Raw genomic sequence first — 56124 nt, 5'->3', positions numbered from 1 at the left:
CCGTCGGTCCAATCATCAAGCACCACAATCCATTCCGCGTCGTAGCGCCCCGGCTCGGTCGGATCGTCAATAATGACCGGCAGATAGAGCCCCATGTCCTCCTCGAGGCCGACGTGCGGATGAGCCCAGTAGGTGCCCGGATCAGGGACGGAGAATCGGTAGGTGAAGTCGTGGCCGGCCTCGATGTTCGGGGTGGCGGGCACGACGCCGTCCATGTCGTTGCGCAGCGCGATGCCGTGCCAGTGCACAGACGTCGGGCGGTCGAGCCGATTGTCCACCGCGACCACAATCTCATCGCCGACGGCGGCCCGGATCAGCGGTCCCGGGACCGTATTTCCGTAGGCCAGCGTACGGGCGATCGGCCCGCCGAGGTCGATCTCCACCTGCTGAGGGACCAGGCTGGCCGTTACGGTTCGACCGCTGTGCGGCCGGGCCCGCTCGGCCGCGTCGATTGCGGCAGCCATGGCAGTCTCGTCTGCCGAGTGTGTCTGTGAGTGGCCGCAACCGGCGAGCGCCAACCCACTGGCGATTCCGGCGCCGATAAAGCCGCGCCTGCTGAGCTGAACTCCGCCCAGGGGATGACCGCTCGTTGGCTGTAGCGGCATGGACAGCTCCTCGTCTTCGTTGATTCGGGCCCGCGCTACTACCCTGCTAGGACATCGACCGCCGCGCAAGCCGCAATACCGCACTTTACGTGATACCCACTGGGGGTATATAGTGGCCGACGTGAACCTTCGGCAGGCGGTGTGGACGCGGTTCGCGTGGATCGCGATCGTCCTGGTCGTGGTCGTCGCCGCGGTAGCCGCTCAATGCTGGCTGCCGCAGTTGGATCGCCAACCGGCGCATCCGAGCCACCCGCTGTCGACGGCTGTGGGTAGCGAATTCGCGGTGAACATCGGTCACGCACATCTCACCGACGACTCGGCGCCACCGTGCCCTCCGCTACATGCCGGCGCGGTGATGCCGCAGTCGGACACACCAGCGTTCGCGGCTGCCGTGGTGGTGGTCGCCAACGGCGTCGCGGGTGTGCTCATCGCAGCCGTGGTGACCGCCGGGCGCGGACCGCCGACCTTGCCGGTTGACGTGCGCACCGGTCAAGACTTGTTGACTCGGTTCTGCCTGTCTCGTTGCTGACCGGTCAGTGTCAGGCCCTGGTGACCATTTCGCCATGGCCGATGACTGCTGACCCTTATCACCTTGCCGCACTTGATCGGCGGCTCGAGACCGAAGCGACGACACCATGAACCTCAACATGCCCGTGGAAAATCCCGCCCACCTGAACAACTCACGCGTTGTGCGACCCAACCGCTCGCATCTCACCTCCGTACGGCGACAGAACCGGGATCGTTACCGTGCCATCCCGCGGCGTTACCAGCTCCCGCCAAGCCGTAACCGTCAGCCCGGCACCATGGTCGGCAACACTCCGGTGCTGTGGATAGCGGGAAGCGACGGGCCGGTCGGCAGCGCCGACCGTGGATTCTGGGCCAAGCTCGAAGGATTCAACCCCGGCGGCATGAAAGACCGGCCCGCCATGCACATGGTGGAACGCGCCCGCGCTCGCGGCGACCTCGCGCCAGGTGCCGCGATCATCGAATCAACCAGCGGCACATTGGGATTGGGTCTAGCGCTGGCCGGCAACGCATACCGGCACCCGGTCACCCTGGTCACCGACCCGGGCCTGGAACCGATTATCGCGCGCATGCTCACCGCCTACGGTGCCCGCGTCGACATGGTCGCCGAGCCGCACCCGGTCGGCGGATGGCAGCAGGCCCGCAAAGATCGGGTCGCGCAGCTGCTGGCCGCCGACCCCGCCGCCTGGAATCCGAACCAGTACAGCAACCCCGACAACGTCGCCGCCTACCGGCCCCTGGCGCTGGAGTTGATCGCCCAGCTGGGGCGGGTCGACGTGCTGGTGTGCTCGGTGGGCACCGGAGGCCATTCTGCCGGCGTGGCAAGGGGATTGCGAGAGTTCAATCCGGATATGCGGTTGATCGGCGTCGACACCATCGGGTCGACGATCTTCGGCCAGCCCGCCACCAGCAGGCTGATGCGCGGCCTGGGTTCGAGCATCTATCCGCGCAACGTCGACTACGCCGCATTCAACGAGATCCACTGGGTTGCGCCGGCCGAAGCCGTCTGGGCCTGCCGCAATCTGGCCGCCACCCACTACGCCAGCGGCGGTTGGAGTGTCGGGGCTGTTGGTCTGGTCGCCGGATGGGCCGCGCGCACCTTGCCGTCGGGCACCACGATCGCCGCGGTGTTTCCCGACGGCCCCAACCGTTATTTCGACACGATCTACAACGACGACTATTGCGACGAGCACGGGCTGCTCGGTGACCGGCCCGCCGCCGATCCCGACGAGATCGCCTCGCCGTCGGCTGCGGTCGTGACCCGCTGGACCCGCACCACCTCGGTGGTGGACCCGAACCGGGTGCCGGCGTGATGGGATTTCTCACCCAATTCCGCAGCTTCAACCGGCCCAGCCAGCTGCTGATGATCAACCAGTTCGGCATCAACGTCGGCTTCTACATGCTGATGCCGTACCTGGCTGACTACCTTGCCGGTCCGCTGGGGCTGGCCGCGTGGGCGGTCGGTTTGGTGATGGGGGTGCGCAACTTCTCCCAGCAGGGCATGTTCTTCGTGGGCGGCACCCTGGCGGACCGATTCGGCTATAAGCCGCTGATCGTGGCCGGCTGTCTGATCCGTACCGGCGGGTTCGCCATGCTGGTGTTCGCGCAGTCCCTGCCCACCGTGCTGATCGCCTCGGCCGCAACCGGTTTCGCCGGGGCACTGTTCAACCCGGCGGTGCGCGCCTACCTCGCCGTCGACTCCGGCGACCGGAAGATCGAAGCCTTCGCGATGTTCAACATCTTCTACCAGGCGGGCATCCTGCTCGGCCCGCTGGTGGGATTGGCGTTGCTGGCATTGGACTTCCGGATGACCGTGCTGGGTGCCGCGGTAGTGTTCGCCGCGCTGACGGTGGCCCAGCTGCTGGCGCTGCCGCGGCCGTCGGCCGACCCCGAATACGAGAAGACCTCAATTCGGCAGGGCTGGCGGACGGTTGTCCGCAACCGAGCGTTCTGGTGCTTCGCCGCGGCCATGACCGGCGCCTATCTGCTGTCATTCCAGATCTACCTGGCCCTCCCCATGCAAGCGTCGGTGCTGGCGCCACGCCACCAATCTCTGCTGGTGGCGACAATGTTCGCGGTGTCGGGGGTGGTCGCGGTCGCCGGGCAGCTGCGCATCACCCGATGGTTCGCCGCACGCTGGAGTGCCGGACGCAGCCTGGTTATCGGGGCCATCATCCTGGGTGCGGCGTTCGTACCGCTCGCGGTGGTCCCGGACGTCGAACGGTTCGGTACCGTCGCAGCGGTCACGGCATTCTTGCTGTCGGCGAGTCTGCTCGCGGTCGCCTCGGCGGCGTTGTTTCCGTTCGAAATGCGGACCGTGGTGGCATTGTCGGATGACCGGTTGGTGGCGACTCACTACGGGTTCTACAGCACCATCGTGGGAGTCGGCATCCTGCTGGGAAACCTGGGCGTCGGCTCGCTGTGGAGCGCGCTGCACCGGGTGAACGCCGATGCCGTGTGGGGCGGTTTGATTCTCGTCGGACTCGCGACCGTCGCCGGGCTCTACGCGCTGGACAGATCTTCGCAGCGGCGCCCCACCCCGCCTTCCTTTCGGGCGCTGCCGGGCTCTGACATCACGATTGACAGTAGGTCCGATAACGATCCCGGCCGAACCTCGCGCCAGCTCGTCGACACCGCGCGGCCGGCGGTTATGAAGAGCGCCAAGGTAACTGACGTTGGTTCGGAAATCGGCCATTCCGAAGCCAGGCGGCGACCCGGAGGTGCGGCGAGGTGGATTTTGGAGCACTACCACCCGAGATCACGTCAGCGAGAATGTATGCGGGTCCTCGGTCGGAGCCGCTGCTACGCGCCGCGGCGGCCTGGGACAAACTGGCTGACGACCTATACGGCACTGCCGCGTCCGTCGGTTCGATCACTTCGGCATTGACCGACGACGGGTGGCGGGGCGCGGCGTCGGACTCGATGGCTGCCGCGGTTGCGCCCTACCTGCGTTGGTTGACCGGTACAGCCGCAGCGGCCGAACAGATCGCGGGCCAGGCCCGGGCGGCTGCCTGCGCCTTCGAAAACGCCTTCGCCGCCACGGTGCCGCCGCCGGTGATAGCCGCCAACCGCGCTCGGCTGGCATCGCTGATCGGCGCAAACGCGACCGCTCAGGACACACCCGGCATCGCGGCTCTCGAGGCCGACTACGGCGAAATGTGGGCCCAGGACGCCTGTGCGATGTATCGCTATGCCAACGCTTCGGCATCGGCGGTGACCCTGACGCCGTTGGCGCCGCCCACACTGGGTGAGAGCGCGCCCGGCTTCCTGGCGTGGGACGACGACGCAGGCACGCCCGGTATGTTGGCCCAAACGATGGCCCAAGTGCCTGCTGCGCTACGCAGCCTCGGGCGGCCGGCGCAGTCGGTGTCGGCCGCTTCGACGATCGCGAACATGCTGCGGCTCAAGCCTTTCCCGTCGCCGGTGAGCGCTTTCGTGGCGGCGATCAGTGGCCCGCTGGCCATGACGTCGAGCGGGCCGCCGGCGCCGATGGCTACCAACATGTCCGGCTCATCTCGGCCGGTGGTGTCGGCGGCCTGGAGTCGCGCCGCTTTGATCGGCAGGTTGTCGGTGCCGCGCAGTTGGGGTGCGGCCGCGTTCGGCACAACCGGGCTGAGCTTCACCGCTAAATCAACTGCTTGACTTAAGGCGGCGCGCGCCGATTAACTCGTCGTGTGGTCAACGAACTGGCCGGCAAGGTAGCCGTCGTCACCGGTGGGGCATCCGGTATCGGCCGTGCCACGGTGGAGCGTTTTGTGGACGAGGGCGCGCGGGTGGTCATCGCCGACGTCCAAGCGGACCTGGGCCAGGAGCTGGCGGCCCGCCTGGGGTCGGAAACCATGTTCCGGCGCACCGACGTCTCCGATCCCGGACAGGTCGCGGCGGTGGGGGCAGCCGCCGTCGACCCCTTCGGCGGCGTGCACATCATGGTGAACAACGCCGGTGTCTCCGGAACCATGCACCGCCGATTCCTCGACGACGACCTGGCCGATTTCCACCGGGTCATGGCCGTCAATGTCCTGGGGGTCATGGCGGGCACCCGCGATGCCGCCCGGCACATGGCCGCTCACGGCGGCGGATCCATCGTCAACCTCACCTCGATTGGCGGCATCCAGGCCGGCGGCGGCGTGATGACCTACCGCGCGTCCAAGGCGGCCGTCATCCAGTTCACCAAATCAGCGGCAATCGAGTTGGCGCACTACGAAATTCGAGTCAACGCCATCGCGCCCGGCAACATACCCACGCCGTTATTGGCGTCGTCGGCGGCGGGGATGAGTCGAGACGAAACCGAGCGGTACGAGGCGGCGATTCGCCAGACCATGCGGGACGACCGGCCGCTGAAGCGCGAGGGCACGCCCGAGGACATCGCGGAGGCGGTGTTGTATTTCGCCGGCGAGCGGTCCCGCTATGTCACCGGCACCGTGCTCCCGGTGGACGGCGGGACGGTGGCGGGCAAGGTGATTCGATCCGCGCGCCGAACGTGAAGCCACTGCGAATATTTCGCGGAATTGTCGCAGTCAGTACACGTTGGGCGAAGGTGTGGCGGGTGCATGGCTATGGCGGGCCGCTTCTTGGGCGAGCTGCACCCCGGAGGTCAGCCGCAGCGGGGCCAGCGGGGCGCGCTGCAGCGCCAGCGCACATCCGAGTGCATCGCTGGCACGGTTGAACGCGATCACGAAGCTGTCGCCCTCGCCCTGCTCGACCGGACGTACCGCGTCGTGATCGGCGATGAGTCCGGCGAGGGTGCGATCGAGTTGGACGATCGCCGCCGCCGTCTGCTCCGGCTGGGTTTCCCACAGGTGGGTCGATCCCTCGACATCGGCCAACAGCAACGTCACCGTTCCGGTCGGCAAGGTGCTCATACCCGGCTCACTCCAGTCCGCCAGGGCGAATCCCCGGTGCGGATTTCGCGGGCTCAGATGGCGACCAAACCTGTGGTATCAATCAGGTATCATGCCGTCATGGGGATGACGCTACGCACCAGTGCTGAGCAGGCTGAAGCGCTGCGCCGGCAGGCGGCCGCGGAAGGACGGTCGATGCAGGCCGTGGCACTGTCGGCCATCGACGAATACATTGCGCGGCGCACGCACAAGGCGAAGGTTGCTGCGGCTCTGCAGCGCGTGGTGCGGGAGGAGGCCGAGGTCCTGCGGCGCCTTAAGGACGCATGACCGAGTACCTGGACCTCGACGATCTGCTCGACATTGCCCACGAGGCTGTCGGCGCGGATGTCGTGGTCGGGGATTACGGCTTGCTTGAATCGGCTCTGGCGCGCCCCCGCGCGTCGGTGTTCGGTCAAGATGCCTACCCGAGTCTGCATCTCAAGGCCGCCGCGCTGCTGCACTCCCTGGCGCGGAACCACGCGCTGGTGGATGGAAACAAGCGACTGGCGTGGACGGCCTGCCGGACTTTGCTCGCCATCAACGGCCAGTGGATCAGCGCCCCCGAGGATGACCGCTTCGAATTCGTCATCCAGGTCGCGACGGGCGCATTGCCCGACCTTCCCAAGATGGCCGAACAACTACGCGCATGGAGCTACGAGGAGGGCTGAGTCAACCGCGGCGGGCTGCCTGCCGAGACAGCTGCACGCGAGAAGTCAGGCCGAGTTTGGTGTAGACGTGAGTGAGGTGGGCCTGCACGGTGCGCGACCAGCCGCACGAACGTCGAGTTCCGGGGGTGTCAGCGATTCCCACCCGTTGGCCGGCCGCGGCCGCTCACCACGACCCCGCTGCGCATAGGCGATCGCCTCCTCCTTGGACAATGCCGCACTCTCGGCCGCCAGCATCAAAGGCGTTGTCGCCCAACGCCGTATGCCACCGAATCCTGGTAGCCGGCGTCGTAGACCTTGGATCGCGCCACTCCCATGCGATGGCGCAGCGCCTTTGCTGCTCCGAAAAGGAGGTAGGTCCGGTAACCGATCGCTTTGGTGCGCGGCCAATCGTGACCCGGCGGTCTACGCCGACCCTGAGCGGCTCGACGTCACCCGGCAGGGCCCGGCGCCGACGCTGACCTTCGGCGGTGGCATGCACTGTTGCCTCGGTGCGCAGCTGGCCAGAATCGAACTGGCCGAGGCATTGACAGTCATCACCCGTCGCATACCGCAGGCACACCGTTGCGGACCACGCGATACTCCCGCTAGCGACCGAGGACCTCGATCCGGCAACACGGCCCGTGCGCACGGGCGAGTCGAGCGTCGAGCGTGAGCAGCGTCGCGTCGAACGCCTCCGCCAGTGCCACGTAGAACGCGTCCCATCCGCGTACCGAGTTCCGCAGTTGCCACGCCCGCTCCAGCAACCAGCGGTGCCCGAATCGTTCGCCGGGCCAGTCACGCAGATCAGCGAGGGCCTGCGCGGCGGCCGTTCCGTCCATGCGCCCCCGCAGGTGTTGAGCGCGGATCACTGCCATCACCTCGACGTCGATCACGTGCGGCGCTACCTGGTCGGTGTCGGACGCCAGGCGGGTCGAGATCTCACTCGCCCGCGGTGTGTCCGCGACGACCTCGAACAGGCAGGAAGCGTCAACGACCAGCATCGGGCCACTCGCCGCGCCACTCGTCCAGCGTCGCCAGCACCTCGGCCGTGGATATCTCCGAGGGCCGCCGCCCGGTGCGTGCCAGCCACTGGGTGACCGACGGCCGGGCCGCCAGCCGAGCGGCCTCGCGGCGCAGTAGCTCGGGCACCGTGATGCCCTCTGCCGCGGCACGCCGCACCAAGGCTGCGTACACCTCGTCGTCGATGTCGCGTATTTGAACCGTCTTAGGCACAGCTGCATTATGTCATGCGATATCGCATGATCTGATGCAAATCCACAGCTAAATCAATCGCTTGACTTAACTGCCGGCCGAGCGGTTGACTGGGCGATGTGACCACCGTCGGGAGGGCCGTTCGCGGCGAGCGGGCGAGTTCCACACAGGAGGCGATCCTGGCGGCCGCCGAGCGGCTGTTCGCCGAGCACGGCGTGTTCGCGGTGTCCAACCGGCAGGTCAGCGAGGCCGCCGGGCAGGGCAACAACGCCGCGGTCGGCTATCACTTCGGGACCAAGGCCGACTTGGTGCGTGCCATCGAGCAGAAGCATCGCCTGCCGGTCGAACGGCTTCGCGAGCAGATGGTGGCCGAGTTGGACGAGACTGCCGACATGCGCGATTGGGTCGCCTGCCTGGTATGCCCGCTCACCGAACACCTTGAGGCTCTGGGCAATCCCACGTGGTATGCCCGGTTCGCCGCGCAGGCGATGACCGATCCGGCCTACCACAACATCGTCGTCAAGAACGCGCTGAGCTCGCCGTCGCTGGTTCGGGTGATCGACGGCATCAACGGCTGCTTGCCCGAGCTGCCGGTCGACATCCGCTACCAGCGCAACCTGATGGCCCGAAACCTGTTGATGCACACCTGCGCTGATCTCGAACGTGCGTTGGCGACGGGCACTTCGACGCCCCGGCCCTCCTGGCGGGCCGCGGCTAGCGCACTCATCGACGCGATCGTGGGCCTGTGGCTGGCCCCGGTGACATCGCCCGAGTGGGGGGCCGGCAGATGAAAGTGAGCGTGGACCAAAATTTTTGCGCCTCGTCCGGGAACTGCGTCATGCATGCGCCCGAGGTGTTCGACCAGTGCGACGAGGACGGCGTCGTCGTCCTGCTCACCGCGCACCCGCCCGCCGAGCGCGCCGAAGCCGCCCGCAAAGCCGCCGCCGCCTGCCCGGCAATGGCCATCCGCATTGAGGAGTGACCGTGTCGCACCCACTCGCCAGTAGCCCCCCCGAGGCGGCCGCGGAGATCCCTGACTATCCGATGCCCCGCGCCCCACGGTGCCCATTCGCGCCGCCGCCGGACGTGATGGCGCTGGCCAAAGCCGGGCCGCTGTCGCGGGTCCGGATCTGGGACCGCAGCACGCCGTGGCTCATCACCGGCTACGAGCAAGTGCGCGAACTTTTTTCGGATTCACGGGTCAGCGTCGACGACCGGCTTCCCGGCTTTCCGCACTGGAACGCCGGCATGCTGTCGACGGTCCACAAACGCCCCAGATCGGTGTTCACTTCCGACGGCGAAGAACACACCCGGTTTCGGCGGATGTTGTCAAAACCGTTCACCTTCAAGCGGGTTGAGGGGCTGCGCCCGACCATCCAGCAGATCACCGACGACCACCTCGACGCGATGCTGGCCGGTCCCAAGCCGGCCGATCTCGTGGCGGCCCTCGCGTTGCCGGTGCCGTCGCTGGTGATCAGCCAGCTGCTGGGGGTGCCCTACGAGGACGCGGAGATGTTCCAGCATCACGCGACGGTCGGCCTGGCGCGCTATGCCACCGGCGAGGACACCGCCAAAGGGGCGATGAGCCTGCACACGTACCTGGCCCGGCTGGTCGAAGCCAAAATAGACGACCCAGCCCAAGACGCGGTTACCGATCTGGCCGAGCGGGTCAAGGCCGGCGAGCTCAGCGTCAAAGAAGCCGCTCAGTTGAGTACCGGGTTGCTGATCGCCGGGCACGAGACCACCGCGAACATGATCGGCCTCGGTGTGCTTGCGCTGCTGGAACATCCCGACCAGGCGGCCATCCTGCGCGACGCCGACGACCCGCAGGTCGTCTCCAACGCGGTCGAGGAATTGCTGCGCTATCTCAGCATCATCCAGAACGGCCAGCGTCGGGTTGCGCTCGCAGACATCCACATTGCCGGAGAAACCATCCGCGCCGGTGAGGGCATCATCATCGACCTGGCGCCCGCGAACTGGGATCGGCACACATTCACCGAACCGGACCGGCTGTACCTGCACCGCTCCGGAGCCGACCGCAACGTGGCGTTCGGGTACGGCCGGCACCAGTGCGTGGGTCAGCAGCTGGCCCGCGCCGAACTGCAGATCGTGTACCGAACCTTGTTGCGGCGCATCCCCACACTCGCGCTAGCCATCCCCGTCGAAGACGTCCCGTTCAAACACGACCGGCTCGCCTACGGCGTCTACGAACTGCCGGTCACCTGGTGACCACTACCGCAATCCGAACGGAGGGCCAATGATGTCGGCTCGAACCAGCACACTGTCGCTCTACCCGCCCGAAGGCTTTGGGGCACCCAAAGATCGGCGTGGGCATGTCGTGGACACCGACCCTGGTCTACCTGAAGGCACCGTGGTATTTTCCGCGGACAACCACATCTCGTTGGCCGCGGACATCTTCTACGAGCGCTTCCCGGATGACCTGAAGGACAAGGCGCCGCGCATCTGGTACGAGGACGGCGCATATCAGGTGGGGCGCAATGGCCAGTCGTTCCTGCCGGGCGACTTCAGCGCGGTACTCATGCAGTACGACGACCTGCCCGGGGCGGCCAGCACAAACATCGAGGCCCGGATCGAAGAGCTACACGACGACGGCGTCGACAAGGAGCTGGCGTTCCCCAACGCCGTCCTGGCGCTGTTTCACTACCCGGACAAGAAACTTCGCGAGCTGGCGTTCCGCATCTACAACGAGTACATCGCGGATCTGCAAGAGCGCTCGGGTGGGCATTTCTACGGCGCCGGGCTGATCAACTGGTGGGATCCGGAGGGAACGCGGCGCACCCTGGCCGAGCTGAAGTCGTTGGGGCTCAGGACGTTTCTGATGCCGCTCAACCCGGGCAAGGACGACGACGGCAATCCGATCGACTATGCCAGCACCGCCATGAGCGCGGTGTGGGACGAGATCGAGGAATCCGGAGTTCCGATCAGCCACCATATCGGCGAGACGCCGCCGAAGAGTCCGTGCGAGTTCAACAGCGTGGTCGTCGGGATGATGATCAACATCGACGGCTTCCGGGAAACGTTCGCCAAGTACATCTTCGGCGGCATCCTGGACCGGCATCCGGGGTTGCGGATCGGCTGGTTCGAAGGCGGCATCGCCTGGGTGCCCTGGGCACTGCAGGACGCTGAGCACCTGGTCGCGTCCTACCGGCACATGTTCAACCGGCCGCTGGAGCACGACATCGGCTACTACTGGGACCGGCACATGAGCGCCTCGTTCATGGTCGACCCGCTGGGGCTGGAGTTGATCGACCGGATCGGCATCGACAAGGTCATGTGGTCGTCGGACTACCCGCACAACGAAAGCACCTACGGCTATTCCGAGAAATCACTGGCGGCCGTGGTGCAAGCCGTCGGGCCGGCCAACGCGGCGCGGATCGTCAGCGGCAATATCAGCGAATTCCTGGGCCTGTAACGGTGACGACGCTCGCGCAGTTGCAGATTCCCGACACCCCGGATCTGGCCCGGATGCGCCGGGAAACCGGTGCCCGGCTGCGCACGGCGATGGCCGAACGCGGAATTGACGCGCTGATCCTGCTCGGCAACAGCGCCGTCGGCTACGCCACCGGCACCAGTTGGCCCCTCGGGGACGCCGGGCTGTCCTACGTCGAGCGGCCGGTGGCGGTGGTGCTCGGCGACGACGAGTGGCCGCATCTTTTTCTGCCGTACCGTGCCGGCGCTTCCCAGGAGTCGGAGTTGCCGGCCGATCATTTGCACGGGCCGGTCTATCTCGAATTCGACGAAGGCGTCCAGATTTTCGCCCGCGTGCTGGCCGGCATGATCCACAGCGGCGCGACGATAGCGGTCGACGAACTGACCGGCGCCATGTCACGAGCCCGGGGAACATTGTTCCCCAATGGGTTTCCTGAGGATGCCAGCGCCGTCGTCGGCGCCGCGAAGGTGGTCAAGACTCGCGACGAATTGGCGTGCATCCGCACCGCCGTCCGGATCACCGACGAGGCGATGGTCGAAGTCCACCACGCACTGGCGCCCGGCGTACGCCAAATCGATTTGTCCGCACGGTTTCTGCGCCGGGCTTTCGAGTTGGGTGCCACCGCCAGCATGCTCGAACCGATCTGGCAGGTGATGCCGCCGAGCAGGGCCGAGGGAGTCTGGACCACCCACGGCGACTTGGCGCTGCCGCTGCTCACCACCGAGCGGGAACTGCGCGCCGGTGATGTGCTGTGGACCGACGTCAGCATCACCTACCGGGGTTATTGCTCGGACTTCGGGCGGACCTGGATCGTCGGGCGTGACCCGGCGCCGCGGCAGCAGGCACAGTTCGACCGATGGCGCGACATCATGGCCGCGGTGGTGGGCGTGGCCCGCGCCGGAGCCACCGCCGCCGAGCTGGGCCGAGCCGCAACGGAAGCCAACGGCGGCGCCCGGCCCTGGCTGCCGCACTTTTACCTGGGCCATGGGATTGGCGTCAATGCCGCCGAAATGCCGATGATCGGAACCGATCTCGGCGACGCATTCGACGAAAGCTTCGTCCTGCAACCCGGCATGGTGCTGGTTCTGGAGCCGGTGGTGTGGGAGGACGGCACCGGCGGCTACCGTAGCGAAGAGGTGCTGGTGATCACCGAGGAAGGCTCGACCCGGTTGACCGACTACCCCTACGACCCGTATGCCGGCTGAAGTCCTGCCCGACGACCGGGCGCTGCGTTCGGGACGCCGGCAACGGGCGCTGGAGCAGATGGCCGCGCACGACCTCGATGTGCTGGTTCTCGGGCGCCAGGCCAATGTCCGGTATGTCTCGGGCACACCGCAACTGTGGGTCGCCGGGACCCGCCCGTTCGGCCCGACCTGTGTGCTGGTGCGCGCCACCGGTGCCGTTCATCTGCTCAGCACCTGGGACGAAGGCGTCCCCGACGACATCCCGCACGAGAACCTGTATGGCATCTCCTGGAATCCGGCCAACACCATTGCGGCGTTACAGCGCATCGGGGGTGCCGCGACCGCGCGTCGTGTCGGAACCGATGCGCTGTCACCGGTTTTCGCCCGCCTGTTGCCGGCGGCCTTTCCCCAGGCTGAGCTGGTGGACGGCGAACTGGCCATGCGCGCGGCCCGGCGGATCAAGACCGGCGAGGAAGTGGCCGCGCTGCGTCAAGCCATCGCGGTGGCCGAATCGGGCCTGGCCGCAGCGGTCGCCGAGCTGCGACCCGGGGTGAGCGAACAGCTCCTGGCCGGGGTGCTGCTGGAAGCCCTGGCCGCCGGCGGTGTGAGCACTCCGTCGAATCAGGATGTGGTGTGGGTGACTTCGCGCGATCACCCGTGGCGCCTGGTGAGTCGCGACGGCCACGTGCACGACGGCGACCTGGTCGCCTTCGCGGCCGGGGTGCTGGCCGGCGGCTACATCGGCGAGGTGGGCCGAACCTGGCCGGCCGGCGGTGCTGCCCCCTCCGCCGCTCTGTACCGACGCTGGGAATCCCTGTGGCAGAAGCTGATTGCGGCATGCCAGCCGGATGCCGGAGCCGGCGAACTGCTGGCGGCCTACGCCGCATCCGGGGAGCCGGACCCGCCGATGCCCGTCGCCCGGGGCCTGGGCATGGGCTTCGACCCGCCGGTCATCTCCGCACAGCTACCGCAGACAGCAGCCGACGAGCGATTGGAGCCGGGAATGGTTCTTGCCGTGACGGGGTACGTGTGGGAACCGGGGATCGGCGCGGTGTTCGGCCGCGAGGCCGTGCTGATCACCGCCGACGGATCCGAAGTGCTGACCTCCAGCCCGATGTGGCGGGCATAGCCATGGCCGAATCGGATCCACCGGTGGAAAAGGTCATCCGCTACGACAAGGACCCCAAGACCCGCATCGCCACCATCACGTTCGACCGGCCTGGCCACCTCAACGCACCGACGATCGCCGCCCGGTTGCGCTACGCCGACCTGCTGCACCGCGCCAGCATCGACGACGACGTCAAGGTGCTGGTGATCCGCGGTGCCGGGGAAGATCTCGGTTCGGGCGCCGATCTCGAGGAATTCATGGACGTCATGAATTCGGCCGATCAGGGGCCGCGGCTTGCCGAATTCCGCATCGGGGCAGACGAAGTCCGGTATCCGCCACCGGGATCATTTCGCCACGGCGCGTCGGTCAGCCAGTGGTATGCCAACCCGAACTCGGGGATCCGTGGTCTGCAGGATTTCAAGAAGATCAGCATCCTGGAGGTCAAGGGTTATTGCTACGGCTGGCACTTCTATCAGGCGGCCGACGCTGATTTGGTGATCTCCAGCGACGACGCGCTCTTCGGGCATCCGTCGTTTCGCTACTACGGGTGGGGTCCGCGGATGTGGTGGTGGGCGCAGACCATGGGCATCCGGAAGTTTCAGGAGATGGTTTTCACCGGACGGGCTTTCACCGCCGCGGAGATGTATGACTGCAACTTCCTCAACAGCGTGGTGCCCCGCGACCAACTCGAAGCCGAGGTGGCGAAGTACGCGCTGGCGTGCGCGCGCAACCGGCCCAACGACACCGTTTTCATGCAGAAGGTGTTCTTCGAGATCATGAAGCAGTTTCAGGGGGAGTATATGGGCAGCCTGCTCAGCGGTTTCTTCGAATCGATGGGCAGCGGTGTGCGGGCCGACACCGACGACCTGATGCTCGACGATGCCATCGAGCAGGGGATCGGTACTGCGGTCAAGGACAACGACAGCAGGTTCCCCCCGGAATGGCGGCTGAGCAAGAAGGATCGCCCCAACCGCAAGAAGAAGAAGGATTAGTGGCGGGCTACACCGTGGTGGAGCTGTCCACCGGTATCGCGGGCGCCTACTGCACCAAACTGTTGGCCGACGGCGGCGCGGATGTCATCAAAGTCGAACCACCAGAAGGTGATTCGCTGCGTTGCTGGTCGGCTTCGGGAGCCGTCGTCGAGCCGGGCGCCGACGGGGCGTTGTTCAGTTTCCTGAACGGCGCCAAGCACAGCGTGGTAGCCGATCCCGCCAGCGAGGCCGACGTCGACTTGGTCGAGACGCTGTTGGCCTCGGCTGACGCGGTGGTGTGGTCAGCCGGTTCGGGGGTCGCCGCGCGTTTCAGACCCGAGGAGATGCATCGCCGCCATCCCCACCTCGTCGTCACCTCGATCACCCCCTTCGGATTGCAGGGCCCCTGGCGCGACCGTCCCGCAACCGAATTCACACTGCAGGCGTGGTCGGGCGGCATAGTCGGTTTGGGACGCGGGGTCCCGGACCGGGCGCCGGTGTTCGTCGCTGGTCAGGTCGGCGAATACCTCGCCGGGGCTTACGCGGGCGCTGCCACCCTCGCGTTCCGTGTTCGGCAGATCGGCAGTGGGGCAGGCGAACTGATCGACTTGTCGATGCTGGAAGCCCAGATCCTCGGTCTGACCTACTATCCCGTGACCTACTTCGAGATGCTGGGGCGGCCCTGGCGCGACTCCCGCATGCTCACCGTGCCGGGGGTGGCGCCGGCGCGAGACGGGTTGGTGGACCTTGGATGTGGGACCGCCCAGCAGTGGTTCGACCTGTGCGCTATGGTCGGTCACCCCGAATGGATCGACGAAGAGTCGCCGCTGTCGATCACCGAACAGGCCAACGTCCACGCCGACGAGATCTACGCGTGGGTACGCAGTCACCCGGTCGACGAAATCCGGGAACTCGCCACGGCGTTCCGGATTCCCAACGCACCTGTGGCCAATGGCGCAAACATCGCGTCACTCGACCACTTCCGGGAACGCGGTTCCTTCGTGAGCAATCCCCGCGACGGATTCCTGCAGCCGGGTCATCCGTATCGGATGTGGCCCGCGCAACTTCGCCGGCCCGAACCGGCACCGCGGTTGGACCAACACGGCGACCATTACCGGTCCGGCTGCCTGACGCCCAAGCCGGTGCCTACCGATACACCAACGGCGTTGCCGCTCAGCGGTCTTCGCGTCCTCGACATGACGACCTTCTGGGCCGGCCCGTGCTGTACCCATTTCCTTGCCATGCTCGGCGCCGAGGTCATCCACATCGAGTCCACCCGTCACCCGGACGGCACCCGGCTCATCGCCGGCATCCCGGTGACCGAGGATCAGTGGTGGGAGAAGTCGCCGATCTTCGCGGCACTGAACACCAACAAGAAGGACCTCACCCTGGACCTGGGCAGCCCGCGCGGCCGAGAGGTGCTGCATCGGCTTATCGCGACCTGTGACGTGATTGCGGAGAATTTCACGCCCCGGGTAATAGACCAGATGGGCCTGGATTTCGCGACCGTCCAATCGATTCGTCCCGATGCGGTGCTGCTGCGCATGCCCGGGTTCGGCCTCGACGGACCGTGGCGGAACAATCCGGCATTCGCCTATGTCATCGAATCCGCGGCCGGAATCAGCTGGCTGACCGGATATCCCGATCTTCCGCCGTTCGAGCCGTATTCCGTCGGTGACCCCAATTCGGGTGTGCACGCGGTCATTGGGTTGCTGCTAGCGCTCGAGCACCGCCGTCGCACCGGCCAGGGTGTGCTGGTGGAGGCGGCGATGGTGGATGCGGCACTGAGCATCGCCGCCGAGCAGATCATCGAATACACCGCCTACGGCGCGGTGCTGCAGCGAGCAGGCAACCACGGCCCGACTGCGGCGCCGCAGAACCTGTACCGCACCGCAGACATCGACGAGTTCGGCCGCCCCGACAGCTGGGTGGCCATCGCGGTGGCTACCGACGACCAGTGGAAACACCTGTGCAATGCACTTGAATCACCTTCCTGGGCAACGGACCCCGCGCTGGCGACCACCGGGGGCCGGCGTGCCCGCGAGGATGTGATCGACGCTCATCTGGTGGCATGGTGCGGGCAGCGCAGCAGCGCGGCGATCGTCGCGGCGTTGTGGGATGCCGGTGTGCCGGTGGCCAAGGTGATGCAGCCACACCGCCAGCCGGAGCTGGCGCAGCTGGTCGCGCGCGGTTTTTTCGAGGTTATCGATCACCCGGTGAATGGCGCGATTAGGCTCAGCAGCATGCCGATGCGGTTCTCCGGCGGGCCTTGCCGGTTCCATACCGTGCCGGCGCCGTTGCTGGGACAGCACAATCGCGAATTGCTGACCGAACTGGGCCTGTCGGCCGCCGAGATCGCCGAATTGGAAGCCGACGGCGTGATCGGCCAGGCGCCGGCCATGTACTCGGCAACCTGACGTGTGCCATGGCGATTGACCCGTCGGACATCCTGCTCAACGGCCGCGTCGCGGTGGTCACCGGCGGCGGGTCGGGGATCGGGCGCGGTATCGCCGCCGGTCTGTCGGCCTTCGGCGCTTCGGTGGCCATCTGGGAACGCGGCCCGGAAACATGCGCGCAGACCGCAGGATCTCTCGGAGTGCTGGGCATCATCACCGATGTCCGGGACAGCGGCCAGGTCGACGCCGCACTGCGGCGCACCGAAGCCGAATTGGGGCCGGCGAGCATCGTGGTCAACAACGCCGGCGGCGTGTTCTCGTCGCCGCTGCTGGAGACCAGCGAAAACGGCTGGGATGCGCTCTACCGCGCCAACTTACGCCACGCATCGTCAACGTGACCTCGATCGAAGGCGTGCGTGCCGCACCCGGTTATGCGGTATACGCCGCGGCCAAAGCAGGTGTGATCAGCTACACCAAGACCGCGGCTGTGGAACTGGCGCCGCACGGCATCCGAGTCAACGCGATCGCACCGGATATCACGCTGACCGAAGTCCTGGAGCGCCTCGGCGGTGGCGCGGCGATGGCCGGCATCGGCACCGTGGTGCCGTTGGGGCGTCCCGGAGGTGTCGACGAAATCGCCGGTGTAGCAGTGTTTCTCGCCTCTGACATGTCGAGCTACCTGACCGGCGAAACGCTGCACGTGGACGGCGGTACGCACGCCGCGGGCGGCTGGTATCGAGACCCGCAGACCGGTGAGTACTGGCTGGGATCGTGACGCCAGTTGGGTCACTGGGGGTTTGGGGTATCCGATGTGATTTGTGGTGTCATTGCCGGGCATGAGTCGGGTAGCTCGGTGGTGGGGCAGCACCGAGAGGGCTCGTGCTCACCGGGTGGTGTGTCATGCCTCCAATCAAGTGTGCGCCGACGGCGTTGGGTGTGCGCGTAAGGCGGGAATATCACGCTTGGCCCGCCCTGACGGCACAGTCGACGCCGTCAGCGCACGGCGCAAACGGACAGCAGTGACTGTGGTGGCCGATGTGATCCACGCGGTGCTAAAGCTAAAAACGCCAACCCTCGGCGGCCTGCTCGTCGAAGGTTCGATCGATACGCTCGAACCTGCGGCGGACGGAGGCCCGGGCGGCCTGGTGCGGCAGCACATACAGCCGGTTGGCCGCAATCGCGTCGGCCGTCAACCGCGCGACGTCGTCGACGGTGAGGCTGTCATCCTGCGCCGGCAACGAACCGGTTGTCCCCGTCACTTCCGGCGCCGCCGCCAGCCCGTAATCGGCACCGCGGATTCGTTCGGAGTTGGAGACCAGTTTGGTGTCAACCACCATGGGGCACAGCACCGAAACGCCGACTCCGCGGTCCTTGACCTCGCGCGCCAGGGTTTCGGCCAGGCTGACGACGCCATACTTGGCAACGCCATACGCCCCGAGGCCGGCATTGGGCACCAGCCCGGCAAAGGATGCGGTGAACACGATGTGACCGCCATGTTCGAGCAGCCCCGGCAGGAATGCCTCGACGGCATGAATCGAGCCCCACAGGTCGATATCGATCACCCAGCGCCAGTCGTCGTGCGTCATGTCGGCGATCGGACCCGCGACCACAATGCCGGCGTTGCTGAAGACGATGTCGACGCGGTCCAGTAGGCGGGACGCTTCGTCGGCGAGATGGGTGACTTCGCGCAGATGGCGGACGTCGCACATCACACCGTGCGCCTCGAAGCCACCGGCACGCAGGTGCGCGACGGCCTGTTCGAGCCCGGGTTTGTCGATGTCGGACAGCACGACAGCCGCGCCGCGACGGGCGAACTCGGTGGCCGTGGCCAAACCGATGCCGCTAGCCCCGCCGGTGATGACCGCCCCGCGCCCGGCAAATCCGGTAGATCCGTCCATACGACGCAACCCTATTTGAGGCAACCACCCGCGTCGACGGGCAGGGTGACACCGGTGATGTACCGGGATTCGTCGGAGGCCAGGAACAGCACGGCATTGCTGATGTCCTCGGCCTCAACCCACGGAATCGGCAGCGTGTGGAACATCTGACAGATCGGCGCCATGTCGTCGGGACCCGGATTCTCCAGGTCCGGACGGAACAGCTTGAAGGTGCCCTCGTTATGTAGCATCGGGGTGCGCACATGCGTCGGATGCACCGAGTTGACCCGGATCATGTGCTTTCCCAACTCGACTGCGAAGGACCGCATCAGGCCTACCACGCCATGTTTGGCCGCCACATAGTTCCCGCAATGGGGGTAGGCCTTCAGCCCGCCCACCGAACTGGTCAGGATGATCGAACCGCCGTTGCCGCCGGCAATCAGATGGGGCACACCGGCTTTGACCGTCTTCCAGACACCCGACAGGTTGACGTCGATCATCTCCTGCCAGTCGTGTTCGGTGGTCTGGTCCAGGGTGTCGCCGCCGTTACCGATCCCGGCGTTGGCCACGATGACGTCCAGCCGGCCCAACTGTTCCACGCCGGTATCCACCGCGGCCTTGAGTGCGTCGTAGTCGCGCACGTCGACCTCGGCGGTGAAGATTCTGCGGTTGTGACCCTTGACGAGATCGGCTGTCTCGGCGAGGTCCTCAGGAGTCGAGGCCGGGATGGTGGTGTTGGCGACGATCGGTTTGCACACGTCGACGGCGATGATGTCGGCGCCTTCCTGTGCCAATCGCACCGCGTGGCTGCGGCCCTGGCCCCGCGCCGCCCCGGTGATGAAGGCGACCTTCCCGTCGACACGTCCAGCCATGATTACCCCATTTCTCAAGCAGCTCAGGCGATGATCGCCGGCATGGTCTCCCAGCCCCGCACTGTCGACGTGGGGGACAGTTTCGCGCTGGCGAGGTCCACATCCCATTCGGGGAAGCGCTTCAGGATCTCCTCGAGGGCGATCCGTCCCTCCAGCCGCGCCAGCGCCGAGCCCAGACAGTAGTGGGTCCCGACACTGAACGTCAGGTGCTGACGCGGCTCGCGCCGGATATCGAAAACATCGCCGTCGGGCGGGAATTGACGGTGGTCGCGGTTGGCCGACCCGATGAGCATCATCATTACGCTGCCCTTGGGCACCTGCCGACCGTAGTATTCGACGTCTCGGGTCACATATCTGGCCACGTGCGGAGCGGGCGGCTCGTATCGCAGCAACTCCTCGACGGCCTGCGGAATCAACGACGGATCGTCGACGAGCGCGCGGCGCTGATCCGGATGCTCGGCCAGCACTTTGCCCGCCCAGCCGATCAGCCGGGTGGTGGTTTCGTTGCCCGCACCGGACACGACGCTGACATAGGTGAGAAGTTCGTCGCGTCTGAGCCGGCGCACCGTTGCGGTCTCGTCCTCGAATTCGACGTTGAGTAGTTCGGTCATGATGTCGTTGGCGGGATGCTCGGCGCGCCAATCGAGGTAGCGGGCGAAGAAGTCGCCGCTGGCCATGCCGTCGGTGGAAGCCTTCATCGGTTGGCCGGCTTCGGTCCGCAGTTGGGCGTTGGCGAAATCGCGTGCGGCTTCTTGGTCTTCCTCGGGCACGCCCAGCAGCATGCCGATGACCCGCATCGGCATCTGCGCCCCGAGGTCGGCGACGAAGTCGAATTTGCCGGTTCCGACCAGCGGATCCAGACTGCGCGAACAGAATTCGCGGATCTGCGGTTCCAGATCGCTGATCTTGCGCGGGGTGAACATGCGCGACAACAACTTACGGTGAACGTCGTGAATGGGCGGGTCCTCGAATACCAGCACGCCCGGCGGGATCTCGATATTGGCCTTGATGATTTCCAGGATCGCGCCCTTGGCCGAGCTGAACGTCTGATAGTCGACGATCGCCGGTTCGACGTCGGCGAACCTGCTCAGGGCATAGAAGTCGTGTTGCGCGTTGTAGTACAGCGGTGCCTCGTCCCGTAGCCGGCGGAACATCGGATAGGGGTCGGCGTTGAGCGCTACGTCATACGGATCGAAATGCACGTCGCTAGCTGCGGTGACTGTCACGGGTTATCGCCTCTCGCCAGAACTCGTGCCGCATCTGAACTCTGTCATCATTCACCGACCGGTGTCAACGCCGAATTCGTTTCTGCTATTTCTAATTCTTAATTAGAGAGAATCAGGTTCTCAACAGCTTGGCGCGATACGACCGGTGCGATATTCGGAACCGCTACGCGCCGGCGAAGCCGCGTGAGCAGAAGTCCCATACCTCCTCGGCGGTGATGGGATGGGCCGTTGCCTCGTCTTTGCCGCCGCTGGACTGCGCAATGAACATCACGGTCTGCATGGTCATCGCGGCCATCCGCCGCGGATTGACATCTACCCGCAGCTGACCGGCTTTACCGGCGTCTTCCATGAGCTCGGTCAGCAACGCCAGCAGGGGCGCATGAGCGATCTTGACCTCGGCCGGATGCGTAACGAGTAGGCGTGGCGCGAAGTCGGTGAACAGGGGTCGCTGGGCCGTTGGGTCGGGTCGGGAGGCCTCGTACAACAGCTCGATGGCGACTTTCAGCCGCTCCAGTGGGTCGGTGTGTCCGTCCGTAGCGGCCCGGATCTGGTCGGCCGAACGGCTCAGCGCATCCTCGAACAACGCAAGCAGCAGCTCGTGCTTGCCGTCGAACTGTAGATAGAAGCTCCGCAACGACTGACGCGAGCGGTCCACGACTTCCTGGACGGTGAAATCCGTGCTGCCCTTTTCGATGATGATCGCCTGCGCGGCGTCCAGGAAACGCTGAACCCGCTGTGCCGCCCGCAATTTCGCCGTCTTGATGGACCGCTCGACGGCGCGCTGCTTCCAAGCTGGCTCTTCGCTGGGATTGGTCACGGGCGGCTCAGGCGGCTGCCGCGGGGACAAAACATGGTTGGACTGTACCGGAGAACGCCGTGGCATCGCTGCGCTCGACCTCCTCACGGGCTCGTCGACGATGTCTTGGAGATTGTAACTTCCTCGTGACGAGAATACTATTCTCTTACCCGCGTGTTTGGGAACCGCGATCAAGAGAGCGGGCGTTCAGGAGTGCCGTGCAGCTGACCTTTGATGCCGATGTCGAAGCATTCCGCCGCGAATTCGTCGCGTTCCTCGACCATCATCTGCCCGACGAGGCCGCGGGCACGCAGCGGCCGCGTTCGTGCGCGCACCTTCCGGAGTGGGCGCGCCGGTGGCAGCGGCTGCTGTTCGACAACGGATGGCTGCTGCCGGGCAATCCGCCGGAGTTCGGCGGCCGCAACGCCTCGCTCTTGCAGCAGTACGTGTACTTGGAGGAATTGGCCCGGCGGCGCATCTATCGCAGCTTCAACCCGCAGGGCGTGGGCATCATCGCGGAATCGTTGCTGTCGTTCGGGACCCCGGAGCAGAAGCGGCGCTGGGCCGTGCCGATCCTGCGCGCCGAGATGACCGCGTCGCTGGGCATGAGCGAACCCGGCGCCGGTTCGGATCTGGCGTCATTGACAACGCGGGCGGTGTCCGATGGTGACCACTTCGTCGTCAACGGACAAAAGGTGTGGACTTCGGGCGCCCATGACGCCGACGTGTTGCTGACGTTCGTGCGCACCAATACCCACGCCCCGAAGCACCAGGGCATCAGTGTCTTGCTGATTCCCACGGATACCCCAGGTGTGGTGCGGCGACCGTTTCCGTCGGTGTGCGGCCACGACGACGTCGAATTCAACGAGGTGTTCTTCACCGATGTGCGGGTACCGGCCGAGAATCTGGTGGGACAGCTCAACGAAGGCTGGCGAGTGGCAACCGGATCACTGGGGCACGAACGCGTCATGCTGTGGCTGGGATACGCAAACCTGTTGGGCGAGTTGGCAATCGACTTCGCTCCAACGGACGTCCAGCAGCGCGATCGCTACGCCACCCTGGTGATGGACACCCACGCGATGCGGCTGCTGGGGTCCGCGGCGCTGGCCCGGGCCGCGCGCGGGGACGACGATGTGCCCGCCCAATCCGTGCTCAAGCTGCTCGGTTCGGAGGCCTTGCAGCGTGCTTCGGAAGATGCGCTGAACGCCGCCGGAGCCGACGGGCTGGTGCACCCCTCGGTGACGGCCCCGTTCGCGCCGCTGAACCTCGACGCCCACTACGGCAGCTGGTTCGACCGGTACGCGCGCAGCTTCGCCGGCACCATCGCGGGCGGCACTTCGGAAATCCAACGAAACATCATCGCCGAGCGCATCCTCGGACTCCCGCGCGGATAGATACCCTAGAGGGGTTGTGTATATCCAGATCAGGCTTGTGTTGCTGGCAATCTAAACGAATGCGTGCCACTAGGGCCTAAAGACCATACCCGTGTAGGGTACGTATGTGGCATCATTACCGCCATGACGCAAACACCAGAACCTGCCGAACCGACCACCGATGCGGAGCGGCGCCGATATGACGATCGCGCTGGCCGGCCCGGTTGGCCGGATCGACTGCTGACCTGGGTGGGGATCGTCGCCGGTGTCGTATTCATCGTTGCTCTGATCTTCTTCTCCGGGTTCTTCTTGGGTCGAGCTACCCACGGCCCCTACGGCGGGCGTGACGGCGGCTGCTCGATGATGGATTCCGGCGGACGGATGGGACCCGGAATGGGTCCGGGCGGAATGATGGGCCCGCAGCAAATGCCCAGCGCCACAACACCGGCGCCGCACCCGTAGTCGAAGACCTAGGGCCGCGCCAGAACCAGCCGCGCCATCTGTCGACACAGTTGCTGTCGTAGTCATCTGGACCTACTCACACCGCTGGATTGCAGACCGCAGAAAGGGGTCGGGAAAATGATGACAACACGACGTCGGATCGCGCTTGCAGCAGCCACCGTGGGGGCCACCGTTTTGCTGATGGTCCTAGCGCTCCCGCTGATTCCACAGTTGGATGCCCATATCGATAGCGCTGTGCTGTCGGAGATGGGCATGGTGCCCGAAGTGCCTGTCCCGCCGCGGATCCACTATGGCTCCATCGCCTATGCCCCGACCGGCGAGTGGGGCAAATCGCGGAATTACTTGACACTGGCAAAAGCGGAGCAAGTCGCCTTGGACCAGTGCGGCCTCGACACCTGCAAGGTCCTGATCAGCTTCAAACGGTGCGGCGCGGTCGCCTATGACGGCTCGACCTACCACGGCGGAAGCGGCCTCACGCTCAGCGAGGCTATGTCGGATGCGATCAACAGGCTCGGCGCCGGGCGGATCGTCAATTGGCTGTGTAACGGGTTGTGATTGCGCGCGGTCAGCCCCGTCGCGACTGACGACCGAAAATCGGTTGTCCAGCGGCCCTTCCGGGTGCGATTCTGCTCGCGGTTGACCCCGCGCTGGCGCTGGCCGAATGGATCGAAGAGCACGAGCCCGTGTGCGAGATCGGCCCGGGTGAGTGCACCCATCCCCCCAAGTGGACCCACACCGAGATCGGTGGGCGGCGCTACCGCCACCCACTCTGTGTGAGTGTGCACTTCCCCGCCGGGACGCTGCTGGATGAAACCGGATGCGTGATTCGGATCGAAACTCGCGAAACCGTCATGCACGCGGCCGAAGTGAGCGCATACGTGACGCCCGACAACCAGGCCCACGCGCGGGCGGTGCTGGACCGCCTCGCCGATTGCGCGAACGAGCTCAACCCCTACCGGGGACGGGCGGTGCTGGCCGCGACCGCGACACTCCAGGGAAGTCGTCGGGGAATTCAGGGTCAGCTACGTCGAGGCCAAGGCCGGTGCGCAGCTGCTGACCGTCCGTGGAGGAAGCTCAGCGTTTCGGCGGTCCGGTGCTGCTGGTGCTCCACCCTGGACAAGGCGGCCATCCGCACCGGGCGGTACCGGGCTCAGCCGCCGGCCGGGATGTATCTCTGAGGTCAAGCACCTCAAAGATGAGTGAGCCGGGGAGCAAATCCGTTGGCTCGCAAGGTAACTCCTGCTTCCCGCGTGAGCTCATGAGCGCTGCCCAGCAGCGCGTCGAGCACCAGCGACCGCTTGACGTGGCGGTGCAACTGGTGTTCGGCGGTGAAGCCGATGCCGCCGAGCACCTGCTGGCAATGTCTGGAGACGGTCAGTGCGGCCTGCCCGGCAGCGGCCTTGGCCAGCGAGCACGCGAGCTCGTCGGGTTCGTCAGTGGCGGCCTGCACCGCGGCTTCGGCGCCGTCGAGGGCGACGAGCGCCTCAGCCAGGCGGTGTCGGACCGCCTGGAAAGACGCGATCGGCCTGCCGAACTGGACCCGGTCCAGCGCATGCCGGCGTGCCAGCGCCAGCATCGCCCGGCCGGTGCCCACCAGCCACCAGGCCACCGCGCGCCGGCCCGCGGCCAGGGCCGCCGCGGGCACCGAATCAGCCTGGGCCACCCGGTATATCGGTAACTCGTCGTCCACCATCGACGTGGACCGCTCGGTTCGTTCCCAGAGCACCCAGGGACCGCCGGCGAACGGCAGCGGCACGGTGCCGCCGCCGGTGCGTCCGGCGGTGTGCAGCACGACGTCGTTGAGGACCGGTGCGTGCGTGCCGGTCTCCCCGAGCAGCCGAAACACCAACGGTATTGCAATATCGGGGATTTCGGCGAGCATGTCGAGCCAGCCGAGACCCGCCAACCCAGCGTCGAGCTTGCCGCCGGACGCGCCGGCCATCATCGTTCGCATCGAGTCGCCCAGTAGCCGTAGCGACTCCGAGTCGGTCGGCTCCACCGTCATTCCCCCCCGAGGTCGAGCAACCGGCGGGCGATGATGTTGCGCTGAATCTCGGCGGTACCGCCGTAGATGGTCGCCGCCCGCGAGTACAGGTACTCCGAGCGCCACGGTGAGTCGTCGAGCTCCAGCGTCCCGGGCAGCAGGTCACGGACCGTGTCATAGAGGCGCTGCTCGGCGGTTGCCAACAGCACCTTGTCAATCGAGGTCTCCGGCCCGAGGCGGGCGCCGCCGGCAAGTCGGTGCTGGGTGGCGCGGGATCGGCAGCGCAGCGTGTGCAACGCGAGATAGGCTGCGCCAAGCTCGGATTCGTCAGGGTCGTCAGCCTCGGCGATCAGTGCGTCGAATCGGGAATACAGATAGGCGATCCGCTGCCAAAAGCACGTCGAGCGCTCATAGGGCAACAGGTCCATCGCGAGCCGCCAGCCGTCGCCGGGACGGCCGAGCATCCGGCTGGCCGGGATCACCACGTCGTCGTAGTAGACCTCGCAGAATTCGTCGACGCCGTGCATGGTGCGCAGCGGGCGAATGGTGATGCCCGGCGTGTCCAAGTCGACCAGGAACGCGGTGAGTCCGTCATGCCCCGGCGCGGTCCGGGTGAGCAGGATGCACCGGGTGGCGAACTGCGCGAAGCTGGTCCAGACCTTCTGCCCGTGGACAATCCAGTCGTCCCCGTGGCGGGCGGCGCGGGTGGACAACGACGCCAGGTCGCTGCCCGACCCGGGTTCCGAAAAGCCCTGACACCAGTGCTCGCGACCGCTGAGCAGCCGCGGCACCAGCTGCGAAGCGAGTTCTGCTGGTGCGTAGTCGATCATCGTGGGCGCGAGCACCTCGACCATCGAGTAGGGGCCCGGTTCGGCGAGACGGCGGCCGACCACCTCCTCGCCGACGATCGCGCGCAGCAGCGCGGGCCCGCCCAATCCGCCGACGTCGACCGGCCAGCCGTAGCGCATCCAGCCGGCGTCGTACAACGCCCGGTGGACGCGGGCGAGTTGCCGCATCTGCGCTTGCAGCGAGTGGTCGGGCCCGGGTGTCAGATCATGGTTGTCGAGCCATGCGCGCAGGTCGGCCCGGAACTGCGTGACATTCACGGGGCGGGACGCCCGACGGCGTGCGGACGTCCGGAGTCGTGCACGCCGCTACGCCGAATGAACGTCATCGCCCGGGTTTTCAGCCGCCAGCCGTCGGACGTGCGCACGTAGCTGTCGCGGTAGTAGCCGATTCGCATGTCGTGGGTGGCGTGTTCGATGAAGCACAGCGGCTGGGTACCGGTCGCCGAATCACCATCGAGTTCCACCAGCGCGGTTCCGGTGAGGAACAGGCCCTTTGGCGCTGCAGCCACCAATTCCGGAAACCTGTTGAGGTGGTAGGTGTCGCCGAAGGCGCTGTAGGTCCCGTCGGGCGTGAAGACGCTCAGCAGTCCGTCGATGTCTTCCTGGGTGATGGTGACGGCGTAGCGTGCCAGCAACTGCTGGATCTCGACCAGATCGTCAGTTCTGCTGGGCATAAACCTTGCCGCCTTTCATGACAAAGCTGACGTTGCGGGTAACGGTGATGTCCTCCAACGGGTTTCCCGGCACCGCAATGATGTCGGCCAGCTGCCCAGCGGTGAGCCTGCCCCGATCGGAGACGTTGATCAGCTCGGCGGCGGTCACCGTGGCCGCCCGCAGCACGTCCGGCGGCGGGATACCCCACTCGACGAGGGTGACCAGCTCGTCGGCGTTGCGGCCGTGCGGTATCGCGGGTGCGTCGGTGCCGACGGCGATCTTCACGCCGGCCCGGTAAGCGGCCAGCATCGAGGTGCGCGCCCGTGGGAACATCTCGGCGGCCTTGGCCTGCAACTCGGGCGCGGCATGGGAGACGTCCATCGCGTTGCCGTCGGCCAGGCGCCGCGTCGATACCAGAAAAGTGCCGTGCGCCACCATCGTCGCGATCGCCTCGTCGTCGACGAGGAAGCCGTGCTCGATGCAGTCGATGCCGGCTGCGACGGCGTGCCTGACCGCGTCGGCGCCGTGTGTGTGCGCGGCGACCCGCAGCCCGCGGCGGTGCGCCTCGTCGACGATGGCGCGCAGCTCTTCGTCGGAATAGTGTTGCGCGCCTGGCGGTCCTGTCAATGACATCACTCCGCCGGAGCAACAGACCTTGATCAGCTGAGCGCCGTGCTTGATCTGGTAGCGCACCGCCTTGCGGATCTCGTCGATGCCGTTGGCAATGCCTTCCTCGACGGTCAGGTCCAGCACGTGCGGCGCGAAGGCCGCGAACATAGTGGGGTCGAGATGGCCCCCGGTCGGTGTAATGGCATGTCCGGCAGGCACAATCCGTGGTCCGTCGATCCAGCCCGCGTCGATGGCCCTGCCCAGCGCGACATCGAGCAGGTACCCGCCGGTCTTGACGAACAAGCCCAGGTTGCGCACCGTGGTGAAGCCGGCGCGCAGTGTCCGGCGGGCGTTGCCGACCGCGCGCAACACCCGCGTCGGCGGGTCATCCTGCACCTGCGACAAACCGGGCTTCTCACCGCGCCCGCCCATCAGCAGATTGACTTCCATGTCCATCAGCCCGGGCAGCAGGATCTGGTCTCCCAGGTCGATCACTTCACCTTCGGCGGCGCCGCCGATGCCGACGATCCGGTCGCCGTCGACCCGCACCACGCCAGGCCGGACGATCTCGCCCGCATCAATGTCGAGCAGCCCGGCGGCCTTGACCGTAATCACCTGTCAGATCACCGGCTCCTTGATCAGCTCCACCCAGGCCGCGCCGCTGTCGGGTACCCGCGGCTGCTTCCATGCCTCCACCGGAAACGACACCATGATCAGCGACTGCATCACGTGCATCAGCGTCCGTGCGTCCTCGGGCAGATCGTCGAGCGGATAGGTGTCACAGTAGGCGATCGCGTCGCTCAGGCGGGGGAATGTCGCGTCGTAAAAGTCTTGCATCTTCGACATGGAAGAGGCCAACCGCTTGGCGTAGCGCTCGGGCTCGGTGGCCAGGTCCCACTCCAGATATGGCTCGAGGTCGGCGAATTCAGCGGGCAGCTTGCTTGGCGTGGCCATTGTTGCGGTACTCCTTAACGTAATCCCCGGTCATCTTGTGCAGGTGGCGCAGCAGGATTTCCTGGTCGCACAACGGGAATTCGGTGACCATCTTGGTGCCGATCATGGTCTGGGTGGCTTCCAGGGTGTTGGCGTCCTGCAGCGCGTATTCCTTGAAGGTGACGGCGGCCAGCTCCTGGGCCAGCCGCTCCCGCGCGTTTCGCGGTGGCACGAAGTACAGGCTGGTCTCGAAGATGTGTTTGTCCACCGCGGTCGGCCAGTAGTGGTAGCTGAGATACCAGCCGGGCGCCCAGATCAGCAGCATGAAGTTCGGGAAGAACAGAAACGAGTCGATGCCCCACTGCTTTGCCTTGCACGGGTTGATGCCCGGCGGTAGCTCATCGAGCTGATTGATCACGTCGGGACGGTCCCAGGGGCCGAACAGTCCACTGCGCAGCACCCGGTCCATCGGCTTGACCATGCTCAGGTCGGCGGGGGGCGACTGACCGCCCCAGACCGAGATCATCGCGTGCGGCCCGGTCAGCTCATAGTGCAACGCCTCGAAGCCGTACTTCATCATCTTGGCGGCTTCTTCCTTGGTGTACTGGCCCTGGTGCAGTACCGGCGCGTGATAGAACTCCGCGAACGCGTCGATGAACAGCTTCCAGTTGCTGCCCACTTCGGCCTTGTAGGAATACACCTCGGTCATCTCGTGGAAGGGGTAGCCCTCGAGGCCCTTGGCCATCGAGCCCAGATATTCGGCGAGCGGCGCCGCGTTTGGGTCGAGGTTGACGAAGACGAAGCCCTCCCACACCTCGCAGCGCACCGGCTTGAGGCCGTACTGGCTCTTGTCGACGTCGAAGAACTCGTTCTCCTGTTGGATGAAGGTCAGCTCGCCGTCGAGGCTGTAACGCCAGGCATGGTATTTGCAGGTGAACTGCCGACAGGTGCCCGCGGTCTCTTCGTGCGGAAAGTCGTTCCATACGAGCTTGTTTCCGCGGTGGCGGCAGATGTTGTGGAAGGCCCGGATTACGCCGTCCCTGCCTTTGACGACGATCACCGAGATACCGGCGCCGGCCGACGGCAGCTCCTTGGTGAAGTAACTGCCGGTGCGGGGCAGACGTTCGACGCGGCCGACGTTGAGCCAGGTGCGCCGGAAGATTGCCCGCTGTTCGTCGGCGAAGTACTGCGGGTCGATCGAATCGGTGTAATCGACCGGTGCGGTGCCCAATTCGGGATAGTTTTCCGTCCAGCTACCCACGGCTGGTTTGGGGAAGTGGGGCAAGGTACTACCTCTCTTGTTTCGAGTCTTGTTTCGAGTCTCGTTCCAGCTCGACACCAAAAGTGTTGAAAGCCATGGCCAGTAGCGCGTAGCAGCCGACGGTGAAGACGTAGTCCATTCGTTGCCGGTCGTCGAGCCGTTCGCCGAGAGCGGCCCAGGTGTCGTCGGATAACTCCGACTGCTCGTCGAGTTCGTCGACCCCGGCGAGCACCGCGCGTTCGAAGGAGTCCGCGGCTTCACCCCGGCGGACCGCCGCTACCTCGACTTCGGTGATTCCGGCCTTTCGGGCGAGCGCCACGTGGTGGGCCCACTCGTAGGCGCAACCGCGACGATGCGCAATCCGCAAGATGGCCAGTTCGCGGACGCGCGGCGGCAATGTGGAGGCGAACAACAGGTGGATGTTGAACCGCAGGAAGGCCTTGGCCAGGTCAGGGTGACGGGCGAACGTCGACAGCGCGTTGCCGGCGTCACCCGGGTTGCGGCGTTCGGGAGGCAGCATGCCCGAGAACGACTCCCGGACAGCCTCGTCCCATTGGTCGGCCGGCAGCGGCGGCAGACGCATCCGACGGCCTCCTCTCGGAACGTTGCGCCAGTCCTCTCTTGTCCGGAGAATCATATTCTCATTTCTAACTAACAGACTTGCATGATTCGTGTCCCCGGTCAATGCCGGGGCGCTGAGTTCCGCGCGCCGGCCCTGAATGTTGATTCTCACTGCGCGAGAAGATAGTTTCCAACTAGAGAGCCTGGAGGCAGTGGCGGCTCGCCGATGCCGGCTCGGTGGCCGCGCGGGGAAATACTCGATGCACCCAAGGGAGAGGGGTACGGCCATGAACAAAGAGGACATGATCCTGATCAGCGTCGACGACCACACCGTTGAGCCGCCGAACATGTTCAAGAACCACCTCGCGTCGAAGTACCTCGACGACGCGCCGCGGCTGGTGCACAACCCCGACGGCTCGGACATGTGGAAGTTTCGCGACACCGTCATCCCCAACGTGGCGCTCAACGCGGTGGCCGGCCGTCCCAAGGAGGAGTACGGGATCGAGCCCACCGGTCTGGATGAGATCCGGCCGGGTTGCTACAACGTCGACGAACGCATCAAGGACATGAACGCCGGAGGCGTCCTGGCTTCGATCTGCTTCCCGTCGTTTCCGGGTTTTGCCGCGCGCCTATTCGCCACCGACGATCCCGATTTCTCGATCGCGCTGGTGCAGGCCTACAACGACTGGCACATCGACGAGTGGTGCGGCGCGTATCCGGCGCGTTTCATCCCGATGGCGATCCCGGTGATCTGGGACGCCGAGGCGTGTGCGGCGGAGGTGCGGCGGGTGTCCAAGAAGGGGGTGCATGCGCTGACCTTCACCGAGAATCCGGCGGCGATGGGTTACCCCAGCTTCCACAACGAGTATTGGAATCCGCTGTGGAAAGCGTTGTGTGACACCAACACGGTGATGAACATCCATATCGGATCCTCGGGCAGGCTGGCCATCACCGCGCCCGACGCGCCGATGGACGTGATGATCACGCTGCAGCCGATGAACATCGTGCAGGCAGCCGCGGACCTGCTGTGGTCGCGACCGATCAAGGAGTTCCCGGATCTGAAGATCGCGCTCTCGGAGGGCGGCACCGGGTGGATCCCGTATTTCCTGGAGCGCGCCGACCGTACCTTCGAGATGCATTCCACCTGGACGCACCAGAACTTCGGCGGCAAGCTGCCCAGCGAGGTGTTCCGCGAGCACTTCTTGACCTGCTTCATCAGCGACAAGGTTGGTGTGGCGCTGCGCAACATGATCGGCATCGACAACATTGCCTGGGAGGCCGACTACCCGCACAGCGACTCGATGTGGCCGGGCGCGCCCGAGGAGCTGTGGGATGTTCTGTCGCTTAACAATGTTCCCGATGACGAGATCAACAAGATCACCCACCAGAACGCGATGCGGTGGTACTCGTTCGACCCGTTCACGCATGTCCCACGGGAGCAGGCGACGGTCGGGGCGCTGCGCAAGGCGGCCGAGGGACACGACGTGTCCATTCGCGCGCTCAGCCACCACAAGGACACCCGGGCGGGTTCGTCGTTCGCGGACTTTGCCGCCAGCGCGAAAGAACTCACCGGAAACAAGGACTGAGCCACCGCCGGTGGCCGGCGAGCAGACACAGAATCGCATGATTGCCGCACGAATCATGCGATTCTGTGTCTGCTCGCGCTGAACGAAGGTGGGTGGGATGGACTTCGAGCTGACCGGTGACCAGGAGTTGATCCGCCGGTCGGTCGCGGAGTTGGCGCGCAAGTTCGACGACCACTACTGGATGGAAAAGGACCAGGCGCACGAGTTTCCGACCGAGTTTTATCAGGCCATAGCTCAGGGCGGTTGGCTGGGCATGACGATTCCGGCCGAGTACGGTGGGCATGGCCTCGGAATCACCGAAGCCACGCTATTGCTTGAGGAAGTCGCCAGATCCGGCGGGGGCATGAACGCCGCCAGCTCGATCCATTTGTCGATCTTCGGTATGCAACCCGTGGTGGTGCACGGCTCGGAGGAACTCAAGGCGACCACGTTGCCGAGGGTCGCGACCGGTGAGGTGCACGTCTGCTTCGGGGTGACCGAACCGGGTGCCGGGCTGGACACCGCACGCATCACCACGTTCGCCAAACGGGACGGCGACCGCTACGTCGTCAACGGCCGCAAGGTGTGGATCTCCAAAGCGATGGAATCGGACAAGATCCTGTTGCTGACCCGCACGGAGTCGCTCGACGACGTCCAAAGACGAGGCGCCAAGAAGACTGACGGGATGACGCTGTTTCTCACCGATCTCGACCGCAGTCGGGTCGACATCCGGCCCATCCACAAGATGGGCCGCAACGCCGTCAGCTCCAACGAATTGTTCATCGACAATCTCGAAGTACCGGTCGAACACCGAGTTGGCGAGGAAGGCAAGGGGTTTCAGTACATCTTGGACGGCCTGAACCCGGAGCGGATGCTGATTGCCGCCGAAGCGCTGGGTATCGGAAGGGTGGCCCTGGACAAGGCGGTCAAGTACGCCACCGACCGCGAGGTGTTCGGCCGGCCGATCGGCATGAACCAGGGCATCCAGTTTCCGCTGGCGGATTCGCTGGCCCGCCTGGACGCCGCCGAGCTGATGTTACGCAAGGCAACGTGGCTCTACGACAACGGCAAACCGTGTGGGCGCGAAGCGAATACCGCCAAGTACCTGTGCGCCGACGCCGGTTTCGCCGCCGCCGACCGAGCATTGCAAACCCATGGCGGCATGGGATATGCGGAGGAGTATCACGTCGCGCGCTACTTCCGTGAGGCCCGCCTGATGAAGATCGCACCGATCAGCCAGGAGATGATTCTGAATTTCCTTGGCGAGCATGCCTTGAAGCTGCCCAGGAGCTATTGAGCCGAAGTCGGCCGGCCGTTAGAAGGGTGGGGGTTCGTCGTGGTCGGGTGGGGCGGGTCCGGTGTCTGCGGTGGTTTGGGCGTGCTGGCTTTGGCGGGTGGTGCGGTTGTGGTGGCGCTCGGTGGTGATGCGCTGGGCGCGGTGTTGGGCGCGGGTGCGGGTGCGTTTGGGCATCCTGGCGGTTTTGTCGGTGCCGTAGTCATGCGGTGAGTCGGTTTCGGGGGTGGGCATGCCGCCGACGGCGTGGCACAGGCTGGGAAACAGCAGGGCGCTGCCGGGGGTGGTGACGTGGGTGGTGCCTGCCGGGGAGGTCAGGATCAGGGTGCCGTCGGCGAGTTGTTGTTCGCCCCAGCCCCAAAACGTTTTCACCAAATGGTGTGTGCGGCAATAACATTTGAGGTTCGAGGCGTGGGTGGGACCGCCTGCGGCGTAGGGGATCGTGTGGTCGATATCGCAGCGGGCCGCGGGGACATCGCAGCCGGGCCAGCGACACGTCAAATCCCGGCACCGCACGAAATCGGCCAACGCGGTCGAGGGCGTATAGCCCGGCTCGGGTGGGGCATCACCGGGGTGGGCCAGCGGGACCAGGGTGGCGGTGGCGGCCAATTCGGTGATCAGTTCGGCGGTGAGCAGCCCGTCGGCACTCACGGTCGAGCCCGCGGTGGTGGCGCGGCCCTCCAGGCTGGCCGCCTCGGCGATTACGTGAATCACCACCGGGGACGCAGGCGGGCGCTGGCTGGCCGCGCAGTCGCGGCGCCCGCAGCCACAGCGCAGCCTTTCGGCTCCGGCGGCCAGTGCGCCCAATGCGTCGGCGCGCCGCTGGGCGCGGCTGCGTGGGTCGTGGGCACACACCGTGGCCGCCAGCGCGTCGAGGCGCTGATCCAATGCCAGGGCATCCGGTGTTAGCAGGCTGCCGCGGATCAGCGCGATACCGCCGAGCACCTCGTCGATAGCGATCTCGCGATCGGTTTGATGTTCTTTGCGCCGGCGCAGCGCATCCACGTCGGCGCGCGCCACCACCCGATCCACCTGGGCGCCCAGCCGGCCCCGGCTCATCGACGGCCAGCGCACCACCTTGACGGCCAACTCGGCGTCCACCGCGGCCAACACCTGCAGATCCTCGATCAAATCGGTGCGATACACGATCGTCTGAAACGCCCGATAATCGATCTCGCCGGCCGCAAACAACGCACCTACCTTCGGCAGCCGCTCGCGCATCGCGCGGGCATAGCGCAGCCGGCTGGCCGCCAAACCCTGGCTGATCCGCAACGCCGCGGCCACCTCGGCGGCCACCGCCTCCATCGTGTCGACCGCCCGGAACATCTGTCCAGTGTGTCCGATCAGAAACGCCGGTCAAGGCGCTACCGACCCCATCGCCTGCAACAGACCCGAGATAACACCAGAGGACCGGACTTGAAGCCGACCTTCACTCCGGTTCACTACATCGAGGACACGGTCCCGAAGACCCCGGGGAACATACATTCGATCATGCCACACCCCACCGACAGACGGCGGCCAACCTAGGTGTTGCTCTGGTCGATTCCCAGCACCCAGCGGCTGAACCGCCATACCCCATGTTGCTTGACCGCGGTGAAGTCGTAGCAGGCAGTCAGGTCCGCAATGGGCGGGCCGCCGTCACGGATCGCGAATACCTGGACATAACAGTGGCCGCTCGCCTCGGTGGCGCTGTGGCTGGTGAACCACACCGAGTCGATCGCGTGGCGCCGACGGTTGTTCTCGGCGTTGAACGCCGCTTTCCGCGCCGCCGCAAGGTATGCCACCGTGTCCATGTCTGCCGACACGGTATGGCCGTTTTGCGTCAGGAACAGCTCCGGTGACTCGGTGAACAAGCCTCGATGCGCATCGAGGTGGTCTTGGTCGTAGAGGTAGGCGTAAGCGCCCAGCAAGTTGATGATCGCCAAGCGGTCGGCGGCGTCGAACCTGGCCTCCCCGACATCGATAGCTTCGACCGGCGTCGCATACATAATGTGTGTCTCCTTAATTACATTGGTTATCAACATGTTTCACCGTACAGAGGATCCGATGGAGATGCCGCCATCGACGTCGAGCACGACGCCGGTGACGTAGCCGGCCGCCGGCGAGGCAAGAAACGCCGCCGCCTCGGCGATATCATCCGGTCGGCCGGTACGTTGCACGGGAATCTTGCCGACCAGTTTGCCGCGGGCTGCGTCATTCATTGAGGCCAGCATCGGTGTTTCGATCAGGCCGGGCGCGATCGCGTTGGCGGTGATGCCATGCCGGGCGCCTTCGAGGGCGATGGCGCGGGTCAGTCCGACGATTCCGGCTTTTGCTGCCACGTAATTGGTCTGACCGAAGTTTCCGCGCCACGACATTGAAGCGAGGCTGACGACCCGGCCATAACCCTGATCCTTCATCGGAGCGAATGCGGCACGCGCACAGTAGAACGCGCCGCTGAGGTTGACCGCCAGGACGGAATGCCAGTCGTGGTCCGCGATGTTTTCCAGGCGGTTGTCCCGGATGATGCCGGCGTTGTTGATCAGCACATCGAGACGGCCAAATTCCTTGGTGGTCTTAGCAATCCAGTCGTCGACCGTGCCGGAGCAGCTGACGTCGACGACATCGCAACGCACCGGCCCGTTGAACCGCACGGCGATCGAGTTGCCGGCACCGGCGAGGGCATCTGCGCGGACGTCGGCCAGTGCGACGGCGGCGCCCTCGGCTGCGAACCGCTGGGCCATGGCCAGTCCCAGCCCTTGGGCCGCACCGGTGATCGCGACAACACGGCCGACATATCGATTCATCGAACTTCTCGCTGGCCGACCCGGCTCCGCAGAAACGCCCGAACTGCTGCCGGCGGATGGCCGGTATCCCAGTTCTCCGCAAAGGCGTCCAGCTCTTGCCGCAGCGCGCGGACCATGTCGGCTGAGTCGAGCCGATGCAGCAGTGCCTTGAGGTTGCGCTGGGCGGGACCGGCGCGTTCGGCCAATCGGGCGCAAACCGTTTCGGCGGCCTCGTCGAGTCGATCGGGAGGAACCACGCGCAGAATCCAGCCGGTGTCGGCAAGTTCGCTGGCCGGCAATAGTTCACCGGTGAGCAACAGCCACCGGCACCGGCCGTGCCCGACCGCGCGCGCCAGCCGGACGCTGGAGCCTGCGGCCGGGAGCAGTTGATTGTTGAGGTGACCGTCGCCGATCATGGTGCCCGCCGCGGCGATGACGACGTCACATGCCAGGGCCAATTCCAGGCCTCCGGCGACGACATGTCCGTGCAGGACGGCTACCCACGGCACCGGGCTGGCCTCGATCCGGCTGAAGCAGTCCGACACCGTCTTCAAGAAGTGCACCGGATTGTGGCCACGCTGGTGCAACTGGAGAAAATGACGGAGGTCGCCGCCCGCGCAGAAGCTCGGCCCGTTGCCGGCGACGGCCACCACCGCGGTCTGTGGGTCGGTCTCGGCCAGGGTGATCTGCTCGGTCAGCGCCTCGATGAGCTCACCGTTGAGCGCGTTGCGTCGCGCCGGTCTGTTGAGCCGCAGCCATCGGACCGCGCCGCGCTGCTCGACCTGCAGGCAGCCGTCAGTCCCGTTGCCGCTCATCTGGTTTGCGGTCCTGATGCCGCTTGGCGCTGCAGCCGTAACGCCGACCGCTGGACTTTTCCGCTGCTGGTCTTGGGCAGTTCGGCGACGAAGTGCACCTGCCGCGGGTAGGCGTGGGCGGCGTAGTTGTCCTTGACGAAACGCTGCAACTCGGCCGGCAGTTCCGCGGACCGCGAGTGGTTGCCGCGCAGCACGACATAGGCCTCGATCACCTCCCCGCGAACCTCGTCGGGTGCGGCCACCACGCAACATTCGGCGACGGCCGGATGCCGCGACAGCACCGATTCGACGTCTGCGGGTCCGATGCGATAGCCCGCCATGATGATCACGTCGTCGTCGCGCGCGAAGAAGAAGAAGTCCCCGTCGTCGTCGATGCGGGCGATATCTCCGGTGAGGTAGTAGCGGTGATCCGGGGTGAACCGGCCGGCATGATCCGGATCCTGGTCCTGGTAGGCGCTGAACGTCAGCAACGGGCTCGCCGCGATGTCGATGGCGACCCGTCCCAGAACGCCCGGCGGCGCCGGCCGGTCGTCGTCGCCCAGCACGGTCACCGACCACCCGGGCAGCGGACGGCCCATCGACCCCGGTTTGACCGGTCTGGCCAATTCGGGGTGATGGTGGTTGCCCAGCACCATGCCCAGCTCGGTTTGGCCGAAGTGGTCGTGCACCAGCAAGCCCAGTGCCCGGCTCGCCCAGTCGTTGACTTCGGCGGTGAGCGGTTCTCCGGCGCTGCTGGCGCGGACCAGTTCGAGGTCGCTGGGCGGCGCCGTCGACGCCCGCAGACTGCGGAAAACCGTTGGGGCGGCGGCGAAGTTGGTGACACGGTGGTCGGCGAGGGTGCGCCAGGTCGACTCGGCGCTGAAGCCGCCGCTGAGCAGGATGCTCGACACCCCGGCGGCCATGGGCGCGGCGATGGCGGTGTAGAGCCCGTAGGCCCAACCCGGGTCGGCCGCACACCAGAAGCGGTCGTCGGCCGTCACGCCGACGCTGTATTCCAGGTAGGCCTGGAAACCGGCCAGGTACGCCACGGGGTGCACGACGCCCTTGGGCTTTCCGGTGGTGCCGGACGTGAACATGTGGACCAGCGCTGCGTCGCCACCGACCGCGACGCGCTCGACCGGCTCGGGCGCTGCCGCGGCGACGGCGTCGGCCAGCAACCGGTCGCCGTCATGGGTGGCCGGCGCGGTGCCGGTGACGAGGATTGCCCGGTCACCGCGGTGAGCCAGCTTGTGCCGGTGTTCGGGGTCGGCCACCACCAACACCGTTGCCGATCGCTCCAGACGCTCGGACACTGCGCCGGCGCCGAACGCCGTGAACAGCGGTACATGTACCGCGCCGAGCCGCCAGGTGGCCAGGATGGTGACGACGAGATCGACGCCCTTGCCCATCAATGTCGCCACCCGATCGCCGCGACGAACCCCCGCGGCGCGGAAAGCTTGCGCGTAACGCTGGGACGCGGCGGCGAGGTCGCCGAATGTCACGGACACCGAACCGCCGCTACCGACCACGGTGAACGCGGTGCGTTGCGCCGGATGGCGATCGCAGAGCAGCCAGGCGACGTCGGCGTGCGCATCGAAAAACTGATCTCGTAGTTCCTCGACTCGGCGCAGGCAGTTCATCCATTCACCGATTGGGTACATATTGACGTACAATAGTACCCATTAAATTACCAAGACTGGAAAATTGGTTACAGCTGACTGTGGTGTGCCTATGACCGCTCACTCTCGAAATGACGCCCGCCCCGAGGTGTCGTGTTGAACGGCCCCGGTGGATCGGTCCGGCGGCGTCGGGTCGACCAGGGGCGACGCGCTCGGTTGCTCGCCGACTTGGAGAACCTATTGCTCGCCGAAGGCTTCAAGCGCCTTACCGTCGACGACATTGCCCAGCGATTGCGGTGTTCCAAAGCCACGTTGTACAGCCTGGCGGGCAGCAAGGAGCAGCTTGCCGTCGTCATCACCAAGCAGTTCTTCCGAACCGCGACCGCCGAGATCGAGGAGGCCATCGCCGCGGTCACCGATCCCCGGGTGCGCATCTCGGTCTATCTCGCGGCGATCGGATCGGCGATGAACCGCTGCTCGGCTGCCTTCTACGCGGACATGAAAAGCTACCGCCCCACCGCCGACATCTATCGCGTTAACTCCGCCGTCGCAGCGCGCCGGGTCCAGCAGTTCATTGCCGACGGTATCGATGCCGGTGCGCTGCGCGACGTCAACGGCCTGTTCGTCGGACAGTTGATCGCGTTGGCAATCGATGGCGTGCACTCGGGCGCACTGCTCGACCCCACCGGCCTTACCGCCGGCCAGGCCTATCACGAAATCGCCGACCTGCTGCTGCACGGTCTCAACGCGTCACCCGCACCGACTCAGGCCGGGCGCTCGTAAGTCCATGCCCGCCGTGGCGCGGCGTCGGGAGGCGTCGTTTACTGGTCGGTGGCAGCATGCGGCGCGATCAATCGGAGCAGATCATGCGGGAAACAGTCATCGTCGAAGCCGTCCGTACCGCTATAGGCAAGCGCAATGGCGGATTGTCCGGCATCCATCCCGCAGACCTCTCCGCGGTGGTGCTCAACGAACTGCTGGAGCGCACCGGGGTCGGACCAGACATCATCGACGACGTGATCTGGGGCTGCGTGTCCCAGGTCGGCGACCAGTCCAGCAATATCGGCCGCTTCGCGGTCCTGGCCGCGGGCTGGCCGGAGAGCGTTCCGGGCACCACCGTCAACCGGGCTTGCGGATCCAGCCAGCAGGCTTTGGACTTCGCGGTGCACGCGGTGATGTCGGGCCAGCAGGACATCGTGGTGGCCGGCGGTGTCGAGGTGATGAGCCGGGTACCGCTTGGGTCCGCCAGGGCAACGGGACTGCCGTACGGCCCGAAAGTGCTTGCCCGCTATGACAACTTCTCGTTCAACCAGGGCCTGTCGGCCGAGATGATCGCCAAGAAGTGGGGCTTGTCCCGCACCCAACTCGACGAGTACTCCGCGTTGTCTCATCAGCGGGCCGCCGCGGCCCAGGACAGCGGCGCCTTCATCGAGCAGATCGTCCCGGTATTCGCCGCCGACGGCACCGTCGTCAATGCCGACGAGGGCGTGCGACGCGGGACGACCGTCGAGAAGCTGGCCGCGCTCAAGCCGGCCTTCGTCGAGGACGGGGTGATCCACGCCGGCAACTCGTCGCAGATCTCCGACGGCGCCGCGGCACTACTGGTGACGACCTCGCAGCTGGCGCTGGAGCTGGGCTTGACGCCGATCGTGCGGTACCGCGCCGGCGCGGTCACCGGCGCGGACCCCGTTTTAATGCTCACCGGACCGGTTCCGGCGACCGAGAAGGTGCTGCGCAAGTCCGGCATCGCCGTGGAGGAAATCGGCGTCTTCGAAGTCAACGAGGCCTTCGCGCCGGTGCCGCTGGCCTGGCTGGCCGAGACCGGGGCCGACCCGGATCGGCTGAACCCGCTCGGTGGCGCGATCGCGCTCGGTCACCCGCTGGGCGCCTCCGGCGCGGTGCTGCTGACGCGCATGGTTCATCACATGCGCGACAACGGAATTCGCTACGGCCTGCAGACCATGTGCGAAGGTGGCGGCACCGCCAATGCCACGGTGGTCGAGCTGATGAATTGAGCCCGCCCGACGGTGAATCTGACAACCGACTCGGCGTGTCCCGTCGCCGATTTCACGGTCGGCGCGCGTTTGACGGCGGCCACCTCCTATGGAAATCTCATACTCATGAGTGAGAGGGAGGTTCTCGTGAGCGATTTCGGCGAGCTGGACTTCTTCCGCGACCGCCGGCTCGTCGAGAATCCTTACCCCTATTACGAGGCGCTGCGGGAGCGCTGCCCGGTGACCCGCGAAAACCACTACGGGGTGACCATGGTGACCGGCTGGGATGAAGCGGTGGCGGTGTTGAACGACGCCGAGACGTTCTCCTCGTGCATCTCGGTGACCGGGCCGTTTCCCGGTTTCCCGGTACCGCTCGAGGGTGACAACGTCACCGAGCTGATCGAGCAGCACCGCGACGAGCTGCCGTTCAGTGACCAGCTGCCGACGCTGGACCCGCCCACACATACCAACCATCGCGCCCTGTTGATGCGGCTGATCACCCCCAAGCGCCTCAAGGAGAACGAGGACGCCATGTGGCTACTCGCCGACCGGGTGCTCGACGGGTATTTGGCTGGGGGTCAGGGCGATTTCATCAAGAGCTTCGCGAGCCCGTTCACGTTGCTGGTCATCGCCGACTTGCTCGGGGTGCCCGACGAAGATCGCGACGCGTTCGTCAACAACATTCACCGTCACGCCGGTGGCGGGGTGGGCGGCACCGGCGAGAAACCGCTGGCGCACAACCCGCTGGAATTTCTCTACGGAACCTTTGCCGACTATGTCCGGGACCGTCGCCGGCACCCTCGTGACGACGTGCTGACCGGTCTGGCCACCGCCACCTTCCCCGACGGCTCCATTCCGAGCGTCGAAGACGTGGCCCGGGTCGCCTGCAATGTCTTTTCGGCGGGCCAGGAAACCACCGTGCGGTTGTTGGGGGCCGCCTTGCAGGTCATCGGGGAGCGACGCGACATCCAGACGCAGTTGCGCAAGGACCGCAGCCTGATCCCCAACTTCATCGAGGAAGCGCTGCGCATCGAGAGCCCGGTCAAGGGCGACTTCCGCTTGTCCCGGGTGCCGGTCAACGTCGGCGGCGTCGACCTGCCCGCGGGCACGACCGTGATGATTCTGCAAGCGGCCGCCAACCGCGATCCGCGCCGGTTCACCGAACCCGCCACGTTCGACCCGGCCCGCAAGAACGCCCGCCAGCATCTCTCGTTCGGGCGGGGGATCCACAGTTGTCCCGGTGCGCCGCTGGCGCGCGCCGAGACCCGGGTGGCGCTGGAGCGGCTGCTGGACCGGACGTCGGACATCAGGATCAGCGAGTGGATGCACGGCGCGGCGAATGACCGGCGCTACCAATACGTTCCGACCTACATCCTGCGCGGGCTGACCGAGCTGCACCTGGAGTTCACGCCGACATGAGGGTGTGGGTTGACGACCAGTGCTGCCGCGGCCACGGCATGTGCCTGACGCTGTGCCCGGAGGTGTTCAGTCTCACCGACGACGGCTATGCCGTGGCGATATCATCTGATGTCCCAACCGAATTCGAGGTGGCCGCCCGCGAGGCCATCGAATGCTGCCCGGAGCAGGCGATTAGCGAGCGCTGAGGGGATCAGCCGGGTAGGCCGTCTACTCCCGCGGCTCCCGTGGCGCCGGTCCGACCTGCGGTACCCGCAATTCCGGGAGCGCTTCCCAATCCACCGTGACCGCCGGCCCCCGGAGTACCGCCCGCACCACCACTGCCGCCGTTGCCGCCGCGCGGGCGCCGATCGTGTCGGCCTTTTTGCCGTCCACTTCGTCGCCCGCACTGGCCCCTTGCCGCCACCGGGGCGCACGGGCGCTCTCCGCATTCGCAATCGCCGCGTCGATATGCTCCGAATGCGTTGCAGCAGTGGATAACAGCGCAGGCTGTCGTGGTTCCGTGCTTGCAGCAGCGACGGCAGACACGCCCTAGTCGGTGAGCGAAATCGCTTGGCGGGGGCACTGCCGCACCGCCTCGCGCACCAGCGCCTCGTTCTCGGGAGTGACCTCCGGCTGCAAGACGGTCAGCATGTCGTCGTCGCCGACCCGGAACACCTCCGGCGCGATGCCCATGCATACCGCGTTGCTCTCGCACAGATCCCAATCGACTTCGATTCTCATTGCGGCCTCCTCACCGCAGCACCCGCACCGGCACGTTCTGCCAGCCCAGGACATTTTGCATGTGGACCCGGTTGCAATTCGCCCAGTCAACCTCGTAGCGAGGCATGAAGTCCAGTAGCTTCTCCAGCGCGATTGCGCTTTCCATCCGGGCCAGCGCCGCGCCCAGACAGCTGTGAATCCCATACCCGAAGCCGAGATTGGTGGCTTCGTGCGGGTCGCGGTCGATGTCGAACACGTCGGGGTCGGTCCAGGCTTGCGGATCGCGGTTGGCGGCGCCGTTGATGAGGAACACCGGCTTACCTGCCGGGATGGTGACACCGTGCAGCTCGACGTCTCTCATCGAACGGCGGACCTGATACTGCGACGGCGCCTCGTAGCGCAGCAATTCTTCGACGGCGGCGGGGATCTTGCTGCGATCGTCGAGCAACTTCTGCCATTGGTCGGGAAACCGGGCGAACACCACCGGCGCATTGCCGACCAGCTTGGTCACCGTCTCGGCACCGGCCCCGCCCAATAATGTTGCGAAGCCAGCTATTTCGAGGTCGTCGAGCTTGGTGAGCTGTCCGTCTTCGCGTTCAATCTCGGCGGTGATCAACTTGGTGAACAGGTCGTCGCGCGGTTCGGCACGACGTTGCTGGACCTGGTCGTAGTAGAGCATCGCCGTGTTGATGTTGGCTTGCATGCCCTTTTCGCCGACCTCCACCTGTCCGGGCTCGCGGTGCAACGACTCGTCAATCCAATGCCGCACTTGCTGGGCATATTCCTCGGGCACTCCCAGCATGGTCGTGATCACTTCGACCGGGAACGGGCCGGAAAACTCCTGCACCGCGTCGAAACCCATGGGATCAACCGCGCCCAGGTACTTGTCGATCTTGTCGATGACCGTCCGCCGCTGCGACTGAATGGCGCGCGGCGTGAAGACCTTGTTGAGCAGGCTGCGCATGTGGCGGTGCTCGGGAGGATCCATGAAGATGATCGCCTTGTGCGGCGACGGCTGCCCGGTTCGCACCATCGCAAGGTCGATTCCGTAGGCCGACGAGTACGTCTGGAAGTCCTTGAGTCCCGCGGCCACATCAGCGTGGCGGGTGAGCGCGTAGAAGTCGTATTCCTCGCTGTAGTAGACCGGCGCTTCTTCCTGCATCCGCCGGTAGGTGTCCCAGGGACCGTTGAAGAATTCCTCGGAGAACGGATCGAAGACAACCTTCGAGGTGGTCATGGCACACTCCTCGGGCACCGGGTTGCGGACGAAATCGTTACGACTGAGCGTTCGACTGTAACGGTAACGGTAGCGGCTTCGGGAGCGCAGCGCCACGCACTCCTGCACGAACGCAAAGACCTTGCGGTGATAGTCGGCGGCGCTGTGACCAAGGCTGAGATTGTGCCCGGCGTCGGCCTGCAGCTCGCTGACGAAATGCGGCGCGGCCGAGAACATGTCGGCGATTTCCGCCAAGGCTTGAGGGTCGGACCGAAAGACATTGTCGTGGCGGCCCAGCGTGAACCGCACCGGGATCCGGACCGCAGGCGCCAGCGCGGGGAAGTCCCGGTGCGTCCAGTTCAGCGCCACGGCCCGCTCATACCGCGGAGCCGCCGAGTTCGTGATTGCCCGGACGATGTCGGCCGGATACAACCGCATCGGCTCCCACAGCAGCTCGCGGACCCCTGGGGGACGGTCCTGCTCGGCGGCCGCTCGCATGACCTCCTTGGCGGCGGGGTGGTAGCGCCTTCCGGTACCGCCCAGTTCGACGCCGAGCAGCTCGGCGCCGAGCGGGCTGGCAGCCATCCGCAGCGCCAACTCGCAGCCACCGGAATGGCCCATCAGGAACAGGCCCGCGCCGCGTGGGCGCTGTCCGAGGATGCGCTGCACGGCTCCGAAGGCAAGGGCGACGCGCTGCTGCGGACTTTGCACCGCCTCGGGATACGGCGCCGAGCTGCCGTGGCCGGGGCGGTCGAGCGCGATGACGGTGAAACCCAAAGTCGCGCCGAGCCGTAACAACGACAGCTGCGGGTGGCCTGGGCAGTCGAAATACGTCGATGTGGTGCCGCCGCCGTGCAGGGCCACCACGACCGCCCGGGGATCTGGAACCTCGGCGGCCAGCCCCGACATCGGTACGCCGTCGACCACCACCACCCGGGGACGGACAAGAGCCGGGTTCATGGCTCGGCTCGCAGCAGCAGCACACCGCTGGGCGTCAGGCCGCCGCTGCTGACCACACCGACACGGGCGCCGGCAACCTGGCGCGCGCCGGCTTCGCCGCGCAGCTGGCTGACGGCCTCGTGCAGCAGACCCATTCCGTGGGTGCGGCCGTGCGAGAGCTGGCCGCCGTGGGTGTTCAACGGCAGCACACCGTCGCGGGCGATGTTCTTGCCGCCGTCCAGGAATTCTTTGGCTTCACCGATTCCGCAGAATCCCAGTGCCTCGATCCACGACAGGCAATTCATGGTGAACCCGTCGTAGAGCTCGGCGACGTCGACATCGTCGGGCCGCAGCGATGTCCGCGTCCACAGATGCGCCGCCTGGCCCAGCACCTGCGGCTCGTGGGTCAACGTGCTCTGGTCCCAGTCGATGCGCTCGATGATCTGGGTTCCGACGGCCTCCACCAGCACCGGCGGTTTGGCCAGGTCGCGAGCGGCGTCGACGGCGGAGACGACGACGGCGACCGCGCCGTCGCACGGCACGTCGCAGTCGTAGAGACCGAACGGCGTGGTGATGGGCCGAGCATCGAGGTAGTCCGCCATCGTCATCGGCGACCGATAGACCGCGGTGGGGTTGAGTTCGGCATTGGCGCGCTGGTTCAGCGCGATCCAGCCCAGCGTCTCTTTCGTGGTGCCGTAACGGTGAAAGTGCCGCTGCGCGTTGATCGCCAGGGTGTGCGCCGCCGAAGTGGCGCCGAACGGGAGCTGCCAGCTGGTGGTGCGACCCCCGGATCCAAATGAGGGCGCGATCTTGCCCTGCTTCATCAGCTCGGTGTAAGTGGCTTCCCACAGCGTCCGGAAACACAGCACGTGGCGAGCCAGCCCACCGGCCACGGCGAGCATCGCCGCGATCACCGACCCGCCGGGGCCGAAGGTTTCGATGCCGCCGTTGTGCCAGGTGGGCCGGATGCCCAGGGCCGACTCCAGCGCGGTCACCCCGCCTTCGCCGAACCCGCCGAGATTGCCGCCACCGGGGTAGGTCGACAGGCCGTCGATGTCGGTGAAACTCAGCCCGGCGTCGGCGATGGCGGCCTCGCAGGCATCGATCGTCAGTGACAGCGGTGTCACCATCAGCCGGCGCCCGATGGCCGACATGCCGATGCCGGTGAGGGCGACGTTGTCCTCGAACTTCGTCGTGGTCACCATCGGACGGACGTATTCGCCGAACCGCTGTGGCTCGATCTCGTCGACTGGTGGGTCAGCCGGCTCTGCGACACTGGCCGGCCGGAACAGCGGTAGCCAGACGTCTTCGATCTGCTCGAAGACCACCTCGACGGGCTGACCGAGCTCAAGCCGATCGGGGTCGCACTCGACGACGTTGGTGGTCAGCCGGACGCGCGGATCCTCCGCGATCGCCACCTGGGCAACCACGTACGGCGCCGGCAGGCCGGGCAGGCTGAATCGATGGTTGACGGTGAACCCGGCGAGCGTCGCCCGACCCGAAACGACCCGCACCCCGATCTCGCGGGATCGGCAATAGCGACACACCGGCGCGGGCGGATGGATCAGCGCGTCGCAGGCCCGGCACTGCTGGAACCGCAGTTCGCCGTGCGCGCCTGACGCCCAAAAGAATTCGTTCTCGTCGGTGATCTGGGGCAGCGGACGTCCTGGTGCTGCTGACACTTCACCTCCGCAGGCTGAATCCGGTAGGCCCGTTATGCGAATACGAGAATTACGTTATCATCTTGGCACGCCACTCCCCGGGCCGTGATGTATCGGCCGACTGCGGTTGCCCGTCGATCGCGCGTCGAAACTGCGCTCAGCGTGCAATCTCGTGGCCGCCACCGCAGACCCGGTCACCGAGGTGATCAGCCAGGCGCAGCGTCCGGTCAACGCGTGAATCCCCACTGCGCTTCGTTGGACTCGGTCTTGAGATTAGCCGCGGGATCCTCCGGGCTGGCGACGTACGGGTGAGCGACTTCCGGTGGGCGGTCACCGATTTCGGTGATGGCGTGCACCGGGCAGTCCAGCAGTGCCCGGATGACCGCATCGCGGTCCTGCTCCCGCACGGTGCCGTCGCCGGCCAGGCACGCATATCCCCAGTCGTCGAGCGAGAAGTAGGCCGGGGCGTGCCTGGCGCACGCGCCGAAGCCGTCGCAGACGGTGCGGTCCAGACGGATTCTCATGGCTGTCCCACCATCGCCGCCGCCTGGTAAGGGCGGTCGGCGCGAAATGCGCCGGCACTGCACTCCTGGCAGCGGCCGCTCAGATGGCGGGCCACCTCGTCGGGAAACTGGTCCAGCAGTGTCCCGGCGACGTTGGTGGCGGCGTCCAGCGTCGCGCAGGCGCCACGTCCGCGTAACACCACCGACCAGCGACGTAGCCGGTCGAGATCCTCCTGTGTCGCGGCGAAGTCGCGCAGCGCCGCGCCGACGGCGGCCATGGCGGCCGTGCCGTTGAAACACGAACCGCACTGCCCGGCGTTCTCGCGGTCGAAGTAGGCCAGCACCGACGCCGCCACCGCGACCGGGCAGTCGTCGGTGATCACCGATATCGCGCCGCAGCCCAAACCGCTGCCGGCTCGCCGTATCGTCTCGTGGTCCAGGGTGGTGTCCAGCACACCGCGGTTGAGCAGGCCGGCGAAGTAACCGCCCATCAGGGTTCCGCGCACCTGCTCGGACGAGACGCCGTGCAGCGCAAGCAATTCGGTGAAACGCAAGCCGTGCGGGAGTTCGTAGAGTACCGGCGGGCGGCTGGCGCCGGTGAGGGTGGCCAGAAAGGTCCCCGGTGATGACAGCGTGCCCTGCGTCCGAAACGCCGCCGACCCGTGTCGCTGCAGGTAGGGGAGATTGGCCAGGGTCTCGACGTTGCTCACCAGCGTGGGCCGGCCGCCGACACCGACTTCGAATGGACGCGGTGGTTTGTCGGTCGGTTTGGCCGGGCCACCGTTGATCGCGCGGACGGCCGCGGTCTCCTCGCCGGCCACGTATCCGGGTGGCACGGTCCACACGCTGATCGCGACACCCCCGGATAGCTCGGGGTGCAGTTCGGCGAGCGCGGTTTCGGCGCTGCGGGCGGCGTCCGGATCGGACACATAGACATAGGCGCGCCTGGCTCCGACTATCGCCGCGGCCAACCGTAGCCCGTCCAGCACCAGGTGCGGACGGTTGCGCAGCAGCCACCGGTCCTTGATCGAAGTAGGTTCTCCCTCTTCGCCGTTCGCGACGACGACGGCGCCGCCGGCGGCACGCCCGTTGCGCCGCACCGCGCGCAACTTCACCCCGAGCGGAAACGCTGCCCCGCCGCGGCCGAGCAGTCCGGCGGATTCGATTTCGTGCAGCACGGTGTCGGCTTCGGCGAGTGGTTGGTAGCCACCCTGCTCCCGATAAGCCGCGATGTCTTCGGGTTCGCGGCCGTCCCGCAGCAACCGGGGCGGGCTGCCCGGCCAGGTTGCCGTCCTGAACATGGTGTCGGTGGCTTCCATCGATTACCCTGCTATCGCTCCGGTTACGCTTGCCCGTATGCGGACTGCGGTGGTGCGGGTCAACGTCGACCCGGCCGGTGTGCTCACGTCTGAGCGGCTACGCGAGGGCATGGCCGCGCTCCGCGGGTTCATTGCCGACATCGGCGCCGAGATGGTCGACAACGACCTCGAAGCCAGGCCGGCCGGCCGCCGCGAGCTGGAACTGCTCATCGCCTGCGACGAGGTCGAAGCGGCCAAGCGAAAGGCAATCAGCTTGTGCGCCAAGGCTTTCAACAGCGCTCCGATGGCCGGGGTGGTCACCTTCATCAGCAGGGGAACCGACGACGACGCCCATGGTGTGCTGTCCGCTTTCGGACTCACCGGCGAGATCACCCGCCGGCACGGTGATGATGGCTTCGACATCGTCTACGTGACCCTGCGCGAAGCCGACCTGGAGCGCGTTCCGGAAAGCCGGATCCACACGGCGCTTGAGGCGTCGCTGAACTGTGAGGTCCACATCCGCACCAGGTGAACGCATCACGGCCCCAGGAATTCGAGGATCGCGGGCGCGGCCTGCACCCAGGTGTCGAACATGTTGAAATGCTTCACTTTTCCCGCGGCCCGTGCTTCGGCGGCACGCTCCCACGCGTCCTCCGGCCAGGGCGGATCGATCAGCACGGATCTTTTGATCAGGCAGCTGACCTCCAGCGAAGTGCGCTTGGGATGATCCCAGTCGTTCTCGCCGCCGCGGATGATCAGTGCGGGAACCTTGATGCGGCCGAACATTTCGTCGTCGACGCCGGGGATCGTCTGTCCCGGTTTGGGGACGAACGCGTTGAGCCAGCGCAACATCACCGCGAGGAACTCTTCGGGGTCCAGATCGAGGAACCGCTGCTTGTTGGCCGGGTTCTGGTCGATGCGGTCGCGCCACTCGGGTACCTTGAGCAGCCCCTCGATACCCGACCAGCGCACCGCCTGGATACTGGGCAGCACGTAGTAGGCGCCCAGCTGATACATGCCGTACACGCCGCCGACGATGTTCCATACCACCAGCTTTTCCACCAGCTCGGGATAGAGCATCGTCGTCAACATGGAATCCCGCGCCCCGCCGGAACCTCCGGCGATGATGCACCGATCGACCCCGAGCGCGCTCAGCACGCCGCGCAGGGTCTCGGCACGCATGTGCGATTCGCTATGACCGTAGAACTGCACATCGGAGGCGCCGCAATTCGGCCGGTCCCACAACAAAACCCGGTAGCCGCCGCCGACCAGTGCCTCGGCCAGCGGACGTAGGCCGGGAATGTCCTTGCCAAATCGGCCGCCTGGTGTCAGGACAATCAGATCCCCTGACGCACCGAGGATTTCGTACACCACGACGCCGCCGTTCACTTCGATGGCAGACTGGGCCGGCGGCGTCATGCCATCACCAGCACGTCGTTGCCCACCACGCGGACCGGGTAGGTGCGAATGCTCCATTCCGGTTTGACCGCCGTCGTCCCGGTCGCCAGCTCGAAACCCCATTGATGCCAAGGGCAGTAGATGTATTCCAGATCGCGGACCATGACCGCGTCGCCGGGGGCGCTTTCGTCGACGACGGTGCGTCCCCGGGCGCGTCCCGAGCACAGCGGACCGCCTTGGTGCGGGCAGTAATTCGCGATGGCATAGAAGGTGCCGTTGACGTTGTAGACACCGACGCCGTGCCGCCCGATGGGCACCAGTTTGTGGGTGCCCGGCGGAATCTCATTCACCGTCGCGACGACATGCTCGCGGCCCTGGGCGAGACGAGGCCAGGGCTGTGTGGGTCGCCCCGCAATTTCCGAGGTCAATTCAGAGCACCCGCGTCTGGCCCTCGAGCACCGGCACCGTCTCGGGCAGGTGATAGGTCTCGATGCCGTTCTGGTACATCACCGCATCCCGGGCAGCTTTGGGCAAGTGCTTGACCAACCAGCGCGGGTCGTCGAACGTCCAGTGCGGGTAGTCGGAGGAGAAGAGCAGGATCTTCTCGCATTCCATCCATTCCAGTGCTCGGGTCAGTTCGGTCTTGTCCTCCGGGTAGTCCAGCGGCTGGGTGGTGAACTTGATGTGTTCCTTGACGTACTCCGACGGCTTGCGCTTGATGTCCACCCGGGATTTGCGCGCCGCGTAGATCGCATCCATGCGCCACATCAGCGGCAGGATCCAGGTGAACGCATGCTCGACAAAGACGATCCGCAGTGTGGGGAACCGGTCGAAGACGCCGTCGAAGATCAGGCTCATCACCTGGTTTGCCGCCAGCAGCGAGTAGGTCACCATGAAGTCGTGGTTGTAGCTGGGGAACCCGACCGGCGGCGTTGGCAGCATCTCGTAGTTGCTGCGCGATAGGTGACAACTCACGGTGATGTCGTGCTTGGTTGCGGCCGCCCAGATCGGGTTGTACATCGGGTGGCCCCATGACGGCCGCGGCTCGGCCTTGATCAGCACCTGCGCCATGTAGGGGTGTCCGGCCCATTCCTCGATTTCGCGGGCCGCCCCTTCGGGGTCCTCGACCGCCGCGCAGATCGAACCGCGCCAGCGCTGATGCCAATTGTTGTGGCCGTCGAGCCAGTGATTGGCCTGCCAGTGATTGAGTGCGGTCGAATATGCCTGGTGCGCTTCGGGTAGGCGTGGCGTGCGGCCGCCGGGCTCCAGGATCGCGATGTCGGAGCCGGCCTCCATGATCAGCTGGCGAAAGGCCATATCCGGGTCGCTGCCGGGAAATTCGCCGTCGGGAGGGAAGGTGTCGACGCGCATCGCGAAGCTGTGGGCGTAGTCGGGGGCGTCGTAGTAGATCAGCTCGCCAACCTTGTGTTCGAGGAAGAATTTGCTGCGCCACGGCTCCGGGATGTACTCCGATATTTCACCGCGTCTGGGCATCGGGTGCACGTCGGAGTCGACGCACCGGACGGCGATGCGCTCGGCGGCGGGAACGCGTTCGTGCAGATGGGTCAGCGTCATCGTGATCTCCTCAGTCCCGTGTCGTCCCCTTGTCATAATTGTGCGACTACCCCCGGCTAACCTCTAGCGAGTCGACGGAAATCTCGATCCCGTAGAGGTCGGCGGCGTTGCGCCAGCACAACTTCTCGCGTTGTTCGGCGGATGGCGCCGTGGCCAGCTTCCGGATGTCCCAGCACTGCCAGTGCGGATAGCTGGAGCCGAACATCACCATGTTCTCCTTGCCGGTGAAAGCCAGCCACTCACCGGCGAAGTCGGCATCGCCGGGACCGTCGAGACCGCCCTGCACGAAATACACGTGACCGGGCAGGTAGTCGCTCGGTATCCGCGGCGACCACGGGGTCTGTTCCAGGTGCGGCCGACCGAACACGTCCATCCGCCAGATGAACGGTGTCAGGAAGTCCGCGGCGCCGTCGGCCCAGACGAACTTCAGGTTGCCGAAGCGCTCGAACACCCCCTCGGCGATCATGTTCATCAGGTGGTAGAGGTAGTTCAGCGCCATGAAGCCGACGTACTGCTCGTAGGTGCGGGTATGTCCGGAGGGCGTGGGCGGAAATCCGATCCCTTCGCCGGATTCGATGTGGACCGCCACCGGCAGGTTCGCGTCGGCCGCGGCTTCCCACAACGGCCAGAACTGTGGCTTGCCGTAGACCTCGCGGGACTGCAGCGGAACGCCGATCTGAACGACACGCGGGTGGGCGCGCCACTTTTCGATTTCGCGGAGCGCGCCGGCGATGTCGTCGGGGTTGACCCGGATGGTGCCGCGGAACTTCTCGCCGAACCGATCGTGCTCGAGCCAGCGCGACACCATCATCTCGTTGTGGGCGGCGTGCAGCGCGCTGCCGAGGTGCCGGTCGGGCATGATGCCGCGGCCCATCGGATGCAGGATCGCCACGTCGACACCGCGTTTGGAAAAGAGTTCGGCGGCAACGAGTTCCACGTTGGAACCGGGGTATTCGCGGTTCGCCCCCTCGGCGTTCGGGGCGTACTCGCCGCCGGGCGCTCCGTACCAGTCCATCTCATAGTCGGGAAAGCCGCGGCTCTTGAACGGCTCACGCAGGAAGCCGCGCAGGTCTTTGTTGGACGGAAAGAAGATGTGCACGCTGGCATCGATGACCGGCGTGCGCGTTCCCTCGGCATCCTCGATCACGAAACCCACCCTCCGGCTTCGGCGACGACGAGCCCGGCCAGGGCATCTGATAGGCAACCTAACATTTCCGTCGGTCGCCGATCAACGCCTTTCCGGTAAGCATCTCGGTTAATCATCTGCCCTGCTACGCGGTGTCGTGCCGGCCATATTGCCAGTGTTGTTCTTCAATACGGATAATATCATTCTCTCCTCGGTTGAGGAGCGCGCTCTAAGCGGGATTCCGAATGCAGGGATGGACTTCGGCCCGCGGATCCCGCGTCGGCCGCCGCGATCGGCAACGGCTAGTTGCACGCCCAGTCGACGATCCGCCCGCCACCCAGGTTGGTCATGGCGTGTGCTTCTGCCGCGCTGCGGTTGTACCCGTAACCGCCGTGGTACTTCGCGCCGTCGTGGGCGACCGCGCCGCATCGGGTGAAGACGCTGACCACTGTGCACGTTTCGATCCCACACAGCTCCAAGGCACGCTGCTTGGCCTGTGCCTTGGAGAGGTGCCGCCACGCCTTGCCATTCGACCCGTCGTGTCCGTAGGCGATGGCGCCGTAGTAAACAGGGAACGGCGGCATATTGGACACATCGGTCATCTCACCCCGGTGGGTATGGGCGTCTGCCGGATGGATCTGCGTGACGGTAATTGCGGCCGCAACCGCCAAACCCGACACTGCCAGTACAATTCGGCGGCGAAGCTTTCCGGTACCTTCCTCGGCTCTACTCACCTGGGCTCACCTCCACCACAACCTCACTGTTCTCGATGCCCCGATGGATGAGGGCGCTGCCGCTACATGACACGCGATATTTACTTGGGCGAAATATTTACCATCTACACTACCGGGGCCTTGACCGGTGCCTGGCTGCGTGAATCGGGCTTCATAGGCAATTCATGACGTGGGGGGTTGGCCGTCGCCGCACGCCGGCAATCTCGAACATCGGCACGTCATGCCCTCGGGTGCTGGGAATGCCCCCGACCGGAGTGGTTTCCTGGCTGGGCATCGCCTGCGGGTAGGGCACCCGGTAGTGCGGGTTCAAGTCAACGGTTCCCACGCGTAGCCGACGCCGAAGCAGTCCGGCCACTCCACCGAACCGAGAGAACGCGGTGCAAACGGGCCCGGAATTTTCGGCCGGTCGTTTCTTGGCCCGCACTTTTCGCTGGCCGCGATCGGTGATTTGCGGTTCGCCCTGGCTGGGTCAATACCGATTCACATACCGGCCAGAAAACTTCCCTGTATCTATAAATGCTGGTTATTGGTTGATCGTTTTTTTCGTTTGATATCGTGGATCAGCCGCGGGACGATCCTTCCGGCAGGAGGCTAGTCGCCGCTAAGTGCAAACAATGCAAAATGTGCCGAAATCAAACCAGAGCCTGTTCGCGGCATTGCTGGCCAATTATCTGGACCCGTGGGGGATATGTGATTCGAGTTGCCGGCGGCAGCACCTCAATCGTGGCGTATTTCGGCTTTTTCTTCCGGCCGGTAGTGGGCCGCTACGCGTGGGTGAATGTGTGACGCATCGCCGAAGTAGACCTCATGGATCCGAATGTAACCCGCCCAATCGAATTTGGGCCAATCAAGGTGGTCAACGTCGAACTCTTTGATGGTTTCAGTATGACTAGTTTGATTTTCATGAAGGCCATGTATCGCCGGTGGAGGGAGTGGGAATGTTGGTTCAGTTTTCGTGCTTGCCGCCGGAGGTTAATTCGGCGCGGATGTATTCGGGTGCGGGGTCGGGCTTGGTGGCCACGAATTTTTGGGCCGCAACGCGGCGGCGATCGCGACGACCGAAAGTGTGTACACCGAGATGTGGGCCCAAGATGTCGCCGCGATGATCGGCTACCACGCCAGGGCGCGAACCGGCGTCAGATAGCAGCACCCCACCCGAATACACACCCGGCACCGGCATTGGTAGATCTTAGGAGGACCAGCTATGTCATTTGTGACCATCGAGCCGCAGGCATTGCACTGTGCGGCAACCGATCTGGCAAATGTCGGTACGGTATTTAGCCAAGCCAGCGCCGCCGCGGCCACCCCGACCACCGCGCTGCTACCGGCCGGCGCCGACGAGGTATCGGCAGCGATGGCCACCGTGCTGACCCGCCAAGGCCTCACCTGGCAGGCGCTCAGCCGCGACTACGAATGGCTTCACCGGCAGTTTGTCGACCTGCTCAACGGCAGCACCGAGAAATACTGGATCACCGAGATCGACAACGCCGCTCACAATGCGATCAACACCGCCAACGCCGACAGCGAATGGCTTGTGGGGCGCCCGATGATCGGTAACGGCGCCAACGGGCTCAACGGCACCGGACAAAACGGTGGCGCCGGCGGCTGGCTGTGGGGCAACGGCGGCAACGGCGGATCAGGCGCCGCCGGCCACAACGGGGGCAACGGCGGAGCGGCCGGACTCTTCGGTCACGGGGGCAACGGCGGAGCCGGCGGAACCGGCGCCAACGGCGGCAACGGCGGCCACGGCGGACTACTGGTTGGCAACGGCGGCAATGGCGGAGTTGGTGGCGCCGCGACCACAAATGGCGGTGCGGGCGGCAACGGCGGCAACGGCGGAGCCGCCGGACTCATCGGCAACGGCGGCAACGGCGGGGCCGGCGGAGCGGGCGCAAACGGCGCAAACAGCGAGTTAGCTGGTGGCACCGGTGGCACCGGTGGCAACGGGGGCAATGGTGGAACCGGCGGCAACGGCGGAGAAGCCGGACTGTTCGGCAATGGGGGCAATGGTGGGGCTGGCGGAGCCGGTGGGACTGGTGGGTCCGGCAGTGGTGCTGGAAACAATGCAACTGGCGGTAACGGCGGAGCAGGTGGAGCCGGTGGTGCTGGTGGAGCCGCGCGATGGTTCGGCGATGGTGGTGCCGGCGGGGCCGGCGGACAAGGCGGGGCGGGAGGTAGTTCAGCGCAAGTTATGTACGCCACCGGTGGTTCTGGTGGGGCTGGCGGTACTGGCGGGGCCGGTGGTGCCGGCGGCCTCTGGTTAGGATCTGGCGGCTCCGGCGGGGCCGGTGGTACCGGGGGCGAAGGTGGGAGCTCTTACGGCGGCGCCGCCGGAGGATCTGGAGGTGACGGCGGTGCCGGGGGAGACGGCGGTATTGGCGGACTGATCGGAAACGGTGGGGAAGGCGGCAATGCCGGACAGGGCGGGGCTGGCGGCGAAGGTGAATTTGTGGGGAGTAATGGGGCCGGTAACACCGGTGGCTCTGGCGGGGACGCGCTGTTTATCGGTAACGGTGGCGCCGGCGGCGCCGGGACGGGTCGTGCCGCGGGCGGCGTCGGCGGCCACGGCGGACTGTTGTATGGAAACGGAGGCAGTGGCGGATTAGGCGGAAGCGGCGTTAACTACGTCGGCGGAAACGGCGGCAACGGCGGCGCAGCCGGACTGTTCGGCAATGGCGGCAACGGTGGAGCAGGCGGAGCAGGCGGAGCCGCGAACGGCGTTATCGGCGTGGGAGGCATTGGCGGTAACGGCGGCGCAGCCGGGTTGTTCGGCAATGGGGGCGATGGTGGGTCTGCTGGCGTGGGCCAAACCGGCGGTAACGGGGGTGACCGCGGTAACGGCGGACCGTTGTATGGCGATGGCGGAGCCGGCGCTAACGGCGGCACTGGTGGCCACGGTGAAGTCGGCGCCGCTGGCGGATCCGGAGGCAACGGCGGCGCCGGAGGAGACGGCGGTACTAGTGGACTGATCGGAAGCGGTGGGGACGGCGGCAATGCCGGGCACGGCGGGGTCGGCGGCTCGGGGCAATGGACAGGGAGCAATGGCGCCGGTAACGCCGGTGGAACCGGCGGGGACGCGCGGTATTTCGG

General features: G+C 65.9%; 58 protein-coding genes and 6 pseudogenes (1 of these 64 only partly in view). 31 read left to right on the top strand and 33 right to left on the bottom strand.

What is annotated here, in order from left to right:
• Window positions 1–605, bottom strand: the beginning of a protein-coding gene (locus B4U45_RS09910) for a multicopper oxidase family protein (protein WP_075546457.1). The gene continues 1009 nt to the left of window position 1, outside the view; 605 of the gene's 1614 nt are visible here — the first part of the coding sequence; the start codon lies at window positions 603–605; the stop codon falls past the left edge of the window.
• A 112-nt stretch (window positions 606–717) separates the two neighbouring features.
• On the opposite strand from B4U45_RS09910, the gene lpqS reads away from it, so the two are divergent.
• From lpqS to B4U45_RS09885, 5 genes and pseudogenes are all read left to right on the top strand, one after another.
• Window positions 718–1134 carry a putative copper homeostasis (lipo)protein LpqS gene (gene lpqS, locus B4U45_RS09905; protein ID WP_075546458.1) on the top strand — a complete coding sequence of 139 codons (417 nt, stop codon included), beginning with the start codon at window positions 718–720 and terminating at the stop codon, window positions 1132–1134.
• 106 nt (window positions 1135–1240) lie between these two features.
• Window positions 1241–2443, top strand: a complete 1203-nt coding sequence (locus tag B4U45_RS09900) for a PLP-dependent cysteine synthase family protein (protein ID WP_244899359.1) — start codon at window positions 1241–1243, stop codon at window positions 2441–2443.
• Window positions 2443–3645 (top strand): annotated as a pseudogene (locus tag B4U45_RS09895) (MDR family MFS transporter); the annotation flags it as partial. The gene B4U45_RS09900 and the pseudogene B4U45_RS09895, both read left to right, overlap by 1 nt.
• A gap of 257 nt (window positions 3646–3902) precedes the next feature.
• On the top strand, window positions 3903–4772 hold the full coding sequence (locus B4U45_RS09890) for a PPE family protein (RefSeq protein WP_082275343.1): 870 nt from the start codon (window positions 3903–3905) through the stop codon (window positions 4770–4772).
• Window positions 4773–4804: 32 nt separating this feature from the next.
• Complete coding sequence (locus B4U45_RS09885; RefSeq protein WP_219859384.1) at window positions 4805–5614, top strand: SDR family NAD(P)-dependent oxidoreductase; 810 nt, start codon at window positions 4805–4807, stop codon at window positions 5612–5614.
• Window positions 5615–5656: 42 nt separating this feature from the next.
• Here the strand turns inward: B4U45_RS09885 and B4U45_RS09880 are convergent.
• A pseudogene (locus B4U45_RS09880) lies at window positions 5657–5992 on the bottom strand (nucleotidyl cyclase domain-containing protein); the annotation flags it as partial.
• Between the two features lie 99 nt (window positions 5993–6091).
• Here B4U45_RS09880 and B4U45_RS09875 point away from each other — a divergent pair.
• The 3 genes from B4U45_RS09875 (at window position 6092) to B4U45_RS30355 (ending at window position 7330) form a co-directional block, all read left to right on the top strand.
• Window positions 6092–6298 carry a CopG family transcriptional regulator gene (locus B4U45_RS09875; protein ID WP_075546463.1) on the top strand — a complete coding sequence of 69 codons (207 nt, stop codon included), beginning with the start codon at window positions 6092–6094 and terminating at the stop codon, window positions 6296–6298.
• Complete coding sequence (locus B4U45_RS09870) at window positions 6295–6678, top strand: type II toxin-antitoxin system death-on-curing family toxin (protein WP_075546464.1); 384 nt, start codon at window positions 6295–6297, stop codon at window positions 6676–6678. The genes B4U45_RS09875 and B4U45_RS09870 overlap by 4 nt, the downstream gene beginning before the upstream one ends.
• A 259-nt stretch (window positions 6679–6937) precedes the next feature.
• On the top strand, window positions 6938–7330 hold the full coding sequence (locus B4U45_RS30355; protein WP_371687265.1) for a cytochrome P450: 393 nt from the start codon (window positions 6938–6940) through the stop codon (window positions 7328–7330).
• Here B4U45_RS30355 and B4U45_RS09860 read toward each other — a convergent pair.
• Both B4U45_RS09860 and B4U45_RS09855 read right to left on the bottom strand, forming a co-directional pair.
• Window positions 7263–7658 carry a type II toxin-antitoxin system VapC family toxin gene (locus B4U45_RS09860; protein ID WP_075546465.1) on the bottom strand — a complete coding sequence of 132 codons (396 nt, stop codon included), beginning with the start codon at window positions 7656–7658 and terminating at the stop codon, window positions 7263–7265. The genes B4U45_RS30355 and B4U45_RS09860 overlap by 68 nt on opposite strands.
• Window positions 7645–7890: a hypothetical protein gene (locus tag B4U45_RS09855; protein ID WP_075546466.1), complete on the bottom strand. Its 246-nt coding sequence runs from the start codon at window positions 7888–7890 to the stop codon at window positions 7645–7647. The genes B4U45_RS09860 and B4U45_RS09855 overlap by 14 nt, the downstream gene beginning before the upstream one ends.
• A 98-nt stretch (window positions 7891–7988) precedes the next feature.
• Between B4U45_RS09855 and B4U45_RS09850 the strand changes: the two genes are divergently transcribed.
• From B4U45_RS09850 to B4U45_RS09810, 9 genes and pseudogenes are all read left to right on the top strand, one after another.
• Complete coding sequence (locus B4U45_RS09850; protein WP_075546467.1) at window positions 7989–8660, top strand: TetR/AcrR family transcriptional regulator; 672 nt, start codon at window positions 7989–7991, stop codon at window positions 8658–8660.
• On the top strand, window positions 8657–8851 hold the full coding sequence (locus B4U45_RS09845; RefSeq protein ID WP_075546501.1) for a ferredoxin: 195 nt from the start codon (window positions 8657–8659) through the stop codon (window positions 8849–8851). Before B4U45_RS09850 ends, B4U45_RS09845 begins: the two co-directional genes overlap by 4 nt.
• A 62-nt stretch (window positions 8852–8913) precedes the next feature.
• A complete protein-coding gene (locus tag B4U45_RS09840; RefSeq protein ID WP_089025077.1) occupies window positions 8914–10098 on the top strand; it encodes a cytochrome P450 in 1185 nt (394 codons plus the stop codon).
• Window positions 10099–10240: 142 nt separating this feature from the next.
• On the top strand, window positions 10241–11302 hold the full coding sequence (locus B4U45_RS09835) for an amidohydrolase family protein (protein ID WP_241780209.1): 1062 nt from the start codon (window positions 10241–10243) through the stop codon (window positions 11300–11302).
• 2 nt (window positions 11303–11304) lie between these two features.
• Complete coding sequence (locus B4U45_RS09830) at window positions 11305–12525, top strand: M24 family metallopeptidase (RefSeq protein ID WP_075546468.1); 1221 nt, start codon at window positions 11305–11307, stop codon at window positions 12523–12525.
• Window positions 12515–13633 (top strand): M24 family metallopeptidase, encoded by a 1119-nt coding sequence (locus B4U45_RS09825; protein ID WP_075546469.1) that lies wholly within the window; start codon window positions 12515–12517, stop codon window positions 13631–13633. The genes B4U45_RS09830 and B4U45_RS09825 overlap by 11 nt, the downstream gene beginning before the upstream one ends.
• 2 nt (window positions 13634–13635) lie before the next feature.
• Window positions 13636–14604, top strand: coding sequence for an enoyl-CoA hydratase/isomerase family protein (locus B4U45_RS09820; protein ID WP_075546470.1), 969 nt, complete (start codon window positions 13636–13638; stop codon window positions 14602–14604).
• Window positions 14553–17000, top strand: a complete 2448-nt coding sequence (locus tag B4U45_RS09815) for a CaiB/BaiF CoA-transferase family protein (RefSeq protein WP_075546471.1) — start codon at window positions 14553–14555, stop codon at window positions 16998–17000. The genes B4U45_RS09820 and B4U45_RS09815 overlap by 52 nt, the downstream gene beginning before the upstream one ends.
• A gap of 8 nt (window positions 17001–17008) precedes the next feature.
• A pseudogene (locus tag B4U45_RS09810) lies at window positions 17009–17754 on the top strand (SDR family NAD(P)-dependent oxidoreductase).
• A gap of 283 nt (window positions 17755–18037) precedes the next feature.
• Here B4U45_RS09810 and B4U45_RS09805 read toward each other — a convergent pair.
• From B4U45_RS09805 to B4U45_RS09790, 4 genes are all read right to left on the bottom strand, one after another.
• Window positions 18038–18877, bottom strand: coding sequence for an SDR family NAD(P)-dependent oxidoreductase (locus B4U45_RS09805; RefSeq protein WP_075546472.1), 840 nt, complete (start codon window positions 18875–18877; stop codon window positions 18038–18040).
• Between the two features lie 11 nt (window positions 18878–18888).
• Complete coding sequence (locus B4U45_RS09800) at window positions 18889–19728, bottom strand: mycofactocin-coupled SDR family oxidoreductase (RefSeq protein ID WP_075546473.1); 840 nt, start codon at window positions 19726–19728, stop codon at window positions 18889–18891.
• Between the two features lie 23 nt (window positions 19729–19751).
• Window positions 19752–20954 (bottom strand): cytochrome P450, encoded by a 1203-nt coding sequence (locus B4U45_RS09795; RefSeq protein ID WP_083154069.1) that lies wholly within the window; start codon window positions 20952–20954, stop codon window positions 19752–19754.
• Window positions 20955–21117: 163 nt separating this feature from the next.
• On the bottom strand, window positions 21118–21771 hold the full coding sequence (locus tag B4U45_RS09790; protein ID WP_075546475.1) for a TetR/AcrR family transcriptional regulator: 654 nt from the start codon (window positions 21769–21771) through the stop codon (window positions 21118–21120).
• Between the two features lie 59 nt (window positions 21772–21830).
• On the opposite strand from B4U45_RS09790, the pseudogene B4U45_RS30690 reads away from it, so the two are divergent.
• From B4U45_RS30690 to B4U45_RS09770, 5 genes and pseudogenes are all read left to right on the top strand, one after another.
• A pseudogene (locus B4U45_RS30690) lies at window positions 21831–22625 on the top strand (acyl-CoA dehydrogenase family protein); the annotation flags it as partial.
• Window positions 22620–23144, top strand: a complete 525-nt coding sequence (locus B4U45_RS30685; RefSeq protein ID WP_442789573.1) for an acyl-CoA dehydrogenase family protein — start codon at window positions 22620–22622, stop codon at window positions 23142–23144. The pseudogene B4U45_RS30690 and the gene B4U45_RS30685, both read left to right, overlap by 6 nt.
• A 123-nt stretch (window positions 23145–23267) precedes the next feature.
• Window positions 23268–23585 carry a hypothetical protein gene (locus tag B4U45_RS09780; RefSeq protein WP_075546477.1) on the top strand — a complete coding sequence of 106 codons (318 nt, stop codon included), beginning with the start codon at window positions 23268–23270 and terminating at the stop codon, window positions 23583–23585.
• A 120-nt stretch (window positions 23586–23705) separates the two neighbouring features.
• Window positions 23706–24140, top strand: coding sequence for a DUF4189 domain-containing protein (locus B4U45_RS09775; protein ID WP_371687263.1), 435 nt, complete (start codon window positions 23706–23708; stop codon window positions 24138–24140).
• 128 nt (window positions 24141–24268) lie between these two features.
• Entirely contained in the window at window positions 24269–24763 is a 495-nt protein-coding gene (locus tag B4U45_RS09770; protein ID WP_075546479.1) for a hypothetical protein, read from the top strand.
• A gap of 11 nt (window positions 24764–24774) precedes the next feature.
• Here the strand turns inward: B4U45_RS09770 and B4U45_RS09765 are convergent, their stop codons facing one another.
• From B4U45_RS09765 to B4U45_RS09735, 7 genes are read right to left on the bottom strand one after another with little or no spacing between them, the layout of a single operon-like run.
• On the bottom strand, window positions 24775–25590 hold the full coding sequence (locus B4U45_RS09765) for an acyl-CoA dehydrogenase family protein (RefSeq protein ID WP_075546480.1): 816 nt from the start codon (window positions 25588–25590) through the stop codon (window positions 24775–24777).
• The gene (locus B4U45_RS09760) at window positions 25587–26675 is read right to left on the bottom strand and encodes an acyl-CoA dehydrogenase family protein (protein ID WP_083154070.1); all 1089 of its coding nucleotides are present in this window, start codon (window positions 26673–26675) and stop codon (window positions 25587–25589) included. The genes B4U45_RS09765 and B4U45_RS09760 overlap by 4 nt, the downstream gene beginning before the upstream one ends.
• Window positions 26672–27091 carry a nuclear transport factor 2 family protein gene (locus tag B4U45_RS09755; RefSeq protein ID WP_075546482.1) on the bottom strand — a complete coding sequence of 140 codons (420 nt, stop codon included), beginning with the start codon at window positions 27089–27091 and terminating at the stop codon, window positions 26672–26674. The genes B4U45_RS09760 and B4U45_RS09755 overlap by 4 nt, the downstream gene beginning before the upstream one ends.
• On the bottom strand, window positions 27075–28295 hold the full coding sequence (locus B4U45_RS09750) for a metal-dependent hydrolase family protein (RefSeq protein ID WP_075546483.1): 1221 nt from the start codon (window positions 28293–28295) through the stop codon (window positions 27075–27077). Before B4U45_RS09750 ends, B4U45_RS09755 begins: the two co-directional genes overlap by 17 nt.
• Before the next feature lie 3 nt (window positions 28296–28298).
• Window positions 28299–28634 carry a hypothetical protein gene (locus B4U45_RS09745; protein ID WP_075546484.1) on the bottom strand — a complete coding sequence of 112 codons (336 nt, stop codon included), beginning with the start codon at window positions 28632–28634 and terminating at the stop codon, window positions 28299–28301.
• A complete protein-coding gene (locus tag B4U45_RS09740) occupies window positions 28606–29898 on the bottom strand; it encodes an aromatic ring-hydroxylating oxygenase subunit alpha (RefSeq protein WP_075546485.1) in 1293 nt (430 codons plus the stop codon). The genes B4U45_RS09745 and B4U45_RS09740 overlap by 29 nt, the downstream gene beginning before the upstream one ends.
• Window positions 29899–29902: 4 nt before the next feature.
• Window positions 29903–30457, bottom strand: a complete 555-nt coding sequence (locus B4U45_RS09735; RefSeq protein WP_075546486.1) for a carboxymuconolactone decarboxylase family protein — start codon at window positions 30455–30457, stop codon at window positions 29903–29905.
• A gap of 265 nt (window positions 30458–30722) precedes the next feature.
• On the opposite strand from B4U45_RS09735, the gene B4U45_RS09730 reads away from it, so the two are divergent.
• Both B4U45_RS09730 and B4U45_RS09725 read left to right on the top strand, forming a co-directional pair.
• Window positions 30723–32021, top strand: a complete 1299-nt coding sequence (locus B4U45_RS09730) for an amidohydrolase family protein (RefSeq protein ID WP_075546487.1) — start codon at window positions 30723–30725, stop codon at window positions 32019–32021.
• Between the two features lie 97 nt (window positions 32022–32118).
• On the top strand, window positions 32119–33297 hold the full coding sequence (locus B4U45_RS09725; RefSeq protein WP_075546488.1) for an acyl-CoA dehydrogenase family protein: 1179 nt from the start codon (window positions 32119–32121) through the stop codon (window positions 33295–33297).
• An 18-nt stretch (window positions 33298–33315) separates the two neighbouring features.
• Here the strand turns inward: B4U45_RS09725 and B4U45_RS09720 are convergent, their stop codons facing one another.
• The 5 genes from B4U45_RS09720 to B4U45_RS09700 form a co-directional block, all read right to left on the bottom strand.
• Entirely contained in the window at window positions 33316–34620 is a 1305-nt protein-coding gene (locus B4U45_RS09720) for an HNH endonuclease signature motif containing protein (protein ID WP_176357558.1), read from the bottom strand.
• A gap of 197 nt (window positions 34621–34817) precedes the next feature.
• Complete coding sequence (locus B4U45_RS09715) at window positions 34818–35282, bottom strand: nuclear transport factor 2 family protein (RefSeq protein ID WP_075548201.1); 465 nt, start codon at window positions 35280–35282, stop codon at window positions 34818–34820.
• A gap of 39 nt (window positions 35283–35321) precedes the next feature.
• Window positions 35322–36080 (bottom strand): SDR family oxidoreductase, encoded by a 759-nt coding sequence (locus tag B4U45_RS09710; RefSeq protein WP_075548200.1) that lies wholly within the window; start codon window positions 36078–36080, stop codon window positions 35322–35324.
• The gene (locus B4U45_RS09705) at window positions 36077–36874 is read right to left on the bottom strand and encodes an enoyl-CoA hydratase/isomerase family protein (RefSeq protein WP_075548199.1); all 798 of its coding nucleotides are present in this window, start codon (window positions 36872–36874) and stop codon (window positions 36077–36079) included. Before B4U45_RS09705 ends, B4U45_RS09710 begins: the two co-directional genes overlap by 4 nt.
• Window positions 36871–38514 (bottom strand): AMP-binding protein, encoded by a 1644-nt coding sequence (locus B4U45_RS09700; protein ID WP_241780291.1) that lies wholly within the window; start codon window positions 38512–38514, stop codon window positions 36871–36873. The genes B4U45_RS09705 and B4U45_RS09700 overlap by 4 nt, the downstream gene beginning before the upstream one ends.
• Before the next feature lie 114 nt (window positions 38515–38628).
• Here B4U45_RS09700 and B4U45_RS09695 point away from each other — a divergent pair, with 114 nt between their 5' ends.
• The 4 genes from B4U45_RS09695 (at window position 38629) to B4U45_RS09680 (ending at window position 42070) form a co-directional block, all read left to right on the top strand.
• Window positions 38629–39255, top strand: coding sequence for a TetR/AcrR family transcriptional regulator (locus B4U45_RS09695; protein WP_240316502.1), 627 nt, complete (start codon window positions 38629–38631; stop codon window positions 39253–39255).
• A gap of 83 nt (window positions 39256–39338) precedes the next feature.
• Entirely contained in the window at window positions 39339–40487 is a 1149-nt protein-coding gene (locus B4U45_RS09690) for a thiolase family protein (RefSeq protein ID WP_075548211.1), read from the top strand.
• A 105-nt stretch (window positions 40488–40592) separates the two neighbouring features.
• Window positions 40593–41885: a cytochrome P450 gene (locus tag B4U45_RS09685; RefSeq protein ID WP_075548210.1), complete on the top strand. Its 1293-nt coding sequence runs from the start codon at window positions 40593–40595 to the stop codon at window positions 41883–41885.
• Complete coding sequence (locus tag B4U45_RS09680) at window positions 41882–42070, top strand: ferredoxin (protein WP_075548197.1); 189 nt, start codon at window positions 41882–41884, stop codon at window positions 42068–42070. Before B4U45_RS09685 ends, B4U45_RS09680 begins: the two co-directional genes overlap by 4 nt.
• Before the next feature lie 22 nt (window positions 42071–42092).
• Here B4U45_RS09680 and B4U45_RS09675 read toward each other — a convergent pair whose 3' ends face one another.
• The 7 genes and pseudogenes from B4U45_RS09675 to B4U45_RS09645 form a co-directional block, all read right to left on the bottom strand.
• On the bottom strand, window positions 42093–42257 hold the full coding sequence (locus B4U45_RS09675) for a hypothetical protein (RefSeq protein ID WP_158006367.1): 165 nt from the start codon (window positions 42255–42257) through the stop codon (window positions 42093–42095).
• 156 nt (window positions 42258–42413) lie between these two features.
• A complete protein-coding gene (locus B4U45_RS09670) occupies window positions 42414–42605 on the bottom strand; it encodes a ferredoxin (RefSeq protein ID WP_075548196.1) in 192 nt (63 codons plus the stop codon).
• Between the two features lie 10 nt (window positions 42606–42615).
• On the bottom strand, window positions 42616–43821 hold the full coding sequence (locus B4U45_RS09665; RefSeq protein WP_075548209.1) for a cytochrome P450: 1206 nt from the start codon (window positions 43819–43821) through the stop codon (window positions 42616–42618).
• A gap of 162 nt (window positions 43822–43983) precedes the next feature.
• Window positions 43984–44709, bottom strand: a pseudogene (locus B4U45_RS09660) (alpha/beta fold hydrolase); the annotation flags it as partial.
• Window positions 44710–44756: 47 nt separating this feature from the next.
• On the bottom strand, window positions 44757–46421 hold the full coding sequence (locus B4U45_RS09655) for a thiolase C-terminal domain-containing protein (protein ID WP_075548195.1): 1665 nt from the start codon (window positions 46419–46421) through the stop codon (window positions 44757–44759).
• Window positions 46422–46627: 206 nt separating this feature from the next.
• Window positions 46628–46924 carry a ferredoxin gene (locus B4U45_RS09650; protein ID WP_075548194.1) on the bottom strand — a complete coding sequence of 99 codons (297 nt, stop codon included), beginning with the start codon at window positions 46922–46924 and terminating at the stop codon, window positions 46628–46630.
• On the bottom strand, window positions 46921–48222 hold the full coding sequence (locus B4U45_RS09645; RefSeq protein ID WP_075548193.1) for an NADH-ubiquinone oxidoreductase-F iron-sulfur binding region domain-containing protein: 1302 nt from the start codon (window positions 48220–48222) through the stop codon (window positions 46921–46923). Before B4U45_RS09645 ends, B4U45_RS09650 begins: the two co-directional genes overlap by 4 nt.
• 37 nt (window positions 48223–48259) lie before the next feature.
• Here B4U45_RS09645 and B4U45_RS09640 point away from each other — a divergent pair, with 37 nt between their 5' ends.
• Complete coding sequence (locus B4U45_RS09640; RefSeq protein ID WP_075548192.1) at window positions 48260–48733, top strand: hypothetical protein; 474 nt, start codon at window positions 48260–48262, stop codon at window positions 48731–48733.
• A 5-nt stretch (window positions 48734–48738) separates the two neighbouring features.
• Here B4U45_RS09640 and B4U45_RS09635 read toward each other — a convergent pair whose 3' ends face one another.
• The 6 genes from B4U45_RS09635 to B4U45_RS09610 all read right to left on the bottom strand — a co-directional run bounded on the left by B4U45_RS09635 (window position 48739) and on the right by B4U45_RS09610 (window position 53389).
• Window positions 48739–49620: an alpha/beta fold hydrolase gene (locus B4U45_RS09635; RefSeq protein ID WP_075548191.1), complete on the bottom strand. Its 882-nt coding sequence runs from the start codon at window positions 49618–49620 to the stop codon at window positions 48739–48741.
• Window positions 49617–50027: a Rieske (2Fe-2S) protein gene (locus tag B4U45_RS09630; RefSeq protein ID WP_075548190.1), complete on the bottom strand. Its 411-nt coding sequence runs from the start codon at window positions 50025–50027 to the stop codon at window positions 49617–49619. Before B4U45_RS09630 ends, B4U45_RS09635 begins: the two co-directional genes overlap by 4 nt.
• 1 nt (window position 50028) lies before the next feature.
• On the bottom strand, window positions 50029–51174 hold the full coding sequence (locus tag B4U45_RS09625; RefSeq protein WP_075548189.1) for an amidohydrolase family protein: 1146 nt from the start codon (window positions 51172–51174) through the stop codon (window positions 50029–50031).
• Between the two features lie 46 nt (window positions 51175–51220).
• Window positions 51221–52321 carry an amidohydrolase family protein gene (locus B4U45_RS09620; RefSeq protein WP_075548208.1) on the bottom strand — a complete coding sequence of 367 codons (1101 nt, stop codon included), beginning with the start codon at window positions 52319–52321 and terminating at the stop codon, window positions 51221–51223.
• 281 nt (window positions 52322–52602) lie between these two features.
• A complete protein-coding gene (locus B4U45_RS09615) occupies window positions 52603–53034 on the bottom strand; it encodes a DUF4189 domain-containing protein (protein ID WP_075548188.1) in 432 nt (143 codons plus the stop codon).
• 151 nt (window positions 53035–53185) lie between these two features.
• The gene (locus tag B4U45_RS09610) at window positions 53186–53389 is read right to left on the bottom strand and encodes a hypothetical protein (RefSeq protein ID WP_131808329.1); all 204 of its coding nucleotides are present in this window, start codon (window positions 53387–53389) and stop codon (window positions 53186–53188) included.
• Between the two features lie 672 nt (window positions 53390–54061).
• On the opposite strand from B4U45_RS09610, the pseudogene B4U45_RS30350 reads away from it, so the two are divergent.
• Together B4U45_RS30350 and B4U45_RS29825 are read left to right on the top strand one after the other, a co-directional pair.
• Window positions 54062–54172 (top strand): annotated as a pseudogene (locus B4U45_RS30350) (PPE domain-containing protein); the annotation flags it as partial.
• 66 nt (window positions 54173–54238) lie between these two features.
• Window positions 54239–56124 (top strand): PE family protein (locus B4U45_RS29825; protein ID WP_277996410.1); only part of this gene is annotated, 1886 nt, incomplete at its 3' end.

It is taken from the genome of Mycobacterium persicum (assembly GCF_002086915.1).
GTDB classification, from domain to species: Bacteria; Actinomycetota; Actinomycetes; order Mycobacteriales; family Mycobacteriaceae; genus Mycobacterium; species Mycobacterium persicum.
This window is presented reverse-complemented; position numbering and strand designations above follow the sequence as displayed.

Excerpts from the sequence above, each read along its gene's own strand:
- B4U45_RS09900 (WP_244899359.1), top strand. The coding sequence starts at position 1,241 with ATGAACCTCAACATGCCCGTGGAAAATCCCGCCCACCTGAACAACTCA.
- B4U45_RS09890 (WP_082275343.1), top strand. The coding sequence starts at position 3,903 with ATGTATGCGGGTCCTCGGTCGGAGCCGCTGCTACGCGCCGCGGCGGCC.
- B4U45_RS09875 (WP_075546463.1), top strand. The coding sequence starts at position 6,092 with ATGGGGATGACGCTACGCACCAGTGCTGAGCAGGCTGAAGCGCTGCGC.
- B4U45_RS09870 (WP_075546464.1), top strand. The coding sequence starts at position 6,295 with ATGACCGAGTACCTGGACCTCGACGATCTGCTCGACATTGCCCACGAG.
- B4U45_RS30355 (WP_371687265.1), top strand. The coding sequence starts at position 6,938 with ATGCCACCGAATCCTGGTAGCCGGCGTCGTAGACCTTGGATCGCGCCA.
- B4U45_RS09860 (WP_075546465.1), bottom strand. The coding sequence starts at position 7,658 with ATGCTGGTCGTTGACGCTTCCTGCCTGTTCGAGGTCGTCGCGGACACA.
- B4U45_RS09845 (WP_075546501.1), top strand. The coding sequence starts at position 8,657 with ATGAAAGTGAGCGTGGACCAAAATTTTTGCGCCTCGTCCGGGAACTGC.
- B4U45_RS09840 (WP_089025077.1), top strand. The coding sequence starts at position 8,914 with ATGCCCCGCGCCCCACGGTGCCCATTCGCGCCGCCGCCGGACGTGATG.
- B4U45_RS09825 (WP_075546469.1), top strand. The coding sequence starts at position 12,515 with ATGCCGGCTGAAGTCCTGCCCGACGACCGGGCGCTGCGTTCGGGACGC.
- B4U45_RS09820 (WP_075546470.1), top strand. The coding sequence starts at position 13,636 with ATGGCCGAATCGGATCCACCGGTGGAAAAGGTCATCCGCTACGACAAG.
- B4U45_RS09815 (WP_075546471.1), top strand. The coding sequence starts at position 14,553 with ATGGCGGCTGAGCAAGAAGGATCGCCCCAACCGCAAGAAGAAGAAGGA.
- B4U45_RS09805 (WP_075546472.1), bottom strand. The coding sequence starts at position 18,877 with ATGGACGGATCTACCGGATTTGCCGGGCGCGGGGCGGTCATCACCGGC.
- B4U45_RS09800 (WP_075546473.1), bottom strand. The coding sequence starts at position 19,728 with ATGGCTGGACGTGTCGACGGGAAGGTCGCCTTCATCACCGGGGCGGCG.
- B4U45_RS09780 (WP_075546477.1), top strand. The coding sequence starts at position 23,268 with ATGACGCAAACACCAGAACCTGCCGAACCGACCACCGATGCGGAGCGG.
- B4U45_RS09775 (WP_371687263.1), top strand. The coding sequence starts at position 23,706 with ATGACAACACGACGTCGGATCGCGCTTGCAGCAGCCACCGTGGGGGCC.
- B4U45_RS09765 (WP_075546480.1), bottom strand. The coding sequence starts at position 25,590 with ATGACGGTGGAGCCGACCGACTCGGAGTCGCTACGGCTACTGGGCGAC.
- B4U45_RS09755 (WP_075546482.1), bottom strand. The coding sequence starts at position 27,091 with ATGCCCAGCAGAACTGACGATCTGGTCGAGATCCAGCAGTTGCTGGCA.
- B4U45_RS09745 (WP_075546484.1), bottom strand. The coding sequence starts at position 28,634 with ATGGCCACGCCAAGCAAGCTGCCCGCTGAATTCGCCGACCTCGAGCCA.
- B4U45_RS09735 (WP_075546486.1), bottom strand. The coding sequence starts at position 30,457 with ATGCGTCTGCCGCCGCTGCCGGCCGACCAATGGGACGAGGCTGTCCGG.
- B4U45_RS09730 (WP_075546487.1), top strand. The coding sequence starts at position 30,723 with ATGAACAAAGAGGACATGATCCTGATCAGCGTCGACGACCACACCGTT.
- B4U45_RS09725 (WP_075546488.1), top strand. The coding sequence starts at position 32,119 with ATGGACTTCGAGCTGACCGGTGACCAGGAGTTGATCCGCCGGTCGGTC.
- B4U45_RS09720 (WP_176357558.1), bottom strand. The coding sequence starts at position 34,620 with ATGTTCCGGGCGGTCGACACGATGGAGGCGGTGGCCGCCGAGGTGGCC.
- B4U45_RS09715 (WP_075548201.1), bottom strand. The coding sequence starts at position 35,282 with ATGTATGCGACGCCGGTCGAAGCTATCGATGTCGGGGAGGCCAGGTTC.
- B4U45_RS09710 (WP_075548200.1), bottom strand. The coding sequence starts at position 36,080 with ATGAATCGATATGTCGGCCGTGTTGTCGCGATCACCGGTGCGGCCCAA.
- B4U45_RS09705 (WP_075548199.1), bottom strand. The coding sequence starts at position 36,874 with ATGAGCGGCAACGGGACTGACGGCTGCCTGCAGGTCGAGCAGCGCGGC.
- B4U45_RS09700 (WP_241780291.1), bottom strand. The coding sequence starts at position 38,514 with ATGTACCCAATCGGTGAATGGATGAACTGCCTGCGCCGAGTCGAGGAA.
- B4U45_RS09690 (WP_075548211.1), top strand. The coding sequence starts at position 39,339 with ATGCGGGAAACAGTCATCGTCGAAGCCGTCCGTACCGCTATAGGCAAG.
- B4U45_RS09685 (WP_075548210.1), top strand. The coding sequence starts at position 40,593 with ATGAGTGAGAGGGAGGTTCTCGTGAGCGATTTCGGCGAGCTGGACTTC.
- B4U45_RS09680 (WP_075548197.1), top strand. The coding sequence starts at position 41,882 with ATGAGGGTGTGGGTTGACGACCAGTGCTGCCGCGGCCACGGCATGTGC.
- B4U45_RS09670 (WP_075548196.1), bottom strand. The coding sequence starts at position 42,605 with ATGAGAATCGAAGTCGATTGGGATCTGTGCGAGAGCAACGCGGTATGC.
- B4U45_RS09665 (WP_075548209.1), bottom strand. The coding sequence starts at position 43,821 with ATGACCACCTCGAAGGTTGTCTTCGATCCGTTCTCCGAGGAATTCTTC.
- B4U45_RS09650 (WP_075548194.1), bottom strand. The coding sequence starts at position 46,924 with ATGAGAATCCGTCTGGACCGCACCGTCTGCGACGGCTTCGGCGCGTGC.
- B4U45_RS09645 (WP_075548193.1), bottom strand. The coding sequence starts at position 48,222 with ATGGAAGCCACCGACACCATGTTCAGGACGGCAACCTGGCCGGGCAGC.
- B4U45_RS09640 (WP_075548192.1), top strand. The coding sequence starts at position 48,260 with ATGCGGACTGCGGTGGTGCGGGTCAACGTCGACCCGGCCGGTGTGCTC.
- B4U45_RS09635 (WP_075548191.1), bottom strand. The coding sequence starts at position 49,620 with ATGACGCCGCCGGCCCAGTCTGCCATCGAAGTGAACGGCGGCGTCGTG.
- B4U45_RS09625 (WP_075548189.1), bottom strand. The coding sequence starts at position 51,174 with ATGACGCTGACCCATCTGCACGAACGCGTTCCCGCCGCCGAGCGCATC.